Origin of the sequence: Micromonospora wenchangensis (assembly GCF_002210435.1) — a bacterium.
GTDB lineage: Bacteria > Actinomycetota > Actinomycetes > Mycobacteriales > Micromonosporaceae > Micromonospora > Micromonospora wenchangensis.
In genome coordinates, this window is sequence record NZ_MZMV01000018.1 from 1 (window position 1) to 54,923 (window position 54,923).

Consider the following 54,923-nt stretch of genomic DNA (forward strand, 5'->3'; position numbering starts at 1 on the left):
TGGGCTGGGCTGGGCTGGGCTGGGCTGGGCTGGGCGTAGCGGGTCGGGGGCGGGGTATGCGCGGTGGGTGCGGGTGGTGGTGGTCGGTGCGGGGTTCTCCGGGCTCGCCGCGGCGGCGGCGTTGTGCCGGGGCGGGGCGCGGGTGCTGGTGCTGGAGGCCCGGGAACGGGTCGGGGGGCGGGTGGCGACCCGGCGGTTGGCCGACGGCACCGCGCTGGACCTGGGCGCGCAGTGGATCGACCCGACCCAGGACCGGATGGCCGCCCTGGTGGCCGAGCACGGGCTGACCACGTTCCCGTCGGCCGCGCACGGGCGGCCGGCGGTGCGCTGGGACGGGCGCTTGCGGGAGACGCCGCCGGAGTCGGTCCGGCAGACGGTCAACCTGCTCGACGACCTCGCCGCCGGGGTGGACCCGGCGGCGCCGTGGCGGGCGGCGCGGGCCGACGAGTGGGACCGGCTCACCCTCGGCGGCTGGTTGAGCACCACTGCACCCGATCCGGTGACCGCCCGGTACGTCGGTCGGCTGATCGCCGGCGGGTTGCTGGCGGTCGACCCGGACGAGGTGTCGCTGTTGCAGGTGCTGTTCTACCTGCGCAGCGGCGGCGGGAGCGGGTCGCTGCTGGGGATGGCCGGGGGCGCCCAGCAGGATCGGCTGGTGGGTGGGCCGGCCCTGCTGGCGGAGCGGATGGCGGCGGCGCTGCCGTCGGGGACGGTACGGTCCGGGGCACCGGTGCGGGCGGTCCACCAGGACGGTCACGGGGTGGTGGCGCACACCGACGAGGGGGCGTACCGGGCGGAGGCCGTGGTGGTGGCGGTGGCCCCGGCGCTGGCGGGCCGGATCGCGTACGCACCGGCGCTGCCGGCCCTGCGTGACGCGCTGACCCAGCGGATGCCGATGGGGTCGGCGTTGAAACTGCACGCGGTCTACCCGACGCCGTTCTGGCGGGCCGACGGGTGGTCCGGGGTGACCACGTCGGCCGACGGGCCGTTGACCGAGACGGTGGAGAACTCGACGCCGGGTTCGACCCGCGCAGTGCTGACCGCGTTCAGCTACGGCCGGCAGGCCCGGGACCTGCGCCGACTGTCCCCGGGGCGGCGACGGGCCGAGGTGCTGGCCGCGCTGGTGGAGCTGGTCGGTCCGGCCGCCGCCGGGCCCGACGACCTCGTCGAACACGACTGGTCGGCCGACGAGTGGACCCGGGGCTGCTTCTGCGGGGCGCTGACCCCCGGTTCGTGGCGGGACCACGGTCCCGAGTTGCGCCGGCCGGTGGGGAGGGTGCACTGGGCGGGCACCGAAACGGCGACCCGGTGGGCCGGTTACCTGGAGGGCGCGGTGCTGGCCGGCGAGCGAGCGGCGGCCGAGGTCCTGGCCCGTCCCACCGCCTGACGACACCGGACACCGGCACCGGCACAGGCACCCATAGATAGATAATCTTGATTCTATCTATTGAAAACTATCTCCGGTCGTGACCTAATACCTGACAGTTCCTTTCGTCGCTCCCGCCGCAACCACGCGGCTTCCCCCAGGGAGGAAAGATGAACCGTCTCCGTACACTCACGGGCACGCTGCTGGCGACCGCCACCATGGTCGCCGCCACCCTCGGCGTCGTCACCCCGGCCGCCGCCGCCCCGGCCGGCCTGCCCGGCATGGACGTCTCCAGCTACCAGGGCAACGTCAACTGGTCCGCCGCCTGGAACAACGGCGCCCGGTTCGCCTACGTGAAGGCCACCGAGGGCACGTACTACACGAACCCGTACTTCGCCCAGCAGTACAACGGGTCGTACAACGTCGGGATGATCCGGGGTTCGTACCACTTCGCCCGGCCGGACACCACGACCGGCGCGACCCAGGCCAACTACTTCGTCGACCACGGCGGCGGCTGGTCGAAGGACGGCCGGACGCTGCCCGGCGCGCTCGACATCGAGTACAACCCGTACGGCGCGACCTGCTACGGGCTGAGCCAGAGCGCGATGCGCACCTGGATCGCCTCCTTCGTCAACCAGTACTACGCCCGCACCGGGCGCTGGGCGACGATCTACACCACCACCGACTGGTGGACCACCTGCACCGGCAACTACAGCGGCTTCGCCGCCACCAACCCGCTCTGGCTCGCCCGGTACGCCGGCACGGTGGGCACGCTGCCGGCCGGCTGGGCCACGTACTCCTTCTGGCAGTGGGCGTCGTCGGGCACCTTCCCGGGCGACCAGAACGTGTGGAACGGCACCCTCGACCGGCTCCGGGTGCTGGCCTGCAACGGCCCGTGCTGACCCCGCCCACCCCCGGAGCACCCGAGGAGCCCGCCATGTCCGTACCCGTGTCCCGGCGCAGCGTGCTGCGCGGCGCGGTCCTGCTCGGCACCGCCGGGGCGCTCGCGCCGGCCCTGCCCGGTGGACCCGCCGCCGTCGCCGCCCCACCGACCACCGGCAGCACCCCGGCCACCGCCGCCGCCCTCGGCCGCGTCGACCAGCCGGTGATCGCCAACTGTGCCACCTGGGGGGCCCGGCCTCCGTCGTCGCCGGTGAGCGTGGTCCCGAGCCGACCCAACAAGATCATCGTGCACCACACGGCGTTCCCGAACTCGACCGACTACAGCCTGGCCCACGCGTACGCCAACTCGCGGGAGATCCAGGACCTGCACATGGACGGCAACGGCTGGCTCGACTCCGGGCAGCACTTCACCAACAGCCGGGGCGGCCAGCTCACCGAGGGTCGGCACGGCAGCCTGTACGCGTTGCTGCACGGCCAGACGATGGTGCAGGGCGCGCACTGCGTGGGGCAGAACAGCCAGGCCATCGGCATCGAGAACGACGGGATCTACGTCGACGTGCAGCCGCCGCAGGCGCTCTGGGACAGCCTGGTGGTGTTCTGCGCGTTCACCTGCCAGCAGTACGGCATCCCGGCCAGCCAGATCTACGGCCACAAGGACTTCGCCAGCACCCAGTGCCCGGGGCTGCTGCACGACCGGCTGCCCGAGCTGCGGTCGGCCGTCGCCGCTCGACTTGGTTGATTGCTTATATAAGCGATGCCTGATACAAAGGGGACCGTGCACGCCTTCGACGTCCTCGGCGACCCGGTGCGCCGGCGCATCCTCGAACTGCTCGCGCAGGGCGAGCGGAGCGCCGGCGGGGTCTGCGCGGTGATCCAGGAGGAGTTCGGGATCACCCAGCCCGCCGTCTCGCAGCACCTCAAGGTGCTGCGGGACAACGGGTTCGCCACGGTCCGCCCGCAGGGCGCCCGTCGGCTCTACGCGGTCGATCCCGCCCCGTTGCGGGAGGTCGACAGGTGGTTGGAGGGGTTCCGCCGGTTCTGGACGCCGGCCCTGGACGCCCTGGCCACCGAGATCGCCCGGGGTCGGCGCGAACGGCGGACGCACACCACGACGGACGACCCGACCGAGCACCGGAGCACCTCATGATCGAGACCAGCCAGCAGATCAGCGCCGTACGACGCACCGTGGGCAGCCGCACCCTCGAAGCGGGTGAGGCGCGCGTGCTGACCATCAGCCAGACGTACCCGACGACGCTTGACGACCTCTGGGACGCCTGCACCAACGCCGAGCGCATCCCGCGCTGGTTCCTGCCGATCTCAGGCGACCTGCGGCTGCACGGCCGCTACCAGTTCGAGGGCAACGCCGGGGGCGTGGTGCAGCGCTGCGACCCGCCGAAGGGCTTCGCCGCCACCTGGGAGATGGGCGACGAGATCAGCTGGATCGAGGTCCGCCTGACCCCGGAGGGCGACGAGCGGACCCGGTTCACCCTGGAGCACGTCGCCCACGTCGACGACGTCCGGTGGACCGAGTACGGCCCCGGCGCGGTCGGCGTCGGCTGGGACTCCGGCCTGCTCGGCCTGGCCAGCCACCTCGACGCCGACGGTGGGGGCGTCACCCCCGACGGGGCCGCCGCGTGGATCGGCTCGGCGGACGGGCGACGGTTCATGACGCTCAGCGGCGAGGCGTGGGCCGAGGCCGACATCGCCGGCGGCACCGAACCGCAGGCCGCCCGGGCCGCCGCCGCCCGCACCATCGCCGCGTACACCGGCGCGCCGCCGGCCTGACGGTACGGGTCGCGCCGGGTCGCCGGCCCGGCGCAAACCCGGGTGCGTGCTGTCGGTGCCGGCGGTCAGACTGGACGGCATGTCGATGCGCCGCGCCGAAGACGTCCTCGCCCTGCACCGCGCCGGGCAGCGGGTGCGCTACCTCTGCTTCTGGGGGCACCGGCCGCAGCGGGACGGCAGCGTGGGCCGCAGCTGCCTGAGCCAGTGGTGGCCGGCGTCGTTCACCGTCGACGGGCGGCACTTCCCCACCGCCGAGCACTGGATGATGTGGCGCAAGGCGCTGCTGTTCGACGACGCCGGGGCCGGGGAGCGGGTGCTCGCCGCCGGCCACCCGCAGCAGGCCAAGGCGGTCGGCCGCGAGGTCCGCAGGTTCGACCAGGCGGTGTGGGAGGCCGAGCGGTACGCCGTCGTGCTGGCCGGCAGCCTGGCCAAGTTCGGCCAGCACGCCGACCTGCGGGCGTACCTGCTGGGCACCGGGGACCGGGTGCTGGTGGAGGCGAGCCCGGTCGACCGGGTGTGGGGGGTCGGGCTGGCCCCCGACGACCCGCGCGCCGAGGACCCGGCCCGCTGGCGTGGGCTCAACCTGCTCGGTTTCGCCCTGATGGAGGCCCGCGAGATCCTGCGCGACGACCGGCCGACCGGCACCGGGCGGCCCGCCGGGCCGACGGCGGACCTGCCCTGAACGGGGTCGCCCGGGGGCGGTAACGTGCGGCGGCATGACCGTCCTGCCGTACGCGCACTGTCACTACTGCGGGGCGGCCTATCCGCCGGACGCCGGCTGGCCCCGGCTCTGCGCGGCCTGCGGCCAGACGGTGTGGCGCAACCCGACGCCGGTCGCGGTGGCGCTGCTGCCGGTGCGGACCGACGCCGGGCTCGGCCTGGTGGTGGTACGCCGGGACATCGAGCCGGCCCGGGGCCAGCTCGCCCTGCCCGGCGGCTTCGTCGAGTACGGCGAGGAGTGGTCCGAGGCGCTGGTGCGGGAGCTGCGTGAGGAGACGGGGCTGGTCGACGAGGCGCAGCGGGCCCGGCTGTTCGCGGTGCACGGCGCTCCGCACGGCGGCACCATGATGGTCTTCGGCGCGCTGCCGGAGCGGCCGGCCGCGCAGCTCCCCCCGTCGACGCTGACGGAGGAGGCCACCGAGTGGCTGGTCCTCACCGAGCCGGTCGAGCTGGCCTTCTCCACCCACACCCGGGTGCTGGCCGACTTCCTCGCCGGCCGGCACTGACCCCACCGCGCCCGGCGGACCGGCCGCAGGTGCCGGGCCCGCCGTGGTCAGACCCGGGCGGGTTGCGGGGCGAACGGGACGCTCGGCGTCGGGTCGGGGGCCGGCTCACCGGCCGGGTGCCGCCACAGCCCCCGGGCCCGCAGGATCGGCAGCACCCCCTCGCCGAACCAGTACGCCTCCTCCAGGTGCGGGTGGCCGGAGAGGATGAACTCGTCGATGCCGAGCGCGTGGTACTCGGCGATCCGGTCGGCGACCTCGGTGTGGCTGCCCACCAGGGCGGTGCCGGCCCCGCCCCGGACCAGACCCACCCCGGCCCAGAGGTTCGGGGCGACCTCCAGCCCGTCGCGGCTGCCACCGTGCAGGGCCAGCATCCGGCGCTGCCCCTCGGACTCGCTGCGCCGCAGCCCGTCCTGGGCGGCCCGGATGTCGGCCTCGTCGATGCCGTCGAGCAGCCGGCCGGCCTGCGCCCAGGCCGCCTCGGCGGTGTCCCGGGCGATGACGTGCAGCCGGATGCCGAACCGCGGCGACCGGCCGGAGTCGGCGGCGAGGGCGCGGATCCGGTCGAGTTTGCCGGCCACCTGGGCGGGCGGCTCGCCCCAGGTCAGGTAGACGTCGGCGTGCCGGGCGGCGACCGGGCCGGCGGCGGTGGACGAGCCGCCGAAGTAGACCGGCGGCACCGGGTCGGGCAGCCGGGCCAGCCGGGCGTCCTCGACGCGCAGGTGTTCCCCGGCGTGGTCGACGGTCTCGCCCCGCCACAGTGACCGCACGACGTGCAGGAACTCGTCGGTGCGGGCGTACCGGGCGTCCTTGTCGAGGAAGTCGCCGTAGGCGCGCTGCTCGGCGGACTCCCCGCCGGTGACCACGTTGAGCAGCAGCCGGCCGCCGGTCAGCCGCTGGAAGGTGGCGGCCATCTGGGCGGCGAGGGTGGGTGAGAGCAGCCCGGGGCGGAACGCGACCAGGAACTTCAGCCGTTCGGTGACCTCGGCCAGCATGGCGGTGGCCAGCCACGCGTCCTCGCACCACGCCCCGGTCGGGGTGAGCGCGCCGACGAAGCCGAGCTGCTCGGCGCTGCGGGCGATCTGCCCGAGGTAGGCGACGGTGGCGGGGCGCGCCCCACCGGCGGTGCCGACCGCGACGCCGTGGCCGCCGCCGACGATGTCGCGGCTGTCGCCGTAGGTGGGCAGGAACCAGTGGAAGGTCAGCGACATCGGGGGTCCTCCTGATGGATGGGACGACGACCACGACAGGCTACCCATAAATCCTATCGGCTTGGTAGGTTACTGCCCGCCGCCGACCTCCGGCGTCGCGAGCACACCGTCCACTCCCGAGGAGCCGACATGCCCACCCCGCCGAGGAGCCTGCGCCGGCTGGCCACCGCCCTGTTCACCGCCCTGTCCCTGGTCGCCGTCGGCGGGGTCACCGGCTGCGCCGACGACGCCGCCGACGCACAGGCCGGCAAGGGCCCGCTACGCATCGGCTACCAACGCTTCGGCGGGCTGAGCCTGGTCAAGGCCCGCAACGCCGCCCCCGACGCGCAGTGGTCGCTGTTCGAGAGCGGCCCGGCCCTGACCGAGGCGCTCAAGGCCGGCGCGATCGACATCGGGCAGGTCGGCGAGGCACCCCCGGTATTCGCCGCCGCCGCGAGGATCCCCTTCTCGGTGATCGGCACCTCGGCCCCGGTCCCGCAGGGCGAGGCGGTGCTGGTCAAGCAGAGCAGCGGCCTGAAGACCTTCGCCGACCTGCGCGGCCGGACGGTGGCGCTGAACAAGGGCAGCAACGTGCACTGGCTGCTGGTCCGGCTGCTGGCGGCGAACAACATGACGCTCAAGGACATCAACGTCAGGTACCTCAAGCCGGCCGAGGGACGGCCGGCGTTCGACAACGGCCAGGTCGACGCCTGGATCATCTGGGACCCGTACTTCGCCCTCGCCGAGCAGCCCGGGGTGCGGGTGCTCGCCGACGCCACCGGCCTGGCCAGCAACCGGGAGTACGTGCTGGCCTCCCCCGAGGTGGTCCGGGACCGCACCGACGACGTCCGCGCCTTCCTCACCACGTACCGGAAGGTCACCGACTGGGGCATCGCCAACCCGGCCGAACGCGCCACCGTGCTCGCCCCCGAGCTGAAGATCCCGCTGGACGTCACCACCCGGGCGCTGGCCCGCAGCGCCCGCCCGCTGGCCCCGGTCACCCCCGCCGTCGGCGTCGAACTCCAGGCCATCGCGGACGGCTTCACCACCCTCGACCTCGTCCCCGGCCCGGTCGACATCGCCGGTCGGGTGGACGACCGGTTCAGCGCGGTGTTCCAGTGAGCACCACCGTGGTGGTCACCGCGTCACCGGCCGCCGTTCCGGCCCCACCCGACGCCGGCCCGCGCCGTCGGGCCGGGCGGCGCTGGTGGCGACTGGTCAGCCCGGTCCTGCTCGTCGCCGGGTGGGAGGCCGCCGCGCGCGCCGGGCTGCTCGCCGAGGACAAGCTGCCCGCACCGAGCCGGGTGCTCACCACCGGCGTACGGCTGGCCGGCGACGGCACCCTCGGCGTCCACCTGCTCGACTCGCTCACCCGGGCCGGCATCGGGCTGCTGCTCGGCGGCGTGCTGGCGCTGGTGCTCGGTGCCGCCGCCGGCCTGCTCCGGATCGGTGACGACCTGGTCGACCCGCCGGTGCAGATGGCCCGGATGCTGCCCCACCTGGGGCTCGTCCCGCTGCTGATCATCTGGGTGGGGATCGGCGAGTCGTTGAAGATCACTCTGGTCGCGCTCGGGGTGTTCTTCCCGATCTACTTCAACACCTACGCCGGCATCCGGGACATCGACGAACGGCTCGTCGAGGCGGCCCGCACCTGTGGCCTGGGGCCGGCCGCGCGGCTGCGGCACGTGGTGCTACCCGGCGCGTTGCCGTCGCTGTTCCTCGGGCTGCGGTTGGCGATCGGGGCGGCCTGGCTCAGCCTCGTCGTCGGCGAGCAGGTCAACGCCCAGACCGGCGTCGGTTTCCTGATGATGGAGGCCCGCGAGTTCAGCCAGACCGACGTGGTGGTGCTCGGCCTGGTCATCTACGCGCTGCTCGGGCTGCTGTCCGACCTCGCCCTGCGGATGCTGGAAAGGAGGACCCTGACATGGCGACGCGGCCTGCGCGCGACCTGACCGGCGGGGTGGACGACCCCGCAGGCGCGACGACCGGCGCGGAGGACCCGGTCAGGCAGACCGGCCCGGCAGGTACGGCGACCGGCCCAGCCGGCGCGGCGGCGGTGCTCACCGCCCGCGCGGTACGGCGGGCCTTCGACGGCCGGCCGGTGCTCGCCGGGGTCGACCTGACCATCGCCGCCGGTGAGGTGGTGGCGCTGCTCGGCGGCAGCGGCTCCGGCAAGAGCACGCTGCTGCGGGTCCTCGCCGGCCTGGACGCCGACGCCACCGGCGAGACCCGGTTGCGCGGCACCGCCGCCGTGGTCTTCCAGGAGCACCGGCTGCTGCCCTGGAAACGGGTCGGCGACAACGTCGCGCTGGGACTGACCGGTCCCGACGTGCGCGCCCGGGTGGACCGGGCGCTGGCCGAGGTCGGCCTGGCCGACCGTCGCCGGGCCTGGCCGGCGGAACTGTCCGGCGGCCAGGCGCAGCGGGTCGCGGTGGCCCGCGCGCTCGTCCGCGAGCCGGACCTGCTGCTGCTCGACGAGCCGTTCGGGGCGCTCGACGCGCTGACCCGGCTGCGGATGCAGTCCCTGCTGCGCCGGCTGCGCGCCGAACACGGCTTCGCCGCCCTGCTGGTCACCCACGACGTCGAGGAGGCGCTGCTGCTCGCCGACCGCATCCTGCTGCTCGACGGGGGCGTCATCGCCGAGGAGATCCCCGTCGACCTCGGCCCCGCCGACCACCGCGCCGAGCGGCCCGCCCGCTCCCCCGACCAGCCCGGCTTCGGCGCGTTGCGTCGCCGGCTGCTCGACCGCCTCGGCGTACCCGCCGTCTGACCCCGGAGATGACATGACCCGCTGGACACCCGACCCGAGTTTCTACCCCTCCCCCCGCGAGGCGGCCACCGCGCCCGTCGAGAAGCTGGCCTACGTCGCGGCGTTCGACCGTACGGCGCAGCGGCCCGACGCGATCGTCGTGCTCGACACCGACCCGGAGTCCGCCGACTACGGCCGGGTCGTCGGCTGGACGGACCTGCCGCACACCGGCGACGAGCTGCACCACTTCGGCTGGAACGCGTGCAGCAGCGCGCTCTGCCCGACCGCGCCGCACCCGCACGTCGAGCGGCGCTACCTGATCGTGCCGGGGCTGCGGTCGTCGCGCATCCACGTGTTCGACACCCGGCCCGACCCGCGCGCCCCGCAACTGGTGAAGGTGGTCGGCGCGCAGGAACTGGCCGAGAAGTCCGGCTACTCCCGCCCGCACACCGTGCACTGCGGCCCCGACGGCATCTACCTGTCGGCGCTCGGCGGCGTCGACGGCGCCGAGGGTCCGGGCGGCATCGCCGTGCTCGACCACACCACCTTCGCCGTCCGGGGAGCCTGGGAGGCCGACCGGGGCCCGCAGTTCCTGGCGTACGACGTGTGGTGGCACCTCACCCAGGACGTGCTGGTCACCAGCGAGTGGGGCACCCCGTCGATGATCGAGGACGGCATCGTCGGCGAGCTGCTGCTGGGGCGGAAGTACGGCCACGCGATCCACTTCTGGGACCTCGCCAAGCGCCGGCACGTGCAGCGGGTAGACCTCGGCGACCAGTACCAGATGCCGCTGGAGCTGCGCCCCGCGCACGACCCGACCCGGTCCTACGGCTTCGTCGGAGTGGTGATCAGCGTCGAGGACCTGTCGGCGTCGGTCTGGTTGTGGCACCGCGACGGCGACGGCGCGGACGCCGGGTGGGCGGTGACCAGGGTGATCGACATCCCCGCCGAGCCGGCCGACCCGGCGGACCTGCCCGACCTGCTCAAGCCGTTCGGGGCGGTGCCCCCGCTGGTCACCGACATCGACCTGTCGGTGGACGACAGGTTCCTCTACGTCTCCTGCTGGGGCACCGGCGAGCTGCGCCGGTACGACGTCAGCGACCCGTTCCACCCGGTGCTGGTCGGCTCGGTGCGGCTCGGCGGCATCGTGGCCCGCGCCGCCCACCCGGCCGCCCCGGACGAGCCGCTCGCCGGCGGCCCGCAGATGGTGGAGGTCAGCCGGGACGGCCGGCGGGTCTACGTCAGCAACTCGCTCTACGGCTCCTGGGACGACCAGTTCTACCCCGACGGGGTGGGCGCCTGGCTGGCCAAGCTGGACGTCGACCCGGAACACGGCGGGCTCACCCCGGACGAGCGGTTCTTCCCGCACGGCGAGCAGTTCCGGGGGCTGCGGGTGCACCAGACCCGGTTGCAGGGCGGCGACGCCAGCTCCGACTCGTACTGCTTCCCGTGACCGGGCGGACCCTGCTGGCGGTGGCGGCGCTCGGCGCGTTCCACGGGCTGAACCCGGCGATGGGGTGGCTGTTCGCGGTCGCCCGGGGGTTGCAGGAGCGTCGCCGGGCGGCGCTGCTGGCCGCGCTGCCTCCGGTCGCGGCGGGTCACCTGGCCTCGGTGGCGGTGGTCGCCGCGCTGGTCACCGCCACCCGCTCGGTCACCACCAGCACCACGCTCACGGTGACCGGCGGGGCGGTGCTGGTCGGGTTCGGGCTGTGGCGGCTGTTGTCGCGGCGGCACTTCCGCTGGGCCGGGATGCGGCTGTCGACGGCACAGGTCGCCGGCTGGTCGTTCCTGATGTCGTCGGCGCACGGCGCCGGGTTGATGCTGCTGCCGGTGCTGCTGGCCGACCCGCCGGCCGGGGGTCACGCCGGGCACCTGGCGGCGACACCGGCCGGCGCGCTCACCGGACTGCTCGCGGCCGGGGTGCACACCGTGGCGATGCTGGCCGTCGCGCTGACCGTCGCGGTGGTGGTGTACGGGGTGCTGGGGGTCGGGGTGCTACGCCGGGTCTGGTTCAACGTGGACCGGCTGTGGGCCGGGGTGCTGGTCGCGGCGGGGGTGGTGACGCTGGCCGCCGCGATCTGACCGAATGGCCCCGACCGTGGTCGACCAGTGGTCCTGCCCGGCGGGTAACTCCTACTGATTCAATAGGAGTTACCCGCCGCCGAGCCGAAGGAGCCCCCGGTGTCCACCGTTGTGTCGTACGACGAGGCAGACCACGACGCCCGCCGGGCCCGGCAGTGGCTGGCCGGCCAGGCCCGGGACCCCGGGGTGTCCCGCACCGAGCTGATCGCCCTGGGCACGGCGATGAGCGCCCTCGCCGCCGCCGACGGACGGGAGCCGGTCGCGCTCGCCGCCGAGCCGGTCGGGGTGGACCCGGGCATCGTCAAGCCGCTCGACCCCGAGCTGCTCACCCCGCTGGACGGCAACGCCGAGCTGCGCTGGGAGGCGATGGCCGGGCAGGGGTACGTGGTGCCGAACGACAGGTTCTTCGTGCGCAACCACACCCACACCCCGCGCATCGACGCCGGCACCTGGCGGCTGCGGCTGTACGGCGACGGCCTGCGCGGCGGGCCGACCCGCGACGCCCCGGTCGAGTTCGACTACGCCACCCTGCGCGCGCTGCCCGCCGTCGAACTGCCCGCCCTGGTGGAGTGCGCCGGCAACGGGCGGCACTTCTTCGCCAGCCAGCAGGACACCCCGGTCTCCGGGGTGCAGTGGCGGCTCGGGGGCGTCGGGGTGGCCCGGTGGCGGGGGGTGCCCCTGGCCACCGTCCTGCGGCACGCCGGGTTGACCGCCGACGCGGTGGACGTGATGCCGGAGGGCCTGGACCCGCCGTACGTCACCGGGGGTGTCGACCTCGGCCGGGTCCGCCGTCCGCTGCCGGTCGGCAAGGCCCTCGACGACGTGCTGCTGGCGTACGAGATGAACGGGGTGCCGCTGCCGGCGGACCACGGCTTCCCGGTCCGGGTGGTGGTGCCCGGCTGGATCGGCATCTCCTCGATCAAGTGGGTCGGCGCGATCGAGGTCTCCACCACCCCGCTGTTCTCGCCGTGGAACACCAGCCTCTACCGGATGTTCGGTCCCGGCCAGCCGGCCGACGGTGGGCCGGCCGACACGCAGTCGGTCAAGAGCGCGTTCGAGCTGCCCTGGGACGCCCGGCTGACCGCCGGCGTCGAGACCACCCTGACCGGCCGGTCCTGGTCCGGGGCCGGCCCGATCGACCGGGTCGAGGTCGACACGGGCGACGGGTGGCGACCGGCCACCCTGGTCGGGGCGGACCGGGGCGGTCCCTGGCAGCGGTGGTCGACGCGATGGTGTCCGCCGGCCGCCGGCCGGTGGACGCTGCGGGCCCGCGCGGTGGACGTGACCGGCCGCGGCCAGCCCGACCGGGCCGGGGTCAACGACCTCGGGTACCTCTTCGACGGGGTGGTCCGGCATCCGGTGACGGCGGTCTGACCGGGGTGTCGGCCGCCCGGGTGCGGCGGGCGGCCGGACCACCCCGGCGCGACGGTCGCCGCCGCCGCGCCGGGGTGGGGTCGGTGTCCGGTCAGGCGCGGGCGCAGGTCGCCGTGCCGGTGGGACCGTTGCCGGTGCCCTGGAAACCGAACTCGGTGCTGGCCCCCGCACCGACGGTGCTGTTGTAGCTGACGTTGCGGAAGCTGACGTCACCGGAGCTGCCGGTGGTCTGCGCGCTCCACGCGTTGGTGACGGTGGCCCCGGACGGCAGGGTCAGGTTGACCACCCACCCGTTGAGCCCGGCCGGGCCGGCGGTGACCCTGACGGTGGCCACGAAACCGCCGGGCCAGGAGTTCAACGACACCGACGCGGTGCAGTCGCCGTCACCGGCCGGCGGGGTCGTCGTCGGCGGCGGGGTGGTCGTGGGCGGCGGGGTCGTGGTGGGCGGCGGGGTCGTCGTGGGCGGCGGGGTGGTGGTCGGCGGCGGCGTGGTCGGCGGGACGGTGGTGCCGCCGGCGTTGAGCGCGTTCAGCGTGGAGGTGTACGCGGCCTTCTTGTTGCCGTTGCCGTCGAAGAGCAGCGGGGTGCCGCTGGCCCGCCAGGAGTCGGTGTCCCGGATGCCCCAGACGGTGATGCCGGTGCAGCGGGAGATCGCCAGGCAGGCCCTGACCACCCGGGAGTAGCTGTCGGCCTGGGAGCTGCCGGAGCCCTCGATGTCCAGCTCGGTGATCTGCACCTCGACGCCGAGGTTGACGAAGCGCTGGAGGTTCGCCTGGTAGTCCGACGGCACCGGGGACTGGCTGTTGAAGTGCGACTGGAAGCCGACGCAGTCGATCGGCACGCCCCGGGCCTTGAAGTCCTGGACCATGGCGTACACGCCGTTGCTCTTCGCGTTCTGCCCGTCGGTGTTGTAGTCGTTGTAGCAGAGCTTCGCGCCCGGGTCGGCGGCCCGAGCGGCCCGGAACGCCGCCTCGATCCAGTCGTTGCCGGTGCGCTGCAGGTTCGAGTCACGACGCCCACCGCTGCCACCGTCGGCGAACGCCTCGTTCACCACGTCCCACGCGTAGATCTTGCCCCGGTAGTGGGTGGCGACCTGGGTGACGTGGTTGAGCATGGCGTTGCGCAGGGCGGTGCCGGACATGTTCTGCGCCCAGCCCGGCTGCTGCTGGTGCCAGGCCAGCGCGTGACCACGGACCCGCATCCCGTTGGCCTGGGCGTGGCTGACCAGCCGGTCGCCGCTGGTGTAGTTGAACTGGTTCTGGTTGGGCTCGGTGGCGTCCCACTTCATCTCGTTCTCGGCGGTCACCATGTTGAACTCGCGGTTCAGGATGCCGACGTAGACGGAGTCGGAGAGCTTGTTCACCGCCACCGCGGTGCCGAAGTAGCGGCCCGTCTCGGCGGCGGCGGCACCGAGGGTGGTGCCGGCGCTGGCGCTGGAGGCGAGGGCGACGGTGGTGCCGACGGCGACCACGCCGCTGGCGATCGAGACCAGGGCGGCACGCAGCCGCGCTGGTGTCCGACGCCCGCGGCCGCGGGCGGAGACATGGTTCATGGCAGACGCCTTTCCACGACGGTGAGGGGGTGCACCGCCCGACCTGTCGCCCGAGTGCGGTGACCGGCCCGGGGAGGCGGCATGGTCGCCCGGAGGCCACGCCAGCCTGTGCCGTCGCTCGACCGTCACCGCAGAGGTCGAGGGGTTACCCGGCTGACGCTATCGAAACATCTCCGAAAGTTCAACGAACGTCGATCCCCGATCGTCGCCGCGCATGGTGCGCCCACGGTCGGAAGGGCCCCGAACAGCACAGGCAGCACGGCTGGCAAGCGGGCCGGACCCGGCCTCGAAACCTTTCGACGACCTGCCGGCGACAGTGGCCGGCGGGAGTGGCCGGCGGCGTCGCCGGCCGCCGCTCAGTCGGTCGCCGCGAGGTAGCCGCTGGCCTGGAGGGCGAACAGTTCCCGGTACGGCCCGTCGGCGGCCATCAGCGTGTCGTGGTCGCCCTGCTGTACCAGCCGGCCACGGTCCATCACGAAGATCTGGTCGGCGTGCCGGACGTTGGCCAGCCGGTGGGTGATCAGTACGACCGTCCGGTCGGGCCGCCGCCGCAGGTGCTGGAACAGCGCGTGTTCGGCGCGGGCGTCGAGGGCCGCCGACGGCTCGTCGCAGATCAGCAGCCGGGCGTCCCGGTAGAGGCCCCGCGCGGCCACCAGCCGCTGCCACTGCCCGCCGGAGAGGTCGTGGCCGTTCTTGAACTCCCGGGCCAGCAGGGTGTCGTAGCCGAACGGCAACCCGGCGATCATGTCGTGCGCGGCGGCCGACCGGGCGGCGTCCTCGACGGTGGGCCCGGTCGCGTCCGGGGTCCGGTCGTACCGGCCGATGCGGATGTTCTGGGCGGCGGTGAACGGGAACTTCCACCACTCCTGGGTCATCACCGCCACCTGGGCGGCGGTCGACGCCGGGTCCAGCTCGGCGACGTCGACGCCGTCCCAGCGGATCACCCCGCCGGTGGGCCGGTAGAGACCGGCGATCAGCTTGGCCAGGGTGGTCTTGCCGGAGCCGTTCTCCCCGACCAGCGCGACCACCTCGCCCCGCCGGACGGTGAGGCTGACCTCGTCGACGGCCGGGGCGTCGGTGTCCGGGTAGCACAGGCTCACCCGGTCCAGCTCGATGGTGTCGAAACCGGTGGCGGGCCGGCCCGGCCCGGTGGCGGGCCGGCCCTCGGCGCGGTCGAGGAAGTCCCGGTAGTCCTGGTAGTAGAGGGCGTCCTCGTAGAGGTTGTTGGTGGCGAAGACGGCGAGGGCCAGGCTGCTGCGGGCGGACTGGAGGGCGAGCAGGGCGGTCGCCGCCGCGGCCAGCGCGACCAGGCCGGTGAGCAGCAGCCCACCGAGCACGGCGTACACCGCGAAGGCGGCGATCCCGCCGACGGACATCCCGACGGCCCGGGTCCGGCTCTGCGCACGGGCCAACCGCAGCAGCGCGGCCGTCTCGGCGCTCATCATCCGGCGGAACTCGGTGAGCAGGAAGTCGCGCATCTGGTAGGCCCGCACCTCGGCGGCGGTGTGCCGGTTGGCCATCAGGTTGGCCAGCATCCACATCCGGCGACGCCTGTTGATCCGGGCCAGCATGTCCAGGTACTGCCGGCGGGCCATCCTCACCGCGGTGACCGCCTCCGGCACCGCGGCGAGCAGCAGGCACGGCAGCAGCAGCGGCTGGATCACGGTCACCGCGGCGGCGGTGGCCAGCACGCCCACCACCCCGGTGATCAGGTTGACCGTGTGGTCGACGATGGACGCCGCCTCGGCCGTGCCCCGGTCGCGGACCCGGTCCATCTCCTCGGCGAAGCCGGCGTCGTCGAAGGCGGCCAGCTCGACCGCCGTGGTGGTCTCGAACAGCCGCAGCTCCACCGCGTAGGTGATCTGCGGGATGAGCCGGGCCTGAGCCCAGCCGGCGGTGACGGTCAGGGTGCCCTTGACGGCCACCGCCGCCGCGGCCAGCACCAGCGCGGGCAGGGCCGCCCGGACCCGGTCCGGCGTCGGGCCGGCGGCGAACAACTCCCGCAGCACGCCGGTGGTGGCGAGCAGGCCGAGGGTGGTCATCACCCCGGCGGCGAGGTTCAGGCCGATCGCGGCGAGGGTGTCGCGCCGGCTGGTGGCCCAGGCCAACGCGACGGCCTCGCGCACCAGCCGGGGCAGCCGACGGGCCACCGCGCGGAAGCTGGTGTGCGCGAACGCGGTGGCGTGGTGCATCCAGGCGCCGTCGGCCAGCTCCGGCAGGTCGAGGCCGGCATCGGCGGCGTCGGCGGCACCGGGCTCGGCGGGCTCGTCCGCGCCGGCCGCACGGCGGGGACCGGTCACCGTCGCCATGGTTCCTCCCGGGCCGAGAAGGGGCGGGGCACGGGCGAGCCTACTGTCAGCGACGAGGAACCGTCTCCCCGTGACGGCGTGTCGTACACCTGTCGCATTGGCGTGTCGCGGGGCACGTCGCGCCGCCCGCCGCGCCGGGTCGCGTCGCGTGGCCGCGCCCCGGGTGGCAGGCTGGACGCGAACCGTCGGCGGCACCACGCGCCGACGACCGTCGTGAAGGAGAAGATCGACCCGATGGCTGCGAGTGTGACCACCACCGACGAATGGCAGGCGCTGCGCAAGCACGCCGAGACGATGCGCGGCGCCCACCTGCGGGAGCTGTTCGCGGCCGACCGGCAACGGGGTGAGCGGCTCACCGGCGAGGTCGCCGACCTGCACGTCGACTACAGCAAGAACCTCGTCACCGACGAGACGGTCGGGCTGCTCACCGCGCTGGCCGCACGGGTCGGGTTGACCGACCGGATCGCCGCCATGTTCGCCGGGGAGCACATCAACTCCACCGAGGACCGGGCCGTGCTGCACACCGCGCTGCGGCTGCCGCGCGACGCCACGCTGACCGTGGACGGTCAGGACGTGGTCGCCGACGTGCACCGGGTGCTGGACCGGATGGCCGCGTTCAGCGAGCGGGTCCGCTCCGGGCAGTGGCGCGGGCACACCGGCGAGCGGATCAGCACGGTGGTCAACATCGGCATCGGCGGCTCCGACCTCGGGCCGGTGATGGCGTACGAGGCGCTCAAGGCGTACCGGGACGCGGGGATCGCCTGCCGGTTCGTCTCCAACATCGACCCGACCGACATCCACGACAAGACCCACGACCTCGACCCGGCGACCACCCTGTTCGTGGTGGTGTCGAAGACCTTCTCCACGCAGGAGACGCTGGCCAACGCCGAGCAGGCCAAGACCTGGCTGTTGTCGGGTCTGGACGCCGCCGACGACGCGGCGATCGCCAGGCACTTCGTGGCGGTGAGCACCAACGCGGGCCGGGTGGCCGACTTCGGCATCGACCCGGAGAACATGTTCGGCTTCTGGGACTGGGTGGGTGGCCGGTACTCGCTGCCGTCGGCGGTCGGGCTGTCGGTGATGCTGGCGGTCGGGCCGGACCGGTTCCGCGAGCTGCTGGCCGGCTACCACGCCGTCGACGAGCACTTCCGCACCGCGCCGGTGGAGCGGAACCTGCCGGCGCTGCTGGGGCTGATCAACGTGTGGTACGTCGACTTCCTCGGCGCGCAGACCCACGCGGTGCTGCCGTACTCGCAGTACCTGCACCGGTTCCCGGCGTACCTGCAACAGCTCACCATGGAGAGCAACGGCAAGTCGGTGACCCTGGACGGCACGCCGGTGGACCACCCGACCGGGGAGATCTTCTGGGGTGAGCCGGGCACCAACGGTCAGCACGCCTTCTACCAGCTCATCCACCAGGGCACCGTGCTGATCCCGGCGGACTTCATCGCGTTCAGCCAGCCCAACCACGACCTGGGCGAGATGCACGACCTGTTCATGTCGAACTTCTTCGCGCAGACCGCCGCGCTGGCCTTCGGCCGGACGAAGGAGCAGGTCGAGGCGGAGGGCACGCCCGCCGCGGTGGTGCCGCACCGGGTGATGCCGGGCAACCACCCGACCACCTCGATCATCGCGCCGAAGCTCACCCCGTCGACGCTGGGCCAGCTCATCGCGCTGTACGAGCACATCGTGTTCACCTGCGGCGCGGTCTGGGACATCAACCCGTTCGACCAGTGGGGGGTGGAGCTGGGCAAGGTGATGGCCAACCAGCTCGCCCCGAAGCTGACCGGGGACGCGCCGGACCTGGCCGACGTGGACTCCTCCACCGCCGCGCTGATCCGCCGCTACCGGCGGGAGCGCGGCCGGGCCTGAGGTCCGGACGGCCGCTGCCGGGCACCCCGGCGACGGTCACCGGTGAGGTCCGTCGGGACGGCGGCCGGGTCACCCGACCCGGCCGCCGTTTCTTTCGACCCGACTGGTCCAACCAGTTGACGGGTTGACCGGCAAGCCGCCAGACTGCTGCCGTGACCTTCGTCCCGGTGCCCCGCAGCTCCGTCTCCGACCACGTCTTCGGCCAGCTCCGCGACGCCATCGTCAGCGGGCGGCACGCCCCGGGTGACCCGCTGCCCGGGGAACGCGAACTCGCCGCCGCGTTCGCGGTCAACCGGCACGCCGTACGGGAGGCGTTGCGCCGGCTCCAGCAGCTCGGGCTGCTGCGGGTCAGCCAGGGCGGGGTCACGCGGGTGCTGGACTGGCGGGTGCACGCCGGCCTCGACCTGGCCCTGTCCCTCGCCCAGTGCGGCGACGTGCTGCCGGTGGAGAACCTGGTCCGGGACATGCTGGAGATGCGCGCCTGCGTCGGTGTCGACGCGGCCCGACGGTGCGCCGTGCGGGCCGCCGGGCCGGTACGCCGGGTCGTCGTCGACACCGTGGAGCGGTTCGCCGCGCTCGCCCCGGACCTGTCCGCGATGGCCGAGGCGAACATCGTGCTGTGGCGGCACATCGTCACCGGCAGCGGCAACACCGCCTACCTGCTCTCCTTCAACAGCCTGGTGGCCGGGGCGCTGGCCGTCGGCGAGGTGCCGCCGTCCCGACGCGCGGCCGAACTGCTGGACGTCGCCGGGCACCGCCGGCTGGCCGCCGCGATCGCCGACGGCCGGGGCGACGACGCCGCGACCGAGGCGCACACCCTGCTCACCGCGTCCCTCACCAGCCCGACCGGCTGACCGGCCGGCGTCCCCCGCCGGTCGACCCGCACCACCCCACCCGCCGACCCGTCCCGGGCGTCCACCCCCGTCGCCCGTCCCCCGGAAGGGAACGTCGCGCATGATCCCCGCCGTGCTCTACGCCGTACCGGCGTTCCTGCTGCTCATCGCCGTCGAGGCGTGGTCGTACCGGTTCGCGCCGGACGACGACGAACGCGGCTACGAGCTGCGGGACACCACCACCAGCCTCACCATGGGCGCCGGCAGCCAACTGATCGGCTTCCCGTGGAAAATGCTCACCGTCGGCCTCTACGTCGCGCTGTGGACGGTCGCCCCGGTGCAGCTCTCCCCCACCAGCGTCGGCACCTGGGTGCTGCTGTTCGTCGCCGACGACCTGGCCTACTACTGGTTCCACCGCACCCACCACGAGGTGCGCCTGTTCTGGGCCAGCCACGTGGTGCACCACTCCAGCACCCACTTCAACCTCTCCACCGCGCTGCGGCAGAGCTGGACGCCGATGACCTCGCTGCCGTTCTGGCTGCCGCTGGCGCTGCTCGGCATCCCACCCTGGATGATCTTCCTCCAGCAGTCGGTCAGCCTGCTGTACCAGTTCTTCCTGCACACCGAGCGGATCGACCGGCTGCCCCAGCCGGTGGAGTGGGTCTTCAACACCCCGTCGCACCACCGGGTGCACCACGGCGCGAACCGCGAGTACCTGGACCGCAACTACGGCGGCATCCTGATCGTCTGGGACCGCCTCTTCGGCAGTTTCGCCCCCGAGGACACCGCGGTCCGGTACGGGCTGACGACGAACATCGGCACCTACAACCCGCTGCGGGTGGCCACCCACGAGTACGCCGCGATCTGGGCCGACGTCCGGCGGGCCGGTTCGTGGCGGCACCGGCTCGGGCACGTCCTCGGCCGTCCCGGCTGGCAGCCCGCCCGATGAACAGCACCCGAGCCGGCCTGGGCCGGCCGGCGTCCGGCGTGGTCGGCCGGTGGTGGCTCGGGTTGTTCGGGCTGGCCGCCGCCGTCGAGCTGACCGGGGTCGCCCTCGACGCGCCGGCCGTGCAGTGGGCGGCCAAGCCGCTGCTCGCCCCGCTGCTGCTCGGCTGGCTGCTCGCCGCAGGCCGGCGGTGGGACCCGGTGGCGACCGGGCTGGTCTGCGCGACCGCCGGTGACGTGGCGTTGCTGGTGCCCGGCAGCACCGCGTTCCTGCTCGGGATGGGGTGCTTCCTCGGCACCCAGGTGGCGTTCCTGACCGCGTTCCTGCGGCACCGGCGGCCACCCGCGCCGGCCGTGGCCGGCTACCTGGCGATGTGGGTGGCGGGCAACGCGCTGCTCTGGGGCCGGCTGGGTGACCTGCGGCTGCCGGTGCTCGGATACAGCCTGGCGTTGACCCTGATGGCCGCCGCCGGGTGGGGGGTGTCCCGGCGGGTGGCCGCCGGTGGCGCGCTGTTCCTCCTGTCCGACCTGCTGATCGGGGTCGAGGCGACGGGTGTCCGGCTGCCCGGCCACGGGCTGTGGGTGATGACCACCTACCTCGCCGCCCTGCTGCTGATCACCACCGGCTGGGCGGGCCGCCGGCAGCACCGGATCGGGCCGCCCCGCGTCGACCCGGCTCAGCCGAGGGCGGCGACCAGCGACTCCGGTGCCACCGTGGACGGTCGGTCGCTGACCTGACCGTCGCCGATCTCCACCAGCCGCCACCGGCCGTCGGCCCGCCAGGCCAGGTCGGCGGTGACGAAGGGCAGGTCGAGCGCCGTCACCACGGCGGCCAGCGGCCCGAGGTCCACCGGCACGTCGGGCAGTTCCGTCGGGGTGTCCGGGTGCGGGCCGGTGAGCACGCAGTGGCCGCCCACCCACCAGGTGCGGATCTCGACGCCGGCGAGGGGTTCGAAGCGGCGCAGCACGAACCCACCGGCGAAGTCGTCGTCACGCAACGCGCGGAGCCGGGTCGCGACCCGCCAGGCGGCGTCGCCGTCGGTCAGCTCCGGCACGAAGCACGCCTCGTGCCAGTGGTGCTTGGCGGATTTGGTCCAGTCCCGCAGCACCGCCGGACCGCTGCCCAGCGCGGTACGGGCGCGGTCGAAGTCGGCCCGGTCGACGCCCACCGTCCAGCGGGACTCCGGGGTGAGCGCCGCCGCCGTGGCGTACCACCCGGGCAGTTCGTGGGCGCGGCGGTACCGGTCGGCGTCGGTGCGCAGGGTGACCTGCCGGGCGCGCAGCGCCTCGGCGAAGCCCGCGTACCGGGCGGTGGAGAGCATCCAGCCCCGGTAGACCGCGTCGCCTGCGGCGGGCACCCCGGCGACCGCCCGGGTGACGTCCCGCCCCGACGCGAGGGCGTCGTGGTCGACGACGGCGACCGGGTGCCCGGCCTCCCGGGCGGCCTGCGCCTCCGGCGCGAAGTGCGGGTCCGGTCGACGGGGACGCAGCGGGTCGGCGGGGACGATCAACAGCATGCCCGCATCCTCCCCCGGTCGGCCCGCCCGCAACCATCGTCTTTTCCCGCGAACGCGGCACACGGATTTACCCGGAATGGGGGCACGAACGGTCACGCCGTCGGACAGTTCCGCAGCGTGGCGGTGGTCATCCGCACCCGGGGCGGTTGGTTTCGCTTGCGCGCGGGGTGGAGACTCTTCTTCGGTACCGACAAAGGGGGAGACCGTGTCCGACACCGACCGCCCGCAGCGACATACCCGAGCCGCCGTTCCCGCCGGGGTGACCGATCCGCTCCTGTGGCGGATGGCCCTCGACGTGATCGACGCGCACCATCCCGACCAGGGCGGGCGTTGCGACAACCTGCTCTGCGAACACCAGGAGTGGCCCTGCGACGCCGCGCGCAACGCCCACCGGGCGCTGACCATGGCCGGCGACGTGACGACCGGCGACGTCGACGACCGCCGCACCGTACGGGAGCAGCCCGGTCGATCCGCGCGGCGCACGCGAACCGTCGAGGCGGCCTGAACCGTCGATCGCCGTCCCCCTCGCCCCCGGCGGCTGGCGCACCGGGCCGGTGAGGGGGACGCGACCTGTCTTCTCCCCGTCCCGCCTCCGGACCGTGCCGGTGGGCTGCCGAAGACCTGACCCGGCAGTCAGCCGAGGCGCTTGGCGGAACGGATCGCGGTGGCCAGGTTCTCCAGCAGCGGGGCCGCGCCCGCGTACGAGAAGCGGGGCACCGCGTCCCACGGGGTGACCTGGTTGGCCTTGACGGCGGGGAGCTGCGCCCAGGTGGGCTTGGCCGCGAGGTCCTTGGGCTGCAACGCGGTGGATCGGTTGTCCAGCAGGATCAGGTCGGCCGGGAACTTGCCGGCGTTCTCCCAGCTCAGCGCCTCGAAGTAGTCGCCGGCCTCCAGCTTGGTCGGCACCACGATGTCCACGCCCAACTCGGCGAAGTACATCAGGTCGGTGCTGACCTTCGGGTTGGAGACGTAGAACAGGTCGGGGCTGCCCGAGGAGGCCATCACCCGGATGCCCGGGTTGGCCCTGACCGCCGCCCGCACCTGCTCGGCGGCGGCCTCGAAGCGGGTCTTGGCCGCGGTGACCTTCGCGGCGGACAGGTCCGCGCCGAGCGAGCGGGCCAGTTCGGCGTACCGCTCGATCGGGCGGGTCATCGGGGTCCGCGCGGTGGCGATCGCCACGCTGGGCGCGAGCTGGAGGATCTTGTCCCGGCTCTCGTCCGGGACGTACCAGAGGGCGTCCGGGTCGTACATGTGGGTGACCAGCAGTTCGGGGCGCAGCGCGGCGTACTTCTCCACGTTGAACTCGCCCCAGACGTTGCCCAGCACGGTGACCTTGTCGACGTCGAGGTCACCGGCCTGCGGCTCGCGGGAGCCGTCGGTGCGGGTGGTCTCGCCGAACACCCCGACGAGCGCGGAGTCGAGTCCGAAGTCGACGAGCGCGGCGGCCACCCCGGTGAAGGCGACCACCCGGGTCGGCGCGGTGGCCGCCTCGACCTTGCGCTGACGGTCGTCGGTGAAACTCCACGGACCGGCCGGGGCGTTCCCGGCGGGCTTGGCCGGGTCGTCGCCCCCGCCACAGGCGGCGAGGAGGGCGGTCAGGGCCGCGCCGCCACCGGCGGCGAGCAGCCCCCGGCGGGAGAGGCGGGGGGAGGACGAGGAAGGCAGCATGCGACGTCTTTCGATCAGGTGCGGACCGTGACGACCCGCGACAGCACGTTAGGTTAACCTAACCTAAATCACTGTCAACCCGGCGCGCGCCGCTCTCGTCCCCCAGGAGCCGACACTGTCCGCCACCCTCTCCCCACCCACCGCTGCACCGGGCGTGGCACCGGACCGACGGCGCGTCGGCGTCCGGGCCGCCGGGCTCGGCGCGGGCCTGCTGCTGCTCGTCGCCGTGACGGTGCTCAGCATCGCCGTCGGCGCGAAACAGCTCACCCTCGCCGAGGTGTGGCACGGGCTGGTCTCCCCCGGCTCCCCCGAACACGCGGTGGTGCAGCAGATGCGGCTACCCCGGACCCTGCTCGGGCTGCTCGCCGGCGCGGCCCTCGGCACGGCCGGCGCCCTGATGCAGGCGCTCACCCGCAACCCGCTCGCCGACCCCGGCCTGCTCGGCATCAACGCCGGCGCGTCCGCCGCCGTGGCCACCGCCACCGCCCTGCTCGGCGTCGCCACGGTCCGGGGCTGGATCTGGTTCGCCCTGCTCGGAGCGGTGGTCGTCACGGTGGCGGTGCACGCCGTCGGCGGCGGCCGACAGGCCACCCCGGAACGGCTCGCGTTGGCCGGGGCCGCCCTCAACGCGGTGCTCTACTCGTTCGTCAGCGCGGTGATGCTGCTCGACGCGGCCTCGCTGGACCGGTTGCGGTTCTGGACGGTCGGTTCGCTGGCCACCGCCGACTTCACCACAGTCGCCACGGTGGCCCCGTTCATCCTGGCCGGGCTGCTGGTCGGGCTGGCCGGGGCCCGCCCGCTCAACGCCCTGGCCCTCGGCGACGACGCGGCCCGCGCGCTGGGCGCCAGCCCCGCCCTGGTCCGGGCCGGCACGGTCACCGCGGTCACCCTGCTCTGCGGCGCGGCCACCGCCGCCTGCGGCCCGATCGTCTTCGTCGGCCTGCTCGTCCCCCACCTGGTACGCGCGCTGACCGGCCCGGACCTGCGCTGGCTGCTGCCGTACGCGGCGGTGCTCGCCCCGGTGCTGCTGCTCGGCGCCGACGTGCTCGGCCGGGTCCTCGGCCGACCCGGGGAACTCCAGGTCGGCCTGGTCACCGCCGTACTCGGCGGCCCGCTGTTCCTGCGTCTGGTGGCCCGCCGGTGAGCCGCACCCGTCCTGCCGCCCCACCGCCCCGGCCGCTGGCACGGGCGGTCCGCATCGGCACCCGCTCGGTACGCTGGCGCGGCCGGAGCGTGACCGTCGGTCTGGTCGCCGCCGCCCTGACCGTCGTCCTCGGGGTGCTCGCCATCGGCGGCGGCGACTATCCGATGAGCACCGCCGACGTGCTGCGCACGCTGACCGGCGGCGGCACCGTCGCCGAGAACTTCATCGTCGGCGAACTGCGGCTGCCCCGGCTGGTGACCGCGCTCGGCGTCGGCGCTGCCCTCGCCCTGTCCGGCGCGATCCTCCAGTCGCTGGTCCGCAACCCGCTGGGCAGCCCCGACGTGCTCGGCGTCACCCAGGGCGCGTCGACCGGCGCGCTGATCGTGGTGGTGGCCGGTGGCGGCACCCTGCTGCTGTCCGGCGCGGCCCTGCTCGGCGGGCTCGCCACCGGCCTGCTGCTGTGGACGGTGGCCGGCCGGCACGGCGTGCACGGCTACCGGCTGGTGCTGGTCGGCATCGGCACCACGGCGATCCTCACCGGCGTCAACGGGTGGCTGCTCACCCGGGCCCCGCTGATGGACGCGGCGCGGGCCGTGCTCTGGCTCACCGGCAGCCTCGACGGGCGGGACTGGGCGCAGGCCGTCCCGCTGCTCGGCCTGCTGGCGCTGCTGACGCCGGTGGTCGCCGGCACCGCCCGCGCGCTGTCCCTGATCGAGCTGGGCGACGACACCGCCACCGCGCTCGGCGTGCCGGTGTCGCTGGTGCGGCAACTGCTGCTCGGCGCGGCGGTGCTGCTCGCCGCCGGGGCGGCGGCCGCCGCCGGACCGGTGTCCTTCGTGGCCCTGGTCGCGCCGCACCTGGCCCGCCGGCTCACCCGGGCACCCGGGCCGAACCTGGCCGCCGCCACCGGCACCGGTGCGGTGCTGCTGCTCGCCGCCGACCTGGCCGCCCAGCGGACCATCGAGGGCCACCAACTTCCCGTCGGGGTGGTCACCGGGTTGATCGGCGGGACCTACCTGGTGTGGCTGCTCGCCGCGCGCCGTCGCGCGGCACGGATCTGAGGAGGACGCGGTGACGAGTCGACTCGGCGGGGTCGGGATGACCCTGGCCTACGAGCGGCGGGTGGTGGCCCGGGACCTGACGGTGGCCGTGCCCGACCGGTCGTTCACGGTGGTGATCGGCCCCAACGCCTGCGGCAAGTCCACCCTGCTGCGGGCCCTGGCGCGGACGCTGCGGCCCACCGCCGGCACCGTGCTGCTCGACGGCCGGGACATCCACACGATGCGGTCCCGGGAGGTGGCCCGCACCCTCGGCCTGCTGCCGCAGTCGTCGGTCGCGCCGGAGGGCATCACCGTGGCCGACCTGGTCGCCCGGGGCCGCTACCCGCACCAGGGGCTGCTGCGGCAGTGGTCGACCGAGGACGAACGGGTGGTGGCCGAGTCGATGGCCGCCACCGGCGTCACCGAGCTGGCCGCACGACCCGTCGACGAACTCTCCGGCGGGCAGCGGCAGCGGGTCTGGATCGCGATGGCGCTGGCCCAGCAGACCTCCCTGCTGCTGCTCGACGAACCCACCACCTACCTGGACGTCGCGCACCAGATCGAGGTGCTCGACCTGTGCGCCCGGCTGCACGAGGAGCAGGGCCGTACCCTGGTCGCGGTACTGCACGACCTGCACCACGCCGCCCGCTGGGCCACCCACCTGATCGCCATGCGCGATGGCCGGGTGGTGGCCCAGGGCGACCCGCGTGAGGTGGTCACCGCCGCCCTCGTCGAGGAGGTGTTCGGGCTGCCCTGCCGGATCGTCGAGGACCCGGAGACGGGCACCCCGCTGGTCGTGCCCCGGGCCCGGCGCGGACGTCAGTCCGGGCCGGTGAGCGCCGGGTAGTCGGCGGCGGTCAGCGGCCCGGCCGACAGCGAGCCGTCGGCGCGGGGCACCTCCAGCGGCCGGCCGCGCAGCAGGAACGACACCCCGGTGACGTCGGGACGGCTGTCCAGGGTGCAGACGATCTGGCCGTAGGCGAGCACCTCGTCGCTGCGCCCGGACTCCTCCCCCGGCGGTTCCACCTCCACCTGGGCCCGCCCGTCGACCAGCCGGGCGCCGAGCACGTGCACCGCACCGGGCAGGGCGGTGCCGAAGCCGACCGCCCGTTCGGCCCGGGTGGGGCCGGCGAGCAGGCGGCGCAGGTGCCCGTCCACCCCGCCGGCCGTGTCGACCTGCCGGACCGTACGCACCAGTTGACCGCTGCGGACCAGGCAGAACGCCTGCTCCACCCGGCCGGGGGCGCTGCTCGCGGCCGGGGCGGCGGGCGGACCGAACGGCGGTTCGACCGAACGGGGCTGTTTGTCGGCCGGCACCCCGCAGCCGGCGAGCAGCAGCACCGCCACCAGCACCGCCACCAGCCGGCGGGTCACGGTCGGCTCCCCGGCAGCTCCACCCGGAACCGGGCGCCGCCGCCCGGCCGGTCGGACACGCTGGCCCGGCCGCCGTGGGCGGCGGCGTGCTGGGCGACCAGCGCCAGGCCCAGGCCGGTCCCGTCGCCGCCGGCCCGGTCGTGCGCGGCCCGGCCCCGGACGAACCGGTCGAAGACCACCTCCCGGTCGGCCACCGGCACCCCCGGGCCGGCGTCGTCGACCTCCACCACCCCCGTCCCGTCGGAGAGCCACAGCCGCACCGCGACCGGGCCGCCGCCGTAGCGGACCGCGTTGTCCAGCAGGTTGACCAGCAACTGCTCCACCCGCCGGGGGTCGACCGACCAGTGTCCCGGCGCGGGCGGCCCGGCCTCCACCAGCGCCCCGGGCAGGCCCCGTCCCCGGCACACGTCCCGGGCCAGCGCCGCCACGTCGACCTCCTCCCGCTGCGCCGGCCGGTCGCTGCGGGCCAGCTCGATCAGGTCGTTGACCAGCTGCTGGAACCGGGTGATCTCCTCGCTGACCAGGCCGGCGGCGGTGGCCGTGCGGTCGTCCAACCGGTCCCGCCGCCGGGACAGCACGCTCGCCGCCGCCGACAGCGTCTGCAACGGCGAGCGCAGCTCGTGGGCGACGTCGGCGGCGAACCGCCGGTCCCGCTCGATGCGGACCGCCACCTGGTCGGCCATCCGGTTGAACGAGGTGGAGAGCCGGGCCAGGTCCGGGTCGGTGCCGGGGGCGAGCCGGGCCGTCACGTCCCCCGCGGCGATCTTCTCGGCCGCGTCGGCCACCGCCGTCAACGGCCGCAGCCCGTGCCGGGTGGCGTACCAGCCCAGCGCCGCGCCGGAGCCGGCCACGGTGACCGCCACCACGGTCAACGCCAACGCCAGCACCTGGAAGGTCTGCTCCAGCTCCCGCAGCGAGGTGATCTCGTAGTAGCCGGTCGAGTCGGCCAGCGGCACCCCGACCAGCAGCGCCGGCTGGCCGTCGACCCGGACCCGCTGCACCGCCGGTTCCCCGTCGGCGACCATCGCCATCAGCCCGGCCGGCACCGCGCCCGAGGGCCCCTCGTCGGCGGTGCGGGCGTACCAGCGGCCGTCGCGGTGCACCAGGGCCCGACGGCTGCCCCCGGTGTCCAGGGTGCGCAGCACCTCGTAGACGTCCGGGGTGTCGGTGTCCAGGCCGGCCCGGACCACCGCCGCGTCGAAGTACGCCGCCCGCAGCGCCGTGCGTTCCCGCTCGTCGAGCAGCGACCGGCGCACCAGCTCGTAGGAGATCAGCGCCATCAGCGCCGACAGCAGCAGCGCCCCGATCGCGAACGCGGCGGTGACCCGGGCCCGCAGGCCGAGCCGCCTCATCGTTGCAGCTTGTAGCCGAGGCCCCGCAGGGTGACCAGGTGCCGGGGGTTCGCCGGATCGGCCTCGATCTTCTGCCGCAGCCGGCCCACGTGCACGTCGACCAGCCGCTCGTCGCCGGTCTCGTAACCCCACACCCGGCTGAGCAGCTGCTGGCGGGACAGCACCCGGCCGGCGTGCTCGGCCAGTTCGCAGAGCAACCGGAACTCGGTGCGGGTCACCGGCACCGGCCGCCCCGACCGGCGCACCTCGCCGGCCTCCGGGCTGATCTCCAACGGGCCGAAGACCAACACCGGCACCGCCGCCGCCGACGGTGCGACGGCGGTCCGGCCCCGCCGGCGCAACGCCCGCAACCGGGCCGAGAGTTCCTTGATGGCAACCGGCTTGACCAGGTAGTCGTCCGCGCCCGCCTCCAACGCGGCGACGATGTCGTGGGTGTCGTCGCGGGCGCTGACCACCACGATCGGCACGTCGTCGTCGCGGCGCAACTGCCTGATGCACTCGAACCCGTCCAGGCCGGGCAGCATCAGGTCGACCAGGACGTAGTCGGCGGTGTCCTGCCGCTGCGCCCGCAGCCCCTCCTCCGCCGTGGCCGCCCCGCGCGCCAGGTAGCCCTCGTCCTCCAGGGCCAGCAGCAGCGCCAGACGGATCCGGTCGTCGTCCTCGATCACCAGTACGCCCGCCATCGGGAAATCGTGCCCGGTACGCGCCGACGATGACGAACGGGGCACGGCCAACGCGGGATTTGTCACGCAACTGACATACGTCCGCGCGGCGGTCGCCAACCTCGCCCCGGAGGCTGGGGCCGGACAGCGCGCGTGGAAGGAGGCCGAGTCGTGGGAGCGTCCCGCCCGGAGTGCACCGTACCGCTGGTGGAGGTGTGCGTCACCGACGACCTGGACCTGGCCGCGCTGGCCCGGTCCCGGCAGGTCTTCGACCGGCTCGTCGCGCTGCGCCCGGCCCACGTGGTGGTGGACCTGTCCGAGTGCCGGCACCTCGACGCCGCCGCGATCGGGCTGCTGCTCGACGTGCACCGTGAACTGGCCCGCCACGGTGGCGTGCTGACCCTGCGGGACCCCAGCGCCCGGGCGTTGCGCGTGCTGAGCGCCGCCCGGGTGTCCCGGGTGCTGCCGATGGTCACCACCCCACGGGCCCTGCGGGTGGACGGCGGGCAGGTCCCGTCCGCCGCCCACCGGCAGCCCGCCCTGGGCCGGGTCCGGGAGCACAGCCGATGAGCCTGCCCGGGATCGTCGCCGCCGTCGTCGTCGGGCTCGTCATCGGCACGCTGGGACGGCTCGTCGTCGGCGGCCGTACGCAGGTCCCGCTCTGGCTCACCCTCGCCGTCGGCCTGGTCGCCGCGCTGCTCGGCACCATCGTGAGCCGGCTGGTCGGCATCGACAGCGACGGTTTCACCCTGCGGCAGCTGATCGTGCAGGTCGGCCTGGCCGGGGTCGCCGTGGCGCTGGTCGTCGGCACCGCCGGCGGCCGTACCGAGCCCTGACCCACCGGAACCGGTCGTGGTCCGGCGCGCGGGGTCTCCGGTCGACCACCGCGCACCGGGCCACGACCACCGGACCGCCACGGCCGTCCTCGAGGAGGAGATCCGATGACCGTCGTACCGGACGAACCGCTGATGACGCTGATCTGTGACAGCTGCGGGACGGTGGCGAGCGGCCCGGCCTGCGTCCTGCCCGACGCCGAGGTGGTCTGGACGTTCGTCGCCGAGCAGGGCTGGACCGGTTCGCCGTTCGCCACCGGGCCGCACCGCTGCCCCCGTTGCGAACTGACCCCCGAACCGGGCCCGGCACCGGCACGTGCCCCGCGCCGCGCCGATCCCCTCGGGGTGCTGGGCGTCGAGCACCTCGACGAGGTCGCGGTCGTCACCGCCGCCGGTGACCTGGACCTCGCCACCGGCGACGCCCTGCACGGCGCGTTGACCGAGGCGGTCGGGGCCGACCGGCACGTGGTGGTCGACCTGGTCCGGGTGCACCTGATCGACTCCACCGCGCTCGGGGAGCTGGTCCGGGCCCGGCAGGACGCCCGGCAGCGTGACCGGCGGCTCAGCCTCGCCGGGCCGTCCCGGTTCGTGCGCACCGTGCTGCACACCATGCGGCTGGACCGGGTGTTCCCGGTCTTCGACACCCGCCGGGCGGCGGTGGACTGGTCCCGGTCCCCGGCGACCGATCGGCCCCGGGAGAGGAGCACGGCATGGTGATGCCGTGGCCGCTGCCCGACGACAGCTGGTTCCGTCCCGAGCCCGACCCGCCCGGCCCGCCCGGGGAGGACGTCCGGCTGGCCGCCGAGGTGGCGTACCGGATCGTCGGCGGGGTCGGCCTGCGGGCCCGGCGGATCACCGTCACCGTGCAGAACCGGGTGGCGATCCTCGGCGGGGTCGCCCCCGACGTGGACGCCCGGCAGCTCGCCGGTCAGGTCGCCTGGCAGGTGCCCGGCGTGGTCGACGTGTGCAACGCGGTCAGGTTGGCCGCGAAACGCTGACCGTCCGGCGTCGCCGGACGGTCGGCGCGGCACCTCAGCGCGGCGCGGCGACGTGGGCGGGTGGTTGCGGGCCGAAGGCGGCGAGGAACCGGTCGCGGAACGTGTCCATCGGCCACACCGGGGCGTCCGGCCCGGGACGCAGCCCCTCGTGCCAGCCCCAGCCGGACACCCGGGCCAGCACCGCCGGGTCGCGGGCGAGCACGGTGATCGGCACGTCCCGGCTCGCGTTCGGGCCGGTGACCAGCGGGGACGGCTGGTGGTCGCCGAGGAAGACCAGCACCGTGTCGTCGTCGCCGTACGTCTCGACGTAGGAGATCAGGCTGTTCAGCGAGTACTCGACGGCCCGGCGGTAGCCGGTGCGCACCTCGGTGGCGCTGCGCCCCACCACGTCCTTCGGGTTGAACGCCACCGACGTCGGCCGGCGGTAGATCGAGCCGTCCCCGACGTGCTCCCAGTCGAGCATCCGGGGGATCGCCGCCCACGGGGAGTGGCTGGAGACCAGCGGGATCTGCGCCATGATCGGGGCGTGGCCGGGGGTCCGCTCCCGGCGCTGGAAGGTGGCCAGGGTGTACTGGTCGGGCATCGGGGCGTAGCTGAACTGCGGGCCCCGGTAGTCCAGCCCCGCCGCGTCATGGTAGCGGTCGTAGCCGAAGAACGCCCCCTGCGGCCAGGGCGAGGTGGCCGCCGGCATCACCCCGACGGTCTGCCAGCCGGCCCGCCGGAACGCCTTGTTGAGGGTCAACCGGTCGCTGGCGAGCAGGCTGTCGTGCCGCTGCTGGTTGTCGATCCACAGCCCGGACAGCAGCGTGTCGTGGGCCAGCCAGCTCCCCCCGCCGGAGGTGGGTGAGGTGAGGAAGCCGCTGCGGGCGGTGAACCCGGCGGCGGCCAGCCGCTTCGTGCCCCCGTCGAGCACCGCGCCGACCCCGTCGGCGAACTCCGGGTCCTCGACGGCGTCGCGGCCGTAGCTCTCCACGAAGGCCAGCACCACGTCCTTGCCGCGCAGCGCGGTGAGCAGCTGGTCGCCCGGGGTGTCCCGGTAGGCGTCCCGGGTCACCTGGTCGGCGAACTCCCGCCGGTCGCGCAGGCCCGCACCGGCCTGGCCGACGTGCTGCCCGACCAGGGTCGCGGTGCCCGAGTCGGCGACCGGCACCCCGAGCGTCGCGGCGACCACCCAGACGGCGGTCAGGCCGGCCACCGCCCGGACGGCGGTCCGGCGGTGCCCGGTCGTCAGCCGGGTCAGCCGCAGCACCGACCGGGTGGTGAGCACCAGCAGGGCGACCACCAGGGCGACCAGGGCGACGGCGGCGGCGACCGCGCCGCCGGTGCCCACCGAGTCGGTGACGAAGGCGTAGCCGTCGTCCAGCAGCACCCAGTCGAGGACCAGGTCGAACGGGCGGGCGAAGCTGGCCGACATGCCCAGGTCGAGCACCTTGACCACGGCGACCAGACCCAGCGCCACCCCGAACGCCACCGCGACCGGCCGGCGGGCCCGGCCGGGCAGCGCCAACAGCAGGGCGGCGGCGACCAGCGCCTCGACCGGCACCCGCAGGAACGCCATCGGGGTGAGCTGGTCGAACCGGCCCGGTGCGGTCAGCACCGCGAGGACCAGCAGCCCGGCCAGCACGGTGGTCACCCGCCCGGCGACCGTACGCCACCGTCCCCGGCCCGCCCCGGCCCCGGCCGTCGGGGTCGGCTCGGCGGCCGCGTCCGGCCCGGCCGCCACGGCGGACCCGGCGGCCTCGGAAGGCCCCGCGGCCCCGGAAGGCCCGGCGGGCTCCGCTGGCTCCGCGGGCTCGGCTGCCGTGCTCGGGCGACGCAGGCGTGACAACAACGACACTCCGGATGGTCCTTCCTGGGGAGGGTCCCGGCGCGGCCGGGTCGGCGGGCCGGCTCAGACCGGCTGGTGGGCGGCGAACGGCCGGTCGGTGACCGGGTCGGCCCGGGGCCGCACCGATGGTACGGACGGCAACGCCACGACCGACGGCAGCAGCGGGACCGGGATCGACGTGCCGGCAGTCGGCGCGACCGCCCGGGTGGGCCGGGTCGACCGGTGCCACCACAACCAGCCGACGTCGTGGCCGAACGACTCGACCAGCAGCGCCAACGCCACCGCCGCCAGCACAGCGGTCACCGGCCGGGCCAGCACGTCGGCGGCGACGACGAGCAGCAGCACCCCCTGGGTGGCGGCGACCACCTTGCGCCAGAAGCGCGGCGGCAGGGCCCCCCGCATCCAGGGCAGCAGCCAGCCGGCGACGACGAAGGCGTACCGCAGGCCGCCGATGGCCAGCACCCACGGTCCCACCACCGGCGTCACCTGGACGCTGAGCACCAGGATGAGGAACGCGTCGACCTCCATGTCGAAGCGCGCGCCGAGCGTGCTGGCCGTGCCGGTGCGCCGGGCCACCCAGCCGTCCACCGCGTCCAGGGCCAGCGCCACCGCCGTCATCGGCACCAGCACCGAAAGCGGGGTGGGGCCGGAGAAGCCGGTGACGACCAGGGCGGTCACCCCACCGACCAGCACCCCCCGGGCGAGCGTCACCCGGTCCGCCGGCCCGAGCCGGTCGACGCCCCGACGACGCAGGCCACGCTGCAACGCGACGCAGGTGACCACGCCGTACCCGAGGCCGGCCAGCCAACCGGCGACGTCGAGCCCGACGGTCGCGGCCAGCCCGGCCAGCAGGACGGTCTGTGCGGTCAGGCCGAGCACCGGACCGGTTCGAACCCTGGACACCCTGCCTCCGTGTTTATGATCGACGACCTCGGCAGTGGGTACGCAGGACGCGGCCGTTTCGTTCGGTTCCGCCGGCAGAAGAGGAGAAAACCCGCGTGATCCACGATGCCCGGGCCTTCTGGCTCCGCTCCCCCGGCGTCGGTGAGCTGCGGCCGGTGACCCTGCCCACGCCCGGCCCCGACGAGGTGCTGGTCCGCAGCCGCTACTCCGGGGTGAGCCGCGGCACCGAGACGCTGGTGTTCACCGGCAGTGTGCCACCGGGCCAGTACACGGCGATGCGCGCCCCGTTCCAGGAGGGCGACTTCCCCGCCCCGGTCAAGTACGGCTACCTCAGCGTCGGGGTGGTCGAGGCCGGCCCGGCGGCACTGCGTGGCCGGACGGTGTTCTGCCTGTACCCGCACCAGAGCGCGTACGTGGTGCCGGCGTCGGCGGTGACCCCGGTGCCGGACGACGTGCCGGCGGCCCGCGCGGTGCTCGCCGGCACGGTGGAGACGGCGGTCAACGCGCTGTGGGACGCCGCGCCGCTGGTCGGCGACCGGGTCAGCGTGGTCGGCGGCGGCATGGTGGGGTGCAGCGTGGCGGCCCTGCTGGCCCGCTTCCCCGGGGTACGGGTGGAACTGGTCGACGCCGATCCGGCGCGGGCGGCGGTCGCGGAGGCACTGGGGGTCGACTTCGCCCTGCCTGCGGCGGCGACCGGCGGCCGGGACCTGGTGGTGCACGCCAGCGCCACCGCCGCCGGGTTGCAGCGCAGCCTCGACCTGCTCGCCCCGGAGGGCACCGTGGTCGAGTTGAGCTGGTACGGCGACCGGCCGGTGGAGCTGTCGCTGGGCGGGGCGTTCCACGCCGGCCGGTTGACGATCCGCAGCAGCCAGGTCGGCACGGTCTCCCCGGCACGGGCGTCCCGGCGGGACTTCGCCGACCGGCTGACGCTCGCCCTGGAGCTGCTCGCCGACCCGGTGTTCGACGCGCTGCTGACCGGGCGGTCCCGCTTCGCGGAGCTGCCGGCGGTGCTCGCCCGGCTGGCCTCGGGGGAACTCCCCGCGCTGTGCCATCTGATCAGCTACGACGAGGAGACGCCGTGTTCAGCGTGACCGTACGGGACCACATCATGATCGCCCACAGCTTCCGGGGGGAGGTGTTCGGGCCGGCGCAGAAGCTGCACGGGGCGACCTTCGTCGTGGACGCCACCTTCCGCCGCGCCGAGCTGGACGACGACGGCATCGTGGTGGACATCGGCCGGGCGACCGACGAGCTGAAGGCGGTGCTGGCCGAGTTGACCTACCGCAACCTCGACGACGAGCCGGCGTTCGCCGGGCAGAACACCACCACCGAGGTGCTGTGCCGGACCGTCGCCGACCGGCTCGCCGACCGGGTGCACGCCGGTGGGCTGGGCGCGGGCGCCCGGGAGCTGGCCGGGATCACGGTCACCCTGCACGAGTCACACATCGCCTGGGCCAGCTACGAGCGGTCGTTGTAGCCCGTGCGGGCGGTGCACGTCGTCCTGCCCGGCGACATCGACGACCCGGCCACCCCCAGCGGCGGCAACGCGTACGACAGGCGGGTCTGCGCCGGTCTCGGGGCGGCCGGCTGGACGGTGCGCGAACACGGCGTACCCGGGGACTGGCCGCACCCCGACGAGGCGGCGCGGGCGCGGCTGGCCGGGCTGCTCGCGGCCCTGCCGGACGGGGTGCCGGTGCTCTACGACGGCCTGGTCGCCTCGACCGTGCCGGAGCTGCTGGCGGCGCAGGCCGGCCGGCTGCGCCAGGTGGTGCTGGTGCACATGCCGCTGGGCGACGACGCCGAGGCCCGCGCCCTGCCGCTGGCCGACGCGCTCGTCACCACCAGCGGCTGGACCCGGGAGCTGCTGCTGGCCCGGCACCGGATCGACCCGGCCCGGGTGACGGTGGCCGTCCCGGGGGTCGACCCGGCCGAGGTCGCCCCCGGCACGGCCGCCGGCACCGGGCTGCTCTGCGTCGCGGCGGTCACCCCGGTCAAGGGGCACGACGTGCTGGTCGACGCCCTGACCGGGCTGGTCGACAGGCCGTGGACGCTGGACTGCGTGGGCGCGCTGGACCGCGATCCGGCCTTCGTGGCCGGGCTGCGGGGGCGGGTGGAGCGGGCCGGGCTGGCCGGGCGGGTGCGCTGGCACGGGCCGGTGTCCGGGCCGGCGCTGGACGCGGCGTACGCGGGGGCGGATCTGCTGGTCCTGCCGTCGCGGGCCGAGACGTACGGGATGGTGGTGGTCGAGGCCCTGGCCCGGGGGGTTCCGGTGCTCGGCAGCACGGTCGGCGGGGTGCCGGAGGCGCTGGGCCGGGCCGGTGACGGTGCCGCGCCCGGGGTGCTGGTGCCGCCGGGTGACCCGGTGGCGCTGGCCGGTGCGCTGCGCCGCTGGCTGCACTCGGCCGACCTGCGGGACCGGCTGCGCCACGCGGCCCGGGGCCGGCGGGCCGGCCTGCCCGGGTGGGCGGCCACCGTGACGATCGTCTCCCAGGTGCTGGACGGAGTGAGGACATGACCGCGTACGCCACCGGACCGTTCGCCGACTGGCTGCGGCTGCGGGAACCCGCCGACGCCGACGCCCGCAGCGGGGAACTGGTCGACCTGCTCCGCGCCCGGCTCACCGGCACCGGGCCGGCCACCGGTGCCGGTGGGATCGGCGGGCCGGCCGCCGGTGCCGGTGCGCCGGGCCTGACGCCGGCCGGTGAGGGCGGGCCCGGGATGCTGGTGACCGGGTCCTCGTCGGTCACGTCGCTGCGTGGGGACCGGCCGTGGGTGGTGCACGACCTGGGCAGCGGCACCGGGTCGATGCCGCGCTGGCTGGCCCCGCTGCTACCCGGCCCGCAGCGTTGGGTGCTGCACGACCGGGACCCGGGGCTGCTGGAGCGGGCCGGCGCGGCGGTGCCGGTGGCCGCCGACGGCAGCCAGGTGCGGGTGCTCACCCGGCAGGGCGACATCACCCGGCTGACCCCCGCCGACCTGGCCGACGCGGACCTGGTCACCGCGTCGGCGCTGCTGGACATGCTCACCGCCGACGAGATCGCCCGGATCGTGGCGGCCTGCGCGGGCGTCGGCTGCCCGAGCCTGTTCGTGCTCTCGGTGGTCGGCCGGGTCCGATTCGACCCCGCCGACCCGCTGGACGCCGAGATCGCCGCCGCCTTCGACGCCCACCAGCGGCGTACGGTCGACGGCCGGATGCTGCTCGGCCCGGACGCCGCCGCGGTGGCCGCCGCCGAGTTCGCCCGGCACGGGATGCCGGTGACCGTGCGGCCGAGCCCGTGGCGGCTCGGGCCGCAGCGGGCGGCGCTGATCGTGGAGTGGTTCGACGGCTGGCTGGGGGCGGCCGTCGAGCAGCGGCCCGACCTGGCCGACCGGACGGCCGGGTACGCCCGGTGGCGGCGGGCCGAGGCGGCGGCCGGCCGGCTCACCGTCACCGTCGGCCACGACGACCTGCTCGCCGGGGTGGAATGAACCGGTTCGCCGGCCGGTACGTGAGAAGGGACAGGATCTCCGGAGGAGGAACCGCGTGTCACCCGACGCCACCGGCACGTCACCCGCCCGCGCCCGTACGGCCTGGGCCTGGGTGAGCAACCTGGGCGGGGTGGCCCTGGTCGGCGTGCTGCTGTGGTGGCTGGGCACCGGTCCGGCCCTGGCCGGGCTGCGCCGGATCGACACCCCGGCGGTGCTGGGCGCGCTGGCCCTGGGCGCGCTGGCCGCCCTCGGCTGCGCGTGGCGGTGGCGGCTGGTCGCCGAGGCGCTCGGCATCCGGCTGCCGCTGGGCACGGCGGTGGCCGACTGCTACCGGGCGGTGTTCCTCAACGCGACGCTGCCCGGCGGGGTGCTCGGCGACGTGCACCGGGCGGTGCGGCACGGCCGAAAGGCCGGTGACCTGGGCCGGGCCGTCCGCGCGGTGGTCTGGGAGCGGACCGCCGGGCAGCTCGTCCAGGTGGTGCTGGCGGTGGTGCTGCTGCTGGCGCTGCCGTCGCCGGTGCGGCCGTACCTGCCGACGGTGACGGCGGTGGCGGTGACGGTCGGCCTGGCGCTGGTGGTGCTGGTGCGGGCGCTGCCCCGGTCGGGGCCGTCGCGGCGGGCCCGCGCGCTGCGTGCCGCCGTCGCCGACGTGCGGGCCGGGCTGCTGGGCCGGCGGACCGGGCCGGGGGTGCTGCTGGCCTCGACCGTGGTGGTCGGCTGCCACCTGGCGACGTTCGTGCTCGCGGCCCGGGTGGCCGGGGTCACCGCGCCGCTCGCGGTGCTGGTGCCGCTGACGCTGCTGGCATTGTTGGCGATGGGCCTGCCCGCCAACGTGGCGGGTTTCGGTCCGCGCGAGGGCGTCGCCGCCTGGGCGTTCGGGGCGGCCGGCCTGGGTGCCGCCGAGGGGGTGGCGACCGCCCTGGTGTACGGAGCACTCGTGCTGGTGGCGGCCCTGCCGGGCGCCGCCGTGCTGGTGCTGCGGGGTCGCCCGTCCGCGCTGCGCGGTCGACCGGGTGACCGTACGGTGGGAAACCAGGGTGGTTCCTCACCGGTACCCGCTGCCGGGCTGGCCGGCAGCGCCTGACAGAGGAGACACATGTACGACGCACTGCCGGCCGCGACGGTCCGGACACAGGTCACGGTCCCGCTGCGGTTCCCCGACGGGTACGCCACCACGGCGCGGGTCTTCTCCTTCGACGGCCTGGTGGACGGGCGGGAGCACCTGGCGTTCGGGCTGGGCGACTGGGCGGGCGCGCTGCGCCGGCACGCGGCGGGTGGGGCGGCGCCGCTGGTCCGCCCGCACAGCGAGTGCCTGACCGGGGACGTCTTCGGCAGTCAGCGCTGCGACTGCGGCCCGCAACTGCGCGAGGCGGTGCAGCGGATCTCCGACGCCGGTGGTTTCCTGCTCTACCTGCGGCAGGAGGGGCGCGGCATCGGCCTCTACCCGAAGCTGGACGCGTACGCCCTGCAGGACGCCGGGTTGGACACCTACGAGGCGAACGTGGCGCTCGGGCACGGCGAGGACGAACGGGACTACCGGGCCGCCGCGCAGATGCTGGCGGTGCTCGGGGTGCCGGAACTGGTGCTGTTGAGCAGCAACCCGGACAAGGCCGAGCAGTTGACCCGGCTGGGGGTGGCGGTCGCCGAGGTGGTGCCGACCGGGGTGTTCCTCTCCCCCGCCAACGCCGAATACCTGGCGGCGAAGGCCAGCCGGGCCGCCGCCCGGGTCGTCGACCTGCCGTCGTTGAACTGAGATGGGTGTCGTACCGGCCGGGACGGCGGCCACCGGCGTGCCGGCGACAACAGCCACCGCCGTGCCGGCGACAACGGCCACCGCCGTGCCGGCGTCGACCGGGCGGCCGTACGTGCTGCTGAGCTGCGCCACGTCGATCGACGGCTACATCGACGACGCCACGCAGGAGCGGCTGCTGCTGTCCAACGCCGAGGACATGGAGCGCATCGACGCCGTCCGGGCCGGGTGTGACGCGATCCTGGTCGGCGCGGGCACGATCCGGGCCGACGACCCCCGGCTGGTGGTCCGCTCGGCGCGGCTGCGGGCCGCCCGGCAGGCCGCCGGGTTGCCGCCGTCGCCGGTGAAGGTGACGATGACCGCCCGGGGGCTGCTGGACCCGCAGGCCCGGTTCTTCACCGTGGGGGACGCCGAGAAGGTCGTCTACTGCGCCGGCCCGGCGGTGGACAGGACCACCGAGCTGCTGTCCGGGCTGGCCACCGTGGTCGACGCGGGTGACCCGTTGGACCCGGTCCGGGTGCTGGCCGACCTGGCCGGTCGGGGGGTGCGGCGGTTGATGGTGGAGGGCGGCGCGTCGGTGCACGCCCAGTTCCTCACCGCCGGCCTCGCCGACGAGCTGCACCTCGTGGTCGCCCCGTTCTTCGTCGGCGACCGGCGGGCCCCCCGGTTCGTCGGTGACGGCGCGTTCCCGTGGCATCCGGGCCGCCGGGCCCGGCTCGCCGAGGTACGCCAGATCGGCGACGTGGTGCTGATGCGGTACGCCCTGTCGGAGCGCTGCGCCGACGGGGTGCCGGGATGAGCGACAATCGCCGGATGCGGTGCGCATCGTGGCGGGAGATCCTGTCGGCCCAGCTCGACGGGGAGGAGACCGCCGAGGAGCGGGTGGCGGTCCAGGCGCACCTCGACGGCTGCGCGGACTGCCGCGCCTGGCACGAGGTGGCCGCGACGGTGACCCGGCGGGCCCGGACCCGGGTGGTGACGGCGGCGGCACCCGACCTGGCCGGGACGATCCTCGCCGCCGTGCCGCCACCGGCCCCCCGGCGCGTCGTGCGGTGGCGCGGTGGGCTGGTCACCGGGTTGCGCACGGCGCTGGGCCTGCTCGGCGCGGTCCAGCTCGCCCTCGGGTTGGCCCAGGTGGGTCAGGGTGTCAACGCCGAGCACCTGCACCCGGCCGGGCAGCACCTGTGGCACGAGTCGGCGGCGTGGAACGTGGCGGTGGGCGCCGGCTTCCTCTTCGTCGCGCTGCGGCGTACCCCACCGGCCGGGTTGCTGCCGATGCTCAGCGCCTTCGTCGCCACCCTGGTCCTGCTGTCGGTCAACGACCTGGTCACCGCGCAGGTGGCGGTGCCCCGGCTGGTCAGCCACGGGTTCCTGGTCGGCGGCTATCTGATCACGGTGCTGTTGTACCGGCTGGGTCCGCGGCCGGCCGGCCCGCCGCAGGGACGGCGTACCGGCCGGTCCCGGTGGCGGTTGCGGCTCGACGACCTCGACGAGCCCCGCCCGGTGACGGCGCAGCCGTACGGGGCGCAGGCCCGGGACCGTCGGGCGGCCTGAGCCGCGCCGACCGTAAGCACCTGGCAAGGTTTCCGGCGGGTCGGGGCGGGGGTGCGCGGGGCTACGCTGGCCGGCACGAGAGGGAGGTGCCGGTGGCGCAGCGGGTGCTGGTGGTCGACGACGACCGGACGGTCAGCGACGTGGTGTGCCGCTATCTGGAGCACGCCGGCTACCATGTGGACCACGTCGGGGACGGGGCCGCCGCGCTCGCCGCCGTGGCCGCCGCACCGCCGCAGCTCGTGGTCCTGGACGTGATGCTGCCGGTGCTCGACGGGTTGGAGGTGTGCCGGCGGCTGCGGCAGCGGCCGGACGGCGTACCCATCGTGATGTTGACCGCCCGGGGTGACGAGGCGGACCGGATCCTCGGCCTGCAACTGGGCGCGGACGACTACCTGAGCAAGCCGTTCTCCCCGCGTGAGCTGGTGCTGCGGGTCCGTTCGGTGCTGCGCCGGGCCGGCGGTGAGCAGGTCACGGCGGCGGCGCAGGTGCTCGACGACGGCGGGCTGACCGTGTCGACCGGCCCCCGGGTGGCCCGGCTGCACGGGCGGGAGCTGGCCCTGACCCTGCGCGAGTTCGACCTGCTGGCCCACCTGATGCAGCATCCCACCCGGGCGCTGTCCCGGGCCGAGCTGCTGGAACGGGTCTGGGGGTGGCGGTTCGGCGACCAGTCCACGGTGACCGTGCACGTGCGCCGGCTGCGGGAGAAGATCGAGGACGATCCGGCGAACCCGCGCCGCATCGTCACGGTCTGGGGTGTCGGCTACCGGTACGAGCCGGTCGATGACTGACCTGGCGCTGATCTTCGGGGCGGCGCTGGCCGCGGCGGGCGGGGTCGGGCTGCTCGGCGCGGGGGTGCTGCGGCTGCTGCGCGGCCGGTCCATCACCGTGCACGTCACGGTGCTGCTGGCCATGACGGTGGGCGCGGTGGTGGCCGGGGTGGCGGTGATCGCGGAGGCGATGTTCCTCTCCCCGCACGACCTGGAGGTGGTGTTGATCACCGTCTCGGCGGCGGCCCTGGTCAGCCTCGCGGTCGGCTGGCTGTTCGCCAGGCGGCTCGCCTCGGCGGCGGTCTGGGCCGCCCAGGCGCGGGCCCGGGAGCGGCGGATCGAGAAGGGCCGGCGGGACCTGGTCGCCTGGGTCTCGCACGACCTGCGTACCCCGCTGGCCGGGCTGCGGGCGATGGCGGAGGCGCTGGAGGACCGGGTGGTCGCCGACCCGGACACGGTCGACGAGTACCACCGCCGGATCCGGGTGGAGACCGACCGGATGACCCGGCTGGTCGACGACCTGTTCGAGCTGTCCCGGATCAACGCCGGGGCGCTGCGGCTGTCGCTGTCGGCGGTGCCGCTGGGCGACGTGGTCTCCGACGCGCTGGCCGGCACCGCGCCGCTGGCCGCCGCCCGCCGCATCCGGCTGGTGTCCGCCGCCTCCGGGTGGCCGACGGTGACCGCCAGCGAACCCGAGCTGAGCCGGGTGGTGGGCAACCTGCTGCTCAACGCGGTGCGGTACACCCCGGCCGACGGCACGGTACGGGTCAACGCCGGGCGCGACGGCGACGTCGCCTGGCTGGCCGTCGCCGACACCTGCGGCGGCATCCCGGAGGCGGACCTGCCCCGGCTGTTCGACGTGGCGTTCCGGGGCGAGCCGGCGCGTACCCCGCACACGGGCAACGGGCCGCTGGCCGGCTCCGGCGGGTTGGGGTTGGCCATCGTGCGCGGGCTGGTCGAGGCGCACGGCGGCCGGGTGGACGTGCACAACGTCGCCGAGGGCTGCCGGTTCGTCGTCCGGCTGCCGCTGGCCACCGGCTGACGGCGACGCCGCGGGGTCGGGGGTTCAGTCGAGGCCGCGGATGAGGTGCGGCTCGGTGTCCGGCTCGGACCAGTCGCACTGCCCGCGCCGGTTCGCCCGTCCCCAGGCGTCCAGGGCGGAGGGCTGCCGGTCCGCGCCCGCCGGGCGGGTGGTACGGGCGCGGCCGGGCCCGGGGCGGGTCTCGTCGTCGGCGTCGTCGGTCATCGTGTTCCCCATTCCGGGACGTCTCCCATCGTGACCCCGGCGACGGGCCGGGCACACGTTCCTCGCTGCCCAGGTCAACGGTCGAATCGACGTCCGGCGACGGGTGGCCGCCGGGCGTCGCTTTTCCGACATCGATCCCACCCCCGGGCGCATCGGGCCTTGGCCGCAATCATCACCGGTGAGACGAGAAGTGCGCATCCGGAAAAGGCAGCCGTTAGCGCCATTCGTATTGCACGCCGTTGACCATGCATTGAGGGTGCCCTAGCATTGAGTCCAGCCGATTCGGCAAAACCGACAAAGCCCTTTTGCCGCCACCAATCCACCAGGTGCCGGCGCCGCCCCGGGGGGTGTGGCGGAGCCGGAACGACGCTGCACCGTCGCAGTCCGAGCAGGCGAATCACGTGGCACAGGCCAGCACCCACCAGACGCTCGCCGGGGGCACGATGGAAGACCACAGCAGCAGGGCGGTCCGGCGGGTCATCGCCGAAATGCACCAGAATCTGGGAAAGCAATTCAGCGTGGACGAAATGGCGCGAACCGCCCTGCTGAGCAAGTACCACTTCTGCCGGGTGTTCCACCGGGTCACCGGAGTGTCACCGGGACGTTTTCTCTCGGCGATGCGATTCCAGCGCGCCAAGCACCTGTTGCTGGCCACCTCGTGGAGCGTCACCGACATCAGTCACCACGTCGGCTACACCAGCGTCGGCACGTTCAGCGCCCGGTTCAGCAGCAGCGTCGGCGTCTCCCCCTCCAGCTTCCGCCGGCTCGGCCGCAGCCTGGGGCGGGAGGACCCCTACCGGCAGCCCGGCCCGACCCGACCCGACCCGGCCGACACCACCGGGCCGACGGTGCGCGGGCAGGTCCGGGCGCTGCCCGGCGAGGCGCCCGACTGGATCTTCGTGGGGCTGTTCCCGGAACGCATCCAGCAGGGCAGGCCGGTCAGCTCCACCGTGCTGCCCGGCCCCGGGCCGTACCTGCTGGGTCCGGTGCCTCCGGGCACCTGGTTCGTCCTGGCCCACGCGGTGCACCGCCGCCGGCCGGCCACCGGAACCCGTCCGCTGCTGGTCGGGCACCACGGCCCGGTGACGGTCGGCGTGCCGTCCCGGTCGGCCCGGGCCGACCTCACCCTGCGCCCCATGCGCACCTTCGATCCACCCGTGGTGCACGCCGCCGGCCTGCCGTCGCTGCCGCGCACCGGCTGACGCGGGCCCGCCAGCCACCGGGGTGGGCCGCTCAGGCGCTGGCCGGCTGCTCGGCGGGAGTGGCGTAGCGGCGCGCCAGGTAGCTCTCCTGCGCCATCCGACGCATCGCCTCGAAGGCCACCTCGGACAACACGTTCCAGACCGCCATCGCGGTGGCGGAGTGCGCCGACTCGTGCTGGAACTCGTGCGTCACGATCCGCTCCGCGCTCTCGGCGTGTTCGCTGAACACCTCGATGTCGCAGTCGGCGTCCAGCCGCTGCAACGCGGTCAGCACGTGGGCGAGGGTGTCGCGGCCCGGGGAGGCGACGTCGACCTCCCAACCGAGCCGGTCGATGAACGCGTCGACCTGGACCCGGGCCGGGCCGACGTCCGGCGCGTCGTCCTCCTCGGGCTGGTCGGGGAAGAGCGCCCAGATGGTGGCCCGGCACTGCGCGCCCAGCGCCAGTCCCTTGTCGTCGAGGGCGGCCAGCACCCGGCGCACCGAGGACAGGCTCAGTCGTCCGATGCCGGCCAGCACCCGGATCAGCCGGAGCCGGGCGAGGTGCTCCTCGCCGTACTCCGCCTGGTTACGTGCGGTGGGACGGCCCGGCGGCAGCAGGCGCTCCCGGATGTAGAACTTGATCGTCGGAAGTGGAATACCACTGATCCTGGCCAGATCTGAGATGCGCATCCGTCCCCCCAGGGTCCCGGTGGCCACCGCCGGACGCCGGCGGGGGCGGGACTCCGCCGCCCGGCAGCGGCCGGCCCGAACGTAACGGCGGTGGCACCGCCGTGGACAGCGGACGCCGGGAAGCACGGCGGGTGGTGGCCGTCGGCGCAACCGCGACGACGGTGCCGGAACCGCCGGACGGCACGACGGCGGCGCCATGGGCAGGGCGGGCACCCGGGGCCGTACCGGCCGGGGTGGTCGCCGCGCATCCGGGACTCATCGCACCTCCCCCAGCACGATGAGCAACCTGAAAGTTGCTCAGCGAAATAGTAACCAGTGCGACCTGCGCGCCGGTTATTCGATGTTGCTGAACCGCACTTCGTGACTGGGGTCCAGGGGCACGCCGGGCACGCCCCGTCTCGGCGGCGGCCCCGGACCCGCGGCGGTCGCCGGTTCCCGCCCGCCGGGCCGGTACGACGTGTTCCCCTGGCGGGGGCGGGTGTCGAAGGCCACCCTTCCCCACAAGGCTATTGCAGTTAGCTTTCAAGCTATCTAAGCTAGCTTCATGACCGACGCCCGGAGCAGCACCCACCCACCGACCCGCTACCTGCACCGCCCCCAGGGCCGCGTCGCCTACGACCTCCAGGGCGACGGCCCCCTCGTGGTGCTCGTCCCCGGCATGGCCGAGCTGCGCTCGTCGTACCGGTTCCTCGCCCCGGCCCTGGTCGCCGCCGGCTACACGGTGGCCACCACCGACCTGCGCGGCCACGGCGACAGCGACACCACCTTCACCTCCTACGGCGACCCCGAGACCGCCTCCGACATCAGCGCCCTGATCGACGAACTGGGCCGACCGGCCGTCGTCGTGGGCAACTCGCTGGCCGCCGGCGCCGGGGTCATCGCCGCCGCCGAGCACCCCGGGCAGGTCTGCGGGCTCGTGCTCGTCGGGCCGTTCGTCCGCAACCCCCGGCAACCCCCCGGGATGCGGAGCCTCTTGCGCGTACTGACGGCCCCGCCCTGGGTGGCAGGTGTCTGGAAGGCCTACCTGCCCACCCTCTACGCCGGCGCCAAACCCGCCGACTTCGCCGAATACCGGGCGGCCGTCGTCGCCAAGCTCCGCCAGCCCGGCTACGGCACGGCGTTCTCCCGCACGGTGCGGCAGACCGACCACCGCTCCGCCGAGGCACGACTGGCCCGGGTCGACACCCCGGTGCTGGTCGTCATGGGTGAGCGCGACCCCGACTTCAAGGACCCGGCGGCCGAGGCGGCATGGATCGGCGAGACGCTGCGCGGCGAGGTGGTCATGGTGCCCGACGCCGGCCACTACCCGCATTCCCAACAGCCCGGACGGACCGCCGCGGCGGTGCTCGACTTCCTCGCCCGGATCACCACCCGTGCCTAGGGCCGGCCTCACCACCGACGCGGTCGTCGCACGCGGCGCACAACTGCTCGAGGCGCACCCGCAGGACGAACTGACCCTCGCCGCGCTCGCCGGGAGCCTCGGCGTCCGCGTCCCGTCGCTCTACAAGCACGTCGACGGCCTCCCGGGACTCCGCCGCGGCATCATGCTCCGTGCCAAGGCGGACCTGGCCGCGACGCTCGCCGAGGCGTGCGTCGGCCGGGCCCGCGACGACGCCGTCCGCAGCCTCGCCACCGCCTACCGCAGGTGGGCGCGGCAGAACCCGGCGCAGTACCCGATGACCGTCCGGGCGCCCGATCCCGACGACGCCGAGGACCAGCGGGTGAGCGACGCCGCCGTCCAGGTGGTCTACCGCGTGCTCGCCGGCTACCGGCTGCTCGGCGACGACGCGGTCGACGCCACCCGGCTGCTGCGCACGGTCCTGCACGGCTTCGTCAGCCTGGAGACCTCCGGCGCGTTCGCGCTCCCCGCCGACCTGGAACGCAGCTACGACCGGGCCGTCGACAGCGTCGTGTCCGCCCTCGAGAACTGGAAGGGCCGGTGACCGCCACGCCCGCCCGCACCCCACCACCGGCAACCCCGGTGCCGGTCCTCTACCGCGTCGAGGGCGCGGCCGTCGCCGTGGCGGCCGTCGTCCTCGTGGTGCTGACGGGCTTCGCCTGGTGGTGGCTGTTCGCCCTGTTCCTCGTCTTCGACCTGTCGATGCTCGGCTACGCCGTCGACCACCACGTCGGCGCGATCGTCTACAACCTGGGGCACACCTACGTCGCCCCGTTCGTCCTGCTCGCCGGGTACGGCCTCGCGCACGCGCTCGACGCGACCGGGTGGACGCCGCTGGCGCTCGTGGCCGCCTGCTGGTTCTTCCACATCGGCGTGGACCGGGCACTCGACTTCGGGCCGCGCCCGCTGCGCTGACCCCGTCACCCGCGCTCACCCAGGGTCACCTGGACGACGACACGCTGTGCCGACCTGCGGGACGGTGTCCCCGTCGTCCGCGAGGATGGCCGACGGGAGGCGGGCGTCCCCGCCGACGCCCGCCTCGCCGGGCAGCCCGCACACACGGGCGTCGCGGGATGTGGCGTCCCCCGAGGGGAGCAAGGATGACACTGTCGGACAGGCTCGCGCCGGAGGCGGGGCGGCTCCGGCTCGGCGACGAGCTGAGCGTCAACCGGCTGGGCTTCGGCACCATGCAACTGCCCGGCCCCGGCGTCTTCGGCCCCCCGGACGACCACGCGGGCGCGCTGGCGGTGCTGCGCCGGGCGGTCGAGCTGGGCGTCAACTACCTCGACACCAGCGACTTCTACGGCCCGCACGTGGCCAACGACCTGATCCGCGAGGCCCTGCACCCGTACCCCGACGACCTGGTGATCGGCACCAAGATCGGGGTGGTGCGCGACAGGTGGGGCGACTTCGTGCCCGCCGGGGCGCCCGACCAGCTACGCGGGCAGGTGGAGGAGAACCTGCGCCGGTTGGGCCGGGACCGGTTGGAGCTGGTCTACCTGCGCGTCGGCGGGGACGGGCTGCTGCGTCCGGGTGACGTCCGGTTCTCCGAGTCGTTCGCGATGATGGTCCGGCTACGCGACGAGGGCCTGATCGGCGGCGTCGGGCTCAGCGGCGTCACCGTCAGGCAGCTCGACCAGGCGCGGGCGACGATCCCGATCGCGGCCGTGCAGAACCGGTTCCACCTGCTCGACCGGGACTGCCACGACGTGCTGCGGCGGTGCGCCGAGGAGGACATCGCCTTCGTGCCGTACTTCCCGCTGGGGGCGGGCCTGCTCGGTGCGCGGCAGGGACGGCCGCCGCTGCCGTTCGGGCCCGACTTCAGCGCCGCGCAACGGCGTACCGTCGACGGTGTCGCCGAGGCGCACGGCGCGACCCGCGCACAGGTCGCCATCGCCTGGCTGCTGGCCCACTCGCCGACGGTGCTGGTCATTCCCGGCACCAGCTCGGTGCGGCACCTGGAGGAGAACATGGCCGCCGCCCGGCTACGGCTGACCCCGGCGGACCGGACCGCGCTCGACGCACTGGCCTGACCCGCCCGATATCCACCCCGCCCCCGCCCCCGCCCGGACCGGCGTCCGCCGCCGACCCCCGTTGATCAAGAGGTTTGCGTCACCGATGATCTTCCAGTTGACGCGAACCTCTTGATCAACCCCGCAGGGGAGGGCGGGCGGGGTCGGCCCGCGAGGGCGGTCAGGTGGGTGGGTCAGGCGGGTGGGTGGGGTCAGGCGGGTGGGGCGGCGACGCTGGAACGGTGGACGAGGGTGGGGGCGATGGTGTGCCGTTCGACCACCCCCGGGCCGGCCTCGATCTGCCGCAGCAGCATCGCCAGGCCGGCGCGGGCCACCGCGTCGAAGTCGGGCCGCACGGTGGTCAACGGCGGGATGAAGTACGCCGCCTCCGGCACGTCGTCGAAGCCGACCACGCTGATCTCCTCCGGCACCCGCCGCCCGCGCTCGCTCAACGCCCGCAGCACCCCCAGCGCAAGGTGGTCGTTGGCCGCGAAGATCGCGGTCACCTCCGGCATCCGGGCCAGCATCTGCCCGCAGCGGTAGCCGGACGCGGCGCTCCAGTCGGCGGACAGCACCGGGGGCACCTCCGCGCCGGCCGCCCGCAGCGCCGACCGCCAGCCCTCGACCCGACCGGCGCTGTCGAACCAGTCCGCCGGACCGGAGACGTGCCACACCGTGCGGTGCCCGGCGTCCAGCAGGTGCCGGGTGGCCAGCCCGGCCCCGGCCGCCTGGTCGACGGTGACCAGCGCCGCCTCCCGGGCCGGATCGCCGTCGACGGTGACCAGCGGCACGCCGTGCGGCAGGTGGTCGAGCGCCTCGTCGGCGGAGGCCACCGGGGCGATCACCACGATGCCGGCGACCCGGTGGTCGAGGTGCCGTTCCACGGCGGCGGAGATGGACCGCCGGTCGAGGGTGCTGACGCTGCCCACGCTGACCGCGAACCCGGCCGACGCGGCGGCCTGCTCCAGGGCGGCCAGCAGTGACGCCGGCCCGTAGAGGGTGCTGTTCTGGGCGACCACCCCGATCAGCTGGGAGCGGCCGGTGACCAGTGCCCGCGCCGCGCGGTTCGGCCGGTAGCCCAGCTCGGCGATCGCCGCGCGGACCCGGACCCGGGTCTGTTCCCGCACGTTCGGGTGGTCGTTGAGCACCCGGGAGACCGTCTGGTGGGAGACTCCCGCGAGGCGGGCTACGTCCGTCATCGCAGGACCACGCATGGGGGCCATTATCCACCGGGGCGGCCCCGCCGGACGCCGGTGTCCACGCCGCCGGCTGCTCGGAAGTTCCGGTGCGACGGGCCGCCTTGCCAAGCCGGCGACGGGCTGACGATACTCATGAATGTTCCCGAGCCGGACATGATCGAGCGCCGGGCAGCCTCGATCGGCGCAGCCGCATGTCCGCGATCCTCCGGAGGAACCCGTCCCATGAGACCCAGGATCAAACTGTTCGGCACCGCCCTGGTCGCCGCCGCGCTCACCGCGCTGGCCGCGATAGCCGCTCCCACCCCCGCCTCGGCGGCGACGCTGACCCAGGTGACCAACTTCGGGGCCAACCCGAGCAACCTGCAGATGTACCTGTACGTGCCGAACACGGTGGCGGCCCGGCCGGGCCTGCTGGTGGCGGTGCACTACTGCACCGGCAGCGGCCCCGCGTTCTACTCCGGCACCCAGTACGCGGCCCTGGCCGACCGGTACGGCTACATCGTGATCTACCCGTCGGTGACCCGCAGCAGCAAGTGCTTCGACGTCTCCTCCCCGCAGGCGCTGCGCCGCGACGGGGGCAGCGACCCGGTGGGCATCAAGTCGATGGTCGACTACGTCCGGTCCCGGTACGCCGTCGACCCGAACCGGATCTTCGCCACCGGCACCTCGTCCGGGGCGATGATGACCAACGTGCTGCTCGGTGACTACCCGGACGTGTTCGCGGCGGGCGCGGCCTTCGCCGGGGTGCCGTTCGGCTGCTTCGCCACCACCGACGGCTCGGAGTGGAACAGCCAGTGCGCCAACGGGCAGGTCACCAAGACCGCGCAGCAGTGGGGCGACCTGGTCCGCAACGCCTATCCGGGGTACACCGGCAAGCGGCCCCGGATGCAGTTGTGGCACGGCACCAACGACGAGACGCTGCGGTACCCGAACTTCGGCGAGGAGGTCAAGCAGTGGACGAACGTCCAGGGGCTGAGCCAGACGCCGACGTTCACCGACACCCCGCAGGCCGGATACACCCGCACCCGGTACGGCGGTAGCGGCGGCACCGCGCCGGTGGAGGCGATCAGCATGCAGGGCGTCACGCACAACCTGCCGGTCGACGCCGCCCAGGCGATCCGCTTCTTCGGCCTGGACGCCCCGCCGACCACCACCCCGCCGCCCACCACGACCCCACCGCCGCCCACGACCACGCCGCCGCCCACCACCACTGCGCCGCCGCCCACGACGACGCCGCCGGTGCCGACGACCACGCCGCCGACGCCGTTCCCGCCCACGCCCACCACGCCGGGTCCGGGGGCCGAGTGCCGGGTCGCCTACACCGTGAACGCCTGGAACACCGGCCTGACCACCGAGATCACGATCACCACGCTCAGGGACACCGGGATCAACGGCTGGAGCCTGGCGTTCACCCTCCCCGCCGGGCAGACCATCACCAGCGGCTGGAACGCGACCTACTCGCCGACCAGCGGAGCGGTCACCGCCAGCAACGTCTCCTACAACGCCTCGATCCCGCCGGGCGGCTCGGTCAGCATCGGATTCCAGGCCAACCACACCGGCAACACCGCGAAACCGGCCTTCTTCACCCTCAACGGCTCCCCCTGCGCGGTCGTCTGACCGGCACCGCTACTGGCGGTGATCAAGAGCTTCGCGTCACGAGAGGCGATCCGGATGACGCAAAGCTCTTGATCACCGCCGCTCCCCCTCCCCCGTCCGACCGGCCGGTCCGGTTGTCGCGCGGACGGTCCGGGTGGGGTGGGGTGGTTCGGTGGATGTGGGGGTACGGGCGGATCGATAGGGTGACGGTGACGGGGGGTCGCCCGGGGTCGCGGGCCGGGGTCGCCGGCCGCGCGGGGACGGGCGGCGGTGTGCAGCCCGGTGGACCAGCCGCGAGCGGACCGCGCCGTCGTCACCACTGATCGTCCACAAGGGAGCGTCTATGCGTCTGACTCTATCGATGACACCGGTGCGGCGCCGGTTGCCCGCGTTCGCTCTCGGCCTGGGCGCGGTCACGCTCCTCGCCACCCCCGCCGCCGCCGTGCCGGCGGGCGGTCACCCGGCGGGCCCCGCCACGGGCGTCGCCTCCGCGACCGCCCGGCCGCAGGCCGTCCGCGCGGCGGGCTGGACGCCGGTGCCGGGCACGGCACAGGCCCGGTCCGCGCCGGCCACCGCCACCTACGGCGGTGAGCTGCACGTCTTCGTGCAGGGCCCCGACGGGCAGGTGCGGGTCAACCGGTACGACACCAACCCCGACTCCTGGTCCGGCTGGTCCACCGTTCCCGGTGACGCCGCGGCGAGCTCGGCACCGGCGGCGGCCGTCTACGGCGGGGAGCTGCACCTGTTCGTGCAGTCCGACCAGAAGGTCCGCACCAACCGGTACGCCCTGGACACGGGCACCTGGTCCGGGTGGAGCACGATCGGTGGCACCACGTCCGCGTCGTCGGCCCCGTCCGCCACCGTCTACGGCGGCCAACTGCACCTGTTCGTCCGGGGCGCGAACGGCAAGGTCCGTACCAACCGGTACACGCTGGACACCGCCGCCTGGTCCGGCTGGGCCACCCTCGCCGGCCCGACCGGCGCCAACTCGGCCCCGTCCGCCGCCATCTACGGCGGTGACCTGCACGTCTTCGTGCGGGGCACGAACGGCAACGTGCGCACCAACCGGTACACGCTGTCCACCGGGGCCTGGTCGGGGTGGAGCGACGTGCCCGGCACCGCACGTGCCGCGTCCGCGCCGGCCGCCCTGGTCTACGGCGGCGGGCTGCACGTCTTCGTCCGCACCGGCGGCGACGACGTACGCACCGCCTGGTACCTCCAGGACTCCGGCGCGTGGACGACGTGGAGCACGGTCGACGGCCCCGGCCAGACGATCTCCGCCCCGGCGGGAAGCGTCTACGGCGGTCTGGTGCGGCTGTTCGTGCGGGGCGACGACGGCGAGGTCTACCAGGGCCAGCCCTGACGGTTGCCGCTGTGGTGCCGCCCCGTCCACCGCCTCGGTGGGCGGGGCGGCGTCGTGTCCGGCCGGACGGTGGTGTGCGGAGTCCGGGCCGGACGGTGGCGGCTAGAGTCCGGGGCGTGGATGCGCAGGGGCGACGGGCGGTCGTGGTGGGCAACAGCGACGGGGTCGGACTGGCCCTCACCAGGCAACTGGTCGCGGCCGGCTGGACCGTCGCCGGGGTGTCCCGCAGCGGCAGCGACCTGACCGCCCCCGGCTACACCCACCACGTCGCCGACGTCACCGGCGACGCCTACCGCACGGTGCTGGCCGGGGCGGTCGACCGGCTCGGCGGGGTCGACGTGTGCGTCTACGCGGCGGGGGTCGGTGAGTTCTTCGACCTCGGTGACCTGGCCGCGCAGACCCGGGCGCTGGAGGTCAACCTGATCGGTGCGGCGCGCACCGTGGAGGTGGTCGTACCGGCGATGGTGGCCGGGGGCGGCGGTCACCTCGTGGGCCTGTCCAGCCTCGCCGACGCCGCCCCGTCGGCCCAGGCCCCCGGGTACGCCGCCGCCAAGGCGGGGTTGACGTCGTACCTGGTGGGGTTGCGGGGCGCGCTGCGCCCGCACGGGGTGCGGGTGACGGTCGTCCGGTTCGGGTTCGTCGACACCAAGATGGCGAAGTCGCCGGTCAAGCCCATGCTACTCAGCGTGGAGCGGGCCGCCGACGTGGTGCGCGACTGCCTGCGTAGCCGGCCGGCGGTCGTCTCCCGGCCCCGGCGGATGGCGGCGGTGGTGCGGGCGGCCGGGGTCGCTACGAGGGTGGCCGCCCGGCGGTGAGCCGTCCCGGCGGGGCGGCCCGGGGACGCCTTGAATTCGCCGGGACCACCGTGCGATTCTTGTGCGTCGATGAGTGGCCGTGTGCGGGGCCGACCGTCGTCCAAGGGCAACCGGGAGCCGTCGGGTTTCCGGGGGACGGCGACAAGTGCGACGAAACGACGTCCGCAGTCCGTCCATCCGTCCCGCCCGCCGTCCCGACGCTCCTCGTGGTGCGACGCCACCCCGACCGGCCGCGGTGCACGGTGGTGACCCCCGAAGGAACCCCGTATGAACAGAGTTTCCGCCCCACCGTCGCGCCCGTCGCGTCGCGGCCCGGGGCGCGCGACGGCGCTCGCCGCGAGCCTGCTGCTCGCCACCGGCGGGCTCGCCGTGACCGGCCCGTCGCCCGCCGACGCGGCGGCCGACCCGGTGGCCGTGACCGTCAACGCCAACGCCGGGCTGGCCACCGTGCCGGACACCGCGCTGGGCGTCAACCACGCCATCTGGGACTCCCAGCTCGGCACGGCCGAGACGTCGGACCTGCTCAAGGCCGCCGGGGTGCGGATGATGCGCTACCCGGGCGGCTCGTACGCCGACATCTACCACTGGCGCGACCACACCGCGCCCGGCGGGTACGTCGCCCCGAACACCGACTTCGACACGTTCATGGCCGCCGCCCGGCGGGTCGGCGCCCAGCCGATGATCATCGCGAACTACGGCACCGGCACCCCCGCCGAGGCCGCCGACTGGGTCCGCTACGCCAACGTCACCAAGGGGTACGGCGCGAAGTGGTGGACGGTCGGCAACGAGAACTACGGCAACGGGCACTACGGGTCGGCCTGGGAGGCCGACGACCACCCCGACAAGAGCGCCAGCCAGTACGCCCGGCTGGTGGTCGACTACGCCGACGCGATGAAGGCGGTCGACCCCACGATCAAGGTCGGCGCGGTGCTGACCATGCCGGGGAACTGGCCGGACGGGATCACCGCCGGCAGTGACCCGGGCCCGTGGAACCGGACGGTGCTCTCGATCGCCGGCCCGAAGGTCGACTTCGTGGACGTGCACTGGTACCCCGGTGGCACCGCCGCCGAGTCGCTGGCCCGTACGGCCCACATCGACGAGGCGGCCCACCTGCTGCGCGACCAGCTCGCCCGGTACGCCGGCCCGAACGCCGCCCGGATCGGCATCAGCTTCACCGAGCTGAACGTCGGCACCGGGCAGAACACCCAGCCGGGCGCGCTGTTCCTCGCCGACGCCTACAGCGACCTGCTGGAGAACGGCGTCTTCACGGTCCAGTGGTGGAACGTGCACAACGGCATCGGCACCGTCACCGACGTGGCCGGGCAGACCGACTACGGCGACTTCGGGCTGCTGTCCAGCGGCACCTGCACCGCCGACGGCACGGTCTGCGAACCGCCGCTGAACACGCCGTTCGCCCCGTACCACGCGCTGTCGATGATGAACCTGTTCGCCCGGCCGGGTGACCAGCTCGTCCGGGCCGCCACCGACGAGCCGCTGGTCACCGCGCACGCCGTGCGGCGGGCCGACGGGGATCTCGCGGTGCTGCTGGTCAACAAGGACCCGGCCAACGCCCGGCCGGTCACCATCGACTACGCCGGCTTCACCCCGTCGGGTGCCGCGCCGACGACGTACTCGCTGACCAACGGGGCGTCCGGTGTGGTCACCGGCCAGTCCGGCAGCGCCGGCAGCCGGACGCTGCCGGCGTACTCGCTGACCACGCTGGTGCTGCGACCCTCGTCCCCGGTCACCGCGCACCCCGCCCCGCCGGGGCAGCCGACCGCGAGCGGGGTGACCGACCGGTCGGCGACGATCTCCTGGTCGCCGGCCCCGCCGAAGGGCGCCCCGATCGCCAAGTACGAGGTGTACCGGCAGAACGGCACGGTCAGCGAGCAGCTCGGCGAGACGGCCGGCACCTCGTTCACCGTGGACAACCTCGTCCCCGGCACCCGGTACACGCTCAACGTGCTGACCCGGGACACCGCCGGGAAGGTGTCGTGGTCGTCGTCGCCCGTCACCTTCACCACCGCCGGCCCGGCCGACAGCGGCTGCACCGTCCGGCTCACCACCGCAAGTGACTGGGGCAACGGCTGGGTCGGCAACGTCGAGATCGTCAACAACGGGGCGAACCCCGTCGACGGCTGGACGTTGACCTTCACCTGGCCGACCGGATGGCAGCAGGTGAGCAGCGGCTGGAGCGCCACCTGGACCCAGACCGGGCGTACCGTGACGGTCGCCGCCACCGACGACAACCGGCGGATCGCCGCCGGTGGCAGCACCACCGCCGGCTTCGTCGGGGCCTACAGCGGCCCGAACGTCCCGCCCACCGGTTTCGTGCTCAACGGCACCCCCTGCAGCGTGGGGTGACCGGGCCGGGTGGCCG

General features: G+C 74.5%; 57 protein-coding genes. 44 read left to right on the forward strand and 13 right to left on the reverse strand.

The genetic code is table 11. The annotated features are described in order from the left end of the window. Nucleotides 1-4 precede the first annotated feature (4 nt). From B5D80_RS12965 to B5D80_RS12995, 7 genes are all read left to right on the forward strand, one after another. Nucleotides 5-1,387, forward strand: a complete 1,383-nt coding sequence (locus B5D80_RS12965; RefSeq protein ID WP_245854525.1) for a flavin monoamine oxidase family protein — start codon at nucleotides 5-7, stop codon at nucleotides 1,385-1,387. A 149-nt stretch (nucleotides 1,388-1,536) separates the two neighbouring features. Beyond that, nucleotides 1,537-2,268, forward strand: a complete 732-nt coding sequence (locus tag B5D80_RS12970) for a lysozyme (RefSeq protein WP_088644105.1) — start codon at nucleotides 1,537-1,539, stop codon at nucleotides 2,266-2,268. Between the two features lie 35 nt (nucleotides 2,269-2,303). Then, entirely contained in the window at nucleotides 2,304-3,008 is a 705-nt protein-coding gene (locus B5D80_RS12975) for a peptidoglycan recognition protein family protein (protein WP_088644106.1), read from the forward strand. 36 nt (nucleotides 3,009-3,044) lie between these two features. Next, complete coding sequence (locus tag B5D80_RS12980) at nucleotides 3,045-3,416, forward strand: ArsR/SmtB family transcription factor (RefSeq protein WP_088644107.1); 372 nt, start codon at nucleotides 3,045-3,047, stop codon at nucleotides 3,414-3,416. Continuing rightward, nucleotides 3,413-4,054 carry an SRPBCC family protein gene (locus B5D80_RS12985; protein ID WP_088644108.1) on the forward strand — a complete coding sequence of 214 codons (642 nt, stop codon included), beginning with the start codon at nucleotides 3,413-3,415 and terminating at the stop codon, nucleotides 4,052-4,054. The genes B5D80_RS12980 and B5D80_RS12985 overlap by 4 nt, the downstream gene beginning before the upstream one ends. Nucleotides 4,055-4,133: 79 nt before the next feature. Next, nucleotides 4,134-4,736 (forward strand): riboflavin biosynthesis intermediates N-glycosidase, encoded by a 603-nt coding sequence (locus B5D80_RS12990; protein WP_211291474.1) that lies wholly within the window; start codon nucleotides 4,134-4,136, stop codon nucleotides 4,734-4,736. A gap of 34 nt (nucleotides 4,737-4,770) precedes the next feature. Next, nucleotides 4,771-5,280, forward strand: coding sequence for an NUDIX domain-containing protein (locus B5D80_RS12995; protein WP_088644109.1), 510 nt, complete (start codon nucleotides 4,771-4,773; stop codon nucleotides 5,278-5,280). Between the two features lie 47 nt (nucleotides 5,281-5,327). Here the strand turns inward: B5D80_RS12995 and B5D80_RS13000 are convergent, their stop codons facing one another. Next, nucleotides 5,328-6,488, reverse strand: coding sequence for an LLM class flavin-dependent oxidoreductase (locus B5D80_RS13000; RefSeq protein WP_088644110.1), 1,161 nt, complete (start codon nucleotides 6,486-6,488; stop codon nucleotides 5,328-5,330). A gap of 129 nt (nucleotides 6,489-6,617) precedes the next feature. On the opposite strand from B5D80_RS13000, the gene B5D80_RS13005 reads away from it, so the two are divergent. The 6 genes from B5D80_RS13005 (at nucleotide 6,618) to B5D80_RS13030 (ending at nucleotide 12,672) form a co-directional block, all read left to right on the forward strand. Continuing rightward, on the forward strand, nucleotides 6,618-7,589 hold the full coding sequence (locus B5D80_RS13005) for an aliphatic sulfonate ABC transporter substrate-binding protein (RefSeq protein ID WP_088644111.1): 972 nt from the start codon (nucleotides 6,618-6,620) through the stop codon (nucleotides 7,587-7,589). Next, nucleotides 7,586-8,419: an ABC transporter permease gene (locus tag B5D80_RS13010; RefSeq protein ID WP_088644112.1), complete on the forward strand. Its 834-nt coding sequence runs from the start codon at nucleotides 7,586-7,588 to the stop codon at nucleotides 8,417-8,419. Before B5D80_RS13005 ends, B5D80_RS13010 begins: the two co-directional genes overlap by 4 nt. Further along, entirely contained in the window at nucleotides 8,392-9,237 is an 846-nt protein-coding gene (locus tag B5D80_RS13015; protein WP_088644113.1) for an ABC transporter ATP-binding protein, read from the forward strand. The genes B5D80_RS13010 and B5D80_RS13015 overlap by 28 nt, the downstream gene beginning before the upstream one ends. 13 nt (nucleotides 9,238-9,250) lie before the next feature. Beyond that, complete coding sequence (locus B5D80_RS13020) at nucleotides 9,251-10,669, forward strand: selenium-binding family protein (protein WP_088644114.1); 1,419 nt, start codon at nucleotides 9,251-9,253, stop codon at nucleotides 10,667-10,669. Next, a complete protein-coding gene (locus tag B5D80_RS13025; protein WP_088644115.1) occupies nucleotides 10,666-11,298 on the forward strand; it encodes a hypothetical protein in 633 nt (210 codons plus the stop codon). The genes B5D80_RS13020 and B5D80_RS13025 overlap by 4 nt, the downstream gene beginning before the upstream one ends. A 99-nt stretch (nucleotides 11,299-11,397) precedes the next feature. After that, complete coding sequence (locus B5D80_RS13030) at nucleotides 11,398-12,672, forward strand: molybdopterin-dependent oxidoreductase (RefSeq protein ID WP_211291475.1); 1,275 nt, start codon at nucleotides 11,398-11,400, stop codon at nucleotides 12,670-12,672. A gap of 91 nt (nucleotides 12,673-12,763) precedes the next feature. On the opposite strand, the gene B5D80_RS13035 is transcribed toward B5D80_RS13030, so the two are convergent. Next, nucleotides 12,764-14,224 carry a glycoside hydrolase family 10 protein gene (locus B5D80_RS13035; protein WP_088644117.1) on the reverse strand — a complete coding sequence of 487 codons (1,461 nt, stop codon included), beginning with the start codon at nucleotides 14,222-14,224 and terminating at the stop codon, nucleotides 12,764-12,766. Between the two features lie 356 nt (nucleotides 14,225-14,580). Beyond that, the gene (locus tag B5D80_RS13040; RefSeq protein ID WP_088644118.1) at nucleotides 14,581-16,533 is read right to left on the reverse strand and encodes an ABC transporter ATP-binding protein; all 1,953 of its coding nucleotides are present in this window, start codon (nucleotides 16,531-16,533) and stop codon (nucleotides 14,581-14,583) included. Nucleotides 16,534-16,767: 234 nt separating this feature from the next. Here B5D80_RS13040 and pgi point away from each other — a divergent pair, with 234 nt between their 5' ends. The 4 genes from pgi (at nucleotide 16,768) to B5D80_RS13060 (ending at nucleotide 20,921) form a co-directional block, all read left to right on the forward strand. Beyond that, nucleotides 16,768-18,405 carry a glucose-6-phosphate isomerase gene (gene pgi, locus B5D80_RS13045; protein ID WP_088644194.1) on the forward strand — a complete coding sequence of 546 codons (1,638 nt, stop codon included), beginning with the start codon at nucleotides 16,768-16,770 and terminating at the stop codon, nucleotides 18,403-18,405. A 152-nt stretch (nucleotides 18,406-18,557) separates the two neighbouring features. Continuing rightward, nucleotides 18,558-19,259, forward strand: a complete 702-nt coding sequence (locus tag B5D80_RS13050; protein ID WP_088644119.1) for a FadR/GntR family transcriptional regulator — start codon at nucleotides 18,558-18,560, stop codon at nucleotides 19,257-19,259. A 100-nt stretch (nucleotides 19,260-19,359) separates the two neighbouring features. Next, nucleotides 19,360-20,187, forward strand: a complete 828-nt coding sequence (locus tag B5D80_RS13055; RefSeq protein ID WP_088644120.1) for a sterol desaturase family protein — start codon at nucleotides 19,360-19,362, stop codon at nucleotides 20,185-20,187. Beyond that, nucleotides 20,184-20,921: a lysoplasmalogenase gene (locus tag B5D80_RS13060; protein ID WP_245854510.1), complete on the forward strand. Its 738-nt coding sequence runs from the start codon at nucleotides 20,184-20,186 to the stop codon at nucleotides 20,919-20,921. The genes B5D80_RS13055 and B5D80_RS13060 overlap by 4 nt, the downstream gene beginning before the upstream one ends. On the opposite strand, the gene B5D80_RS13065 is transcribed toward B5D80_RS13060, so the two are convergent. After that, complete coding sequence (locus B5D80_RS13065) at nucleotides 20,861-21,700, reverse strand: ATP-grasp domain-containing protein (protein ID WP_088644121.1); 840 nt, start codon at nucleotides 21,698-21,700, stop codon at nucleotides 20,861-20,863. The two genes, B5D80_RS13060 and B5D80_RS13065, sit on opposite strands and share 61 nt — an antisense overlap. A 205-nt stretch (nucleotides 21,701-21,905) precedes the next feature. Here B5D80_RS13065 and B5D80_RS13070 point away from each other — a divergent pair, with 205 nt between their 5' ends. Continuing rightward, entirely contained in the window at nucleotides 21,906-22,205 is a 300-nt protein-coding gene (locus tag B5D80_RS13070; protein WP_088644122.1) for a hypothetical protein, read from the forward strand. A gap of 128 nt (nucleotides 22,206-22,333) precedes the next feature. Here the strand turns inward: B5D80_RS13070 and B5D80_RS13075 are convergent, their stop codons facing one another. Beyond that, nucleotides 22,334-23,368 carry an ABC transporter substrate-binding protein gene (locus B5D80_RS13075; RefSeq protein ID WP_088644123.1) on the reverse strand — a complete coding sequence of 345 codons (1,035 nt, stop codon included), beginning with the start codon at nucleotides 23,366-23,368 and terminating at the stop codon, nucleotides 22,334-22,336. 154 nt (nucleotides 23,369-23,522) lie between these two features. On the opposite strand from B5D80_RS13075, the gene B5D80_RS13080 reads away from it, so the two are divergent. Genes B5D80_RS13080 through B5D80_RS13090 form a run of 3 tightly spaced genes read left to right on the forward strand, consistent with a single transcriptional unit; the run spans nucleotide 23,523 to nucleotide 26,399 of the window. Then, entirely contained in the window at nucleotides 23,523-24,512 is a 990-nt protein-coding gene (locus B5D80_RS13080) for a FecCD family ABC transporter permease (RefSeq protein ID WP_425437204.1), read from the forward strand. A gap of 35 nt (nucleotides 24,513-24,547) precedes the next feature. Further along, the gene (locus B5D80_RS13085) at nucleotides 24,548-25,573 is read left to right on the forward strand and encodes a FecCD family ABC transporter permease (RefSeq protein ID WP_088644196.1); all 1,026 of its coding nucleotides are present in this window, start codon (nucleotides 24,548-24,550) and stop codon (nucleotides 25,571-25,573) included. Between the two features lie 37 nt (nucleotides 25,574-25,610). Further along, nucleotides 25,611-26,399 (forward strand): ABC transporter ATP-binding protein, encoded by a 789-nt coding sequence (locus B5D80_RS13090; RefSeq protein ID WP_211291480.1) that lies wholly within the window; start codon nucleotides 25,611-25,613, stop codon nucleotides 26,397-26,399. Here B5D80_RS13090 and B5D80_RS13095 read toward each other — a convergent pair. From B5D80_RS13095 to B5D80_RS13105, 3 genes are read right to left on the reverse strand one after another with little or no spacing between them, the layout of a single operon-like run. After that, nucleotides 26,372-26,926, reverse strand: a complete 555-nt coding sequence (locus tag B5D80_RS13095) for a GerMN domain-containing protein (protein ID WP_088644126.1) — start codon at nucleotides 26,924-26,926, stop codon at nucleotides 26,372-26,374. The genes B5D80_RS13090 and B5D80_RS13095 overlap by 28 nt on opposite strands. Next, entirely contained in the window at nucleotides 26,923-28,278 is a 1,356-nt protein-coding gene (locus tag B5D80_RS13100; protein ID WP_088644127.1) for a sensor histidine kinase, read from the reverse strand. The genes B5D80_RS13095 and B5D80_RS13100 overlap by 4 nt, the downstream gene beginning before the upstream one ends. After that, the gene (locus tag B5D80_RS13105; protein WP_088644128.1) at nucleotides 28,275-28,961 is read right to left on the reverse strand and encodes a response regulator transcription factor; all 687 of its coding nucleotides are present in this window, start codon (nucleotides 28,959-28,961) and stop codon (nucleotides 28,275-28,277) included. The genes B5D80_RS13100 and B5D80_RS13105 overlap by 4 nt, the downstream gene beginning before the upstream one ends. A 150-nt stretch (nucleotides 28,962-29,111) precedes the next feature. Between B5D80_RS13105 and B5D80_RS13110 the strand changes: the two genes are divergently transcribed. The 4 genes from B5D80_RS13110 to B5D80_RS13125 all read left to right on the forward strand — a co-directional run bounded on the left by B5D80_RS13110 (nucleotide 29,112) and on the right by B5D80_RS13125 (nucleotide 30,771). Further along, the gene (locus B5D80_RS13110; protein ID WP_088644129.1) at nucleotides 29,112-29,510 is read left to right on the forward strand and encodes an STAS domain-containing protein; all 399 of its coding nucleotides are present in this window, start codon (nucleotides 29,112-29,114) and stop codon (nucleotides 29,508-29,510) included. Beyond that, nucleotides 29,507-29,776 (forward strand): GlsB/YeaQ/YmgE family stress response membrane protein, encoded by a 270-nt coding sequence (locus tag B5D80_RS13115; protein ID WP_088644130.1) that lies wholly within the window; start codon nucleotides 29,507-29,509, stop codon nucleotides 29,774-29,776. Before B5D80_RS13110 ends, B5D80_RS13115 begins: the two co-directional genes overlap by 4 nt. 105 nt (nucleotides 29,777-29,881) lie before the next feature. Further along, entirely contained in the window at nucleotides 29,882-30,490 is a 609-nt protein-coding gene (locus B5D80_RS13120) for an STAS domain-containing protein (RefSeq protein ID WP_088644131.1), read from the forward strand. After that, the gene (locus B5D80_RS13125; protein WP_088644132.1) at nucleotides 30,484-30,771 is read left to right on the forward strand and encodes a BON domain-containing protein; all 288 of its coding nucleotides are present in this window, start codon (nucleotides 30,484-30,486) and stop codon (nucleotides 30,769-30,771) included. Before B5D80_RS13120 ends, B5D80_RS13125 begins: the two co-directional genes overlap by 7 nt. Before the next feature lie 34 nt (nucleotides 30,772-30,805). On the opposite strand, the gene B5D80_RS13130 is transcribed toward B5D80_RS13125, so the two are convergent. Together B5D80_RS13130 and B5D80_RS13135 are read right to left on the reverse strand one after the other, a co-directional pair. Continuing rightward, on the reverse strand, nucleotides 30,806-32,494 hold the full coding sequence (locus B5D80_RS13130) for a sulfatase-like hydrolase/transferase (protein WP_088644133.1): 1,689 nt from the start codon (nucleotides 32,492-32,494) through the stop codon (nucleotides 30,806-30,808). 168 nt (nucleotides 32,495-32,662) lie between these two features. Next, nucleotides 32,663-33,502: a CDP-alcohol phosphatidyltransferase family protein gene (locus tag B5D80_RS13135; RefSeq protein WP_088644134.1), complete on the reverse strand. Its 840-nt coding sequence runs from the start codon at nucleotides 33,500-33,502 to the stop codon at nucleotides 32,663-32,665. A gap of 95 nt (nucleotides 33,503-33,597) precedes the next feature. Between B5D80_RS13135 and B5D80_RS13140 the strand changes: the two genes are divergently transcribed. From B5D80_RS13140 to B5D80_RS13185, 10 genes are all read left to right on the forward strand, one after another. Beyond that, entirely contained in the window at nucleotides 33,598-34,593 is a 996-nt protein-coding gene (locus B5D80_RS13140; protein ID WP_088644135.1) for a zinc-dependent alcohol dehydrogenase, read from the forward strand. Beyond that, entirely contained in the window at nucleotides 34,581-34,979 is a 399-nt protein-coding gene (locus B5D80_RS13145; RefSeq protein ID WP_088644136.1) for a 6-pyruvoyl trahydropterin synthase family protein, read from the forward strand. Before B5D80_RS13140 ends, B5D80_RS13145 begins: the two co-directional genes overlap by 13 nt. A gap of 3 nt (nucleotides 34,980-34,982) precedes the next feature. Then, the gene (locus tag B5D80_RS13150; protein ID WP_088644137.1) at nucleotides 34,983-36,017 is read left to right on the forward strand and encodes a glycosyltransferase family 4 protein; all 1,035 of its coding nucleotides are present in this window, start codon (nucleotides 34,983-34,985) and stop codon (nucleotides 36,015-36,017) included. Beyond that, nucleotides 36,014-36,970, forward strand: a complete 957-nt coding sequence (locus tag B5D80_RS13155; protein WP_245854511.1) for a class I SAM-dependent methyltransferase — start codon at nucleotides 36,014-36,016, stop codon at nucleotides 36,968-36,970. Before B5D80_RS13150 ends, B5D80_RS13155 begins: the two co-directional genes overlap by 4 nt. A 55-nt stretch (nucleotides 36,971-37,025) precedes the next feature. Next, nucleotides 37,026-38,054 carry a lysylphosphatidylglycerol synthase domain-containing protein gene (locus B5D80_RS13160; protein WP_088644138.1) on the forward strand — a complete coding sequence of 343 codons (1,029 nt, stop codon included), beginning with the start codon at nucleotides 37,026-37,028 and terminating at the stop codon, nucleotides 38,052-38,054. Between the two features lie 12 nt (nucleotides 38,055-38,066). Further along, nucleotides 38,067-38,723 (forward strand): GTP cyclohydrolase II, encoded by a 657-nt coding sequence (locus B5D80_RS13165; protein WP_088644139.1) that lies wholly within the window; start codon nucleotides 38,067-38,069, stop codon nucleotides 38,721-38,723. Between the two features lies 1 nt (nucleotide 38,724). Next, nucleotides 38,725-39,519: a RibD family protein gene (locus B5D80_RS13170; RefSeq protein ID WP_088644140.1), complete on the forward strand. Its 795-nt coding sequence runs from the start codon at nucleotides 38,725-38,727 to the stop codon at nucleotides 39,517-39,519. A gap of 14 nt (nucleotides 39,520-39,533) precedes the next feature. Further along, nucleotides 39,534-40,274, forward strand: a complete 741-nt coding sequence (locus B5D80_RS13175) for a zf-HC2 domain-containing protein (RefSeq protein WP_088644141.1) — start codon at nucleotides 39,534-39,536, stop codon at nucleotides 40,272-40,274. Nucleotides 40,275-40,366: 92 nt separating this feature from the next. Then, nucleotides 40,367-41,062 carry a response regulator transcription factor gene (locus B5D80_RS13180; RefSeq protein WP_088644197.1) on the forward strand — a complete coding sequence of 232 codons (696 nt, stop codon included), beginning with the start codon at nucleotides 40,367-40,369 and terminating at the stop codon, nucleotides 41,060-41,062. Beyond that, nucleotides 41,055-42,083, forward strand: a complete 1,029-nt coding sequence (locus B5D80_RS13185) for a sensor histidine kinase (protein ID WP_088644142.1) — start codon at nucleotides 41,055-41,057, stop codon at nucleotides 42,081-42,083. The genes B5D80_RS13180 and B5D80_RS13185 overlap by 8 nt, the downstream gene beginning before the upstream one ends. Nucleotides 42,084-42,107: 24 nt before the next feature. On the opposite strand, the gene B5D80_RS13190 is transcribed toward B5D80_RS13185, so the two are convergent. Next, complete coding sequence (locus B5D80_RS13190; RefSeq protein WP_144081649.1) at nucleotides 42,108-42,287, reverse strand: hypothetical protein; 180 nt, start codon at nucleotides 42,285-42,287, stop codon at nucleotides 42,108-42,110. 443 nt (nucleotides 42,288-42,730) lie between these two features. Here B5D80_RS13190 and B5D80_RS13195 point away from each other — a divergent pair, with 443 nt between their 5' ends. Next, entirely contained in the window at nucleotides 42,731-43,489 is a 759-nt protein-coding gene (locus tag B5D80_RS13195) for a helix-turn-helix domain-containing protein (protein WP_088644198.1), read from the forward strand. A gap of 31 nt (nucleotides 43,490-43,520) precedes the next feature. Here B5D80_RS13195 and B5D80_RS13200 read toward each other — a convergent pair whose 3' ends face one another. After that, nucleotides 43,521-44,159 carry a MerR family transcriptional regulator gene (locus B5D80_RS13200; protein WP_158224164.1) on the reverse strand — a complete coding sequence of 213 codons (639 nt, stop codon included), beginning with the start codon at nucleotides 44,157-44,159 and terminating at the stop codon, nucleotides 43,521-43,523. Nucleotides 44,160-44,703: 544 nt separating this feature from the next. On the opposite strand from B5D80_RS13200, the gene B5D80_RS13205 reads away from it, so the two are divergent. From B5D80_RS13205 to B5D80_RS13220, 4 genes are all read left to right on the forward strand, one after another. Further along, the gene (locus tag B5D80_RS13205) at nucleotides 44,704-45,540 is read left to right on the forward strand and encodes an alpha/beta fold hydrolase (RefSeq protein ID WP_088644145.1); all 837 of its coding nucleotides are present in this window, start codon (nucleotides 44,704-44,706) and stop codon (nucleotides 45,538-45,540) included. Beyond that, entirely contained in the window at nucleotides 45,533-46,102 is a 570-nt protein-coding gene (locus B5D80_RS13210; RefSeq protein WP_088644146.1) for a TetR/AcrR family transcriptional regulator, read from the forward strand. Before B5D80_RS13205 ends, B5D80_RS13210 begins: the two co-directional genes overlap by 8 nt. Then, on the forward strand, nucleotides 46,099-46,473 hold the full coding sequence (locus B5D80_RS13215; RefSeq protein WP_088644147.1) for a DUF4260 family protein: 375 nt from the start codon (nucleotides 46,099-46,101) through the stop codon (nucleotides 46,471-46,473). Before B5D80_RS13210 ends, B5D80_RS13215 begins: the two co-directional genes overlap by 4 nt. A 185-nt stretch (nucleotides 46,474-46,658) precedes the next feature. Beyond that, on the forward strand, nucleotides 46,659-47,591 hold the full coding sequence (locus B5D80_RS13220) for an oxidoreductase (protein ID WP_088644148.1): 933 nt from the start codon (nucleotides 46,659-46,661) through the stop codon (nucleotides 47,589-47,591). Nucleotides 47,592-47,782: 191 nt separating this feature from the next. On the opposite strand, the gene B5D80_RS13225 is transcribed toward B5D80_RS13220, so the two are convergent. Further along, nucleotides 47,783-48,769 carry a LacI family DNA-binding transcriptional regulator gene (locus B5D80_RS13225; protein ID WP_211291476.1) on the reverse strand — a complete coding sequence of 329 codons (987 nt, stop codon included), beginning with the start codon at nucleotides 48,767-48,769 and terminating at the stop codon, nucleotides 47,783-47,785. Between the two features lie 222 nt (nucleotides 48,770-48,991). Between B5D80_RS13225 and B5D80_RS13230 the strand changes: the two genes are divergently transcribed. The 4 genes from B5D80_RS13230 (at nucleotide 48,992) to B5D80_RS13245 (ending at nucleotide 54,907) form a co-directional block, all read left to right on the forward strand. Then, nucleotides 48,992-50,386, forward strand: coding sequence for an extracellular catalytic domain type 1 short-chain-length polyhydroxyalkanoate depolymerase (locus B5D80_RS13230; RefSeq protein WP_088644150.1), 1,395 nt, complete (start codon nucleotides 48,992-48,994; stop codon nucleotides 50,384-50,386). A gap of 322 nt (nucleotides 50,387-50,708) precedes the next feature. Beyond that, nucleotides 50,709-51,728 carry a DUF8189 domain-containing protein gene (locus B5D80_RS13235; protein ID WP_144081651.1) on the forward strand — a complete coding sequence of 340 codons (1,020 nt, stop codon included), beginning with the start codon at nucleotides 50,709-50,711 and terminating at the stop codon, nucleotides 51,726-51,728. Between the two features lie 116 nt (nucleotides 51,729-51,844). After that, nucleotides 51,845-52,543 carry an SDR family NAD(P)-dependent oxidoreductase gene (locus tag B5D80_RS13240; RefSeq protein ID WP_088644152.1) on the forward strand — a complete coding sequence of 233 codons (699 nt, stop codon included), beginning with the start codon at nucleotides 51,845-51,847 and terminating at the stop codon, nucleotides 52,541-52,543. Nucleotides 52,544-52,810: 267 nt separating this feature from the next. After that, nucleotides 52,811-54,907, forward strand: a complete 2,097-nt coding sequence (locus B5D80_RS13245) for a cellulose binding domain-containing protein (protein WP_088644153.1) — start codon at nucleotides 52,811-52,813, stop codon at nucleotides 54,905-54,907. Nucleotides 54,908-54,923 lie beyond the last annotated feature (16 nt).

What these genes read in the sequence shown, in the direction of transcription:
- B5D80_RS12975 (WP_088644106.1), top strand. Translation starts at nt 2,304, where the DNA reads ATGTCCGTACCCGTGTCCCGGCGCAGCGTGCTGCGCGGCGCGGTCCTG.
- B5D80_RS13225 (WP_211291476.1), bottom strand. Translation starts at nt 48,769, where the DNA reads ATGACGGACGTAGCCCGCCTCGCGGGAGTCTCCCACCAGACGGTCTCC.
- B5D80_RS13200 (WP_158224164.1), bottom strand. Translation starts at nt 44,159, where the DNA reads ATGCGCATCTCAGATCTGGCCAGGATCAGTGGTATTCCACTTCCGACG.
- B5D80_RS13075 (WP_088644123.1), bottom strand. Translation starts at nt 23,368, where the DNA reads ATGCTGCCTTCCTCGTCCTCCCCCCGCCTCTCCCGCCGGGGGCTGCTC.
- B5D80_RS13020 (WP_088644114.1), top strand. Translation starts at nt 9,251, where the DNA reads ATGACCCGCTGGACACCCGACCCGAGTTTCTACCCCTCCCCCCGCGAG.
- B5D80_RS13155 (WP_245854511.1), top strand. Translation starts at nt 36,014, where the DNA reads ATGACCGCGTACGCCACCGGACCGTTCGCCGACTGGCTGCGGCTGCGG.
- B5D80_RS12970 (WP_088644105.1), top strand. Translation starts at nt 1,537, where the DNA reads ATGAACCGTCTCCGTACACTCACGGGCACGCTGCTGGCGACCGCCACC.
- B5D80_RS13015 (WP_088644113.1), top strand. Translation starts at nt 8,392, where the DNA reads ATGGCGACGCGGCCTGCGCGCGACCTGACCGGCGGGGTGGACGACCCC.
- B5D80_RS13125 (WP_088644132.1), top strand. Translation starts at nt 30,484, where the DNA reads ATGGTGATGCCGTGGCCGCTGCCCGACGACAGCTGGTTCCGTCCCGAG.
- B5D80_RS13060 (WP_245854510.1), top strand. Translation starts at nt 20,184, where the DNA reads ATGAACAGCACCCGAGCCGGCCTGGGCCGGCCGGCGTCCGGCGTGGTC.
- B5D80_RS13105 (WP_088644128.1), bottom strand. Translation starts at nt 28,961, where the DNA reads ATGGCGGGCGTACTGGTGATCGAGGACGACGACCGGATCCGTCTGGCG.
- B5D80_RS13000 (WP_088644110.1), bottom strand. Translation starts at nt 6,488, where the DNA reads ATGTCGCTGACCTTCCACTGGTTCCTGCCCACCTACGGCGACAGCCGC.
- B5D80_RS13235 (WP_144081651.1), top strand. Translation starts at nt 50,709, where the DNA reads ATGCGTCTGACTCTATCGATGACACCGGTGCGGCGCCGGTTGCCCGCG.
- B5D80_RS13035 (WP_088644117.1), bottom strand. Translation starts at nt 14,224, where the DNA reads ATGAACCATGTCTCCGCCCGCGGCCGCGGGCGTCGGACACCAGCGCGG.
- B5D80_RS13220 (WP_088644148.1), top strand. Translation starts at nt 46,659, where the DNA reads ATGACACTGTCGGACAGGCTCGCGCCGGAGGCGGGGCGGCTCCGGCTC.
- pgi (WP_088644194.1), top strand. Translation starts at nt 16,768, where the DNA reads ATGGCTGCGAGTGTGACCACCACCGACGAATGGCAGGCGCTGCGCAAG.
- B5D80_RS13195 (WP_088644198.1), top strand. Translation starts at nt 42,731, where the DNA reads ATGGAAGACCACAGCAGCAGGGCGGTCCGGCGGGTCATCGCCGAAATG.
- B5D80_RS13115 (WP_088644130.1), top strand. Translation starts at nt 29,507, where the DNA reads ATGAGCCTGCCCGGGATCGTCGCCGCCGTCGTCGTCGGGCTCGTCATC.
- B5D80_RS13185 (WP_088644142.1), top strand. Translation starts at nt 41,055, where the DNA reads ATGACTGACCTGGCGCTGATCTTCGGGGCGGCGCTGGCCGCGGCGGGC.
- B5D80_RS13100 (WP_088644127.1), bottom strand. Translation starts at nt 28,278, where the DNA reads ATGAGGCGGCTCGGCCTGCGGGCCCGGGTCACCGCCGCGTTCGCGATC.
- B5D80_RS13040 (WP_088644118.1), bottom strand. Translation starts at nt 16,533, where the DNA reads ATGGCGACGGTGACCGGTCCCCGCCGTGCGGCCGGCGCGGACGAGCCC.
- B5D80_RS13090 (WP_211291480.1), top strand. Translation starts at nt 25,611, where the DNA reads ATGACCCTGGCCTACGAGCGGCGGGTGGTGGCCCGGGACCTGACGGTG.
- B5D80_RS12990 (WP_211291474.1), top strand. Translation starts at nt 4,134, where the DNA reads ATGTCGATGCGCCGCGCCGAAGACGTCCTCGCCCTGCACCGCGCCGGG.
- B5D80_RS13165 (WP_088644139.1), top strand. Translation starts at nt 38,067, where the DNA reads ATGTACGACGCACTGCCGGCCGCGACGGTCCGGACACAGGTCACGGTC.
- B5D80_RS13230 (WP_088644150.1), top strand. Translation starts at nt 48,992, where the DNA reads ATGAGACCCAGGATCAAACTGTTCGGCACCGCCCTGGTCGCCGCCGCG.
- B5D80_RS13120 (WP_088644131.1), top strand. Translation starts at nt 29,882, where the DNA reads ATGACCGTCGTACCGGACGAACCGCTGATGACGCTGATCTGTGACAGC.
- B5D80_RS13065 (WP_088644121.1), bottom strand. Translation starts at nt 21,700, where the DNA reads ATGCTGTTGATCGTCCCCGCCGACCCGCTGCGTCCCCGTCGACCGGAC.
- B5D80_RS13055 (WP_088644120.1), top strand. Translation starts at nt 19,360, where the DNA reads ATGATCCCCGCCGTGCTCTACGCCGTACCGGCGTTCCTGCTGCTCATC.
- B5D80_RS13170 (WP_088644140.1), top strand. Translation starts at nt 38,725, where the DNA reads ATGGGTGTCGTACCGGCCGGGACGGCGGCCACCGGCGTGCCGGCGACA.
- B5D80_RS13005 (WP_088644111.1), top strand. Translation starts at nt 6,618, where the DNA reads ATGCCCACCCCGCCGAGGAGCCTGCGCCGGCTGGCCACCGCCCTGTTC.
- B5D80_RS12995 (WP_088644109.1), top strand. Translation starts at nt 4,771, where the DNA reads ATGACCGTCCTGCCGTACGCGCACTGTCACTACTGCGGGGCGGCCTAT.
- B5D80_RS13175 (WP_088644141.1), top strand. Translation starts at nt 39,534, where the DNA reads ATGCGGTGCGCATCGTGGCGGGAGATCCTGTCGGCCCAGCTCGACGGG.
- B5D80_RS13190 (WP_144081649.1), bottom strand. Translation starts at nt 42,287, where the DNA reads ATGACCGACGACGCCGACGACGAGACCCGCCCCGGGCCCGGCCGCGCC.
- B5D80_RS13205 (WP_088644145.1), top strand. Translation starts at nt 44,704, where the DNA reads ATGACCGACGCCCGGAGCAGCACCCACCCACCGACCCGCTACCTGCAC.
- B5D80_RS13245 (WP_088644153.1), top strand. Translation starts at nt 52,811, where the DNA reads ATGAACAGAGTTTCCGCCCCACCGTCGCGCCCGTCGCGTCGCGGCCCG.
- B5D80_RS12985 (WP_088644108.1), top strand. Translation starts at nt 3,413, where the DNA reads ATGATCGAGACCAGCCAGCAGATCAGCGCCGTACGACGCACCGTGGGC.